Annotated in this window: 52 protein-coding genes (2 of these 52 running past the window's edge); 24 read left to right on the forward strand and 28 right to left on the reverse strand. The window is 69.9% G+C overall.

Going from position 1 to position 57,671, the window contains the following annotated elements; genetic code table 11:
* Window positions 1–1,048, reverse strand: the 5' portion of a protein-coding gene (locus DI276_RS22675; protein WP_112266488.1) for a class I SAM-dependent methyltransferase. The gene continues 26 nt to the left of window position 1, outside the view; 1,048 of the gene's 1,074 nt are visible here — the first part of the coding sequence; it begins with the start codon at window positions 1,046–1,048; the stop codon falls past the left edge of the window.
* Window positions 1,049–1,217: 169 nt separating this feature from the next.
* Here DI276_RS22675 and DI276_RS22680 point away from each other — a divergent pair, with 169 nt between their 5' ends.
* Window positions 1,218–3,887 carry an ATP-binding protein gene (locus DI276_RS22680; protein WP_232836896.1) on the forward strand — a complete coding sequence of 890 codons (2,670 nt, stop codon included), beginning with the start codon at window positions 1,218–1,220 and terminating at the stop codon, window positions 3,885–3,887.
* A gap of 84 nt (window positions 3,888–3,971) precedes the next feature.
* Entirely contained in the window at window positions 3,972–4,748 is a 777-nt protein-coding gene (locus DI276_RS22685) for an ANTAR domain-containing response regulator (protein ID WP_112266490.1), read from the forward strand.
* Here DI276_RS22685 and DI276_RS22690 read toward each other — a convergent pair.
* Genes DI276_RS22690 through DI276_RS22720 form a run of 7 tightly spaced genes read right to left on the reverse strand, consistent with a single transcriptional unit; the run spans window position 4,739 to window position 12,231 of the window.
* Complete coding sequence (locus DI276_RS22690) at window positions 4,739–5,155, reverse strand: nucleoside deaminase (protein ID WP_112266492.1); 417 nt, start codon at window positions 5,153–5,155, stop codon at window positions 4,739–4,741. The two genes, DI276_RS22685 and DI276_RS22690, sit on opposite strands and share 10 nt — an antisense overlap.
* The gene (locus DI276_RS22695; protein ID WP_112266494.1) at window positions 5,152–5,967 is read right to left on the reverse strand and encodes an LLM class flavin-dependent oxidoreductase; all 816 of its coding nucleotides are present in this window, start codon (window positions 5,965–5,967) and stop codon (window positions 5,152–5,154) included. The genes DI276_RS22690 and DI276_RS22695 overlap by 4 nt, the downstream gene beginning before the upstream one ends.
* Before the next feature lie 55 nt (window positions 5,968–6,022).
* Complete coding sequence (locus DI276_RS22700) at window positions 6,023–6,820, reverse strand: three-helix bundle dimerization domain-containing protein (protein WP_232836847.1); 798 nt, start codon at window positions 6,818–6,820, stop codon at window positions 6,023–6,025.
* A 53-nt stretch (window positions 6,821–6,873) separates the two neighbouring features.
* Window positions 6,874–9,240: a bifunctional salicylyl-CoA 5-hydroxylase/oxidoreductase gene (locus DI276_RS22705; RefSeq protein WP_112266496.1), complete on the reverse strand. Its 2,367-nt coding sequence runs from the start codon at window positions 9,238–9,240 to the stop codon at window positions 6,874–6,876.
* Window positions 9,237–10,814: an AMP-binding protein gene (locus DI276_RS22710; RefSeq protein WP_112266499.1), complete on the reverse strand. Its 1,578-nt coding sequence runs from the start codon at window positions 10,812–10,814 to the stop codon at window positions 9,237–9,239. The genes DI276_RS22705 and DI276_RS22710 overlap by 4 nt, the downstream gene beginning before the upstream one ends.
* A 38-nt stretch (window positions 10,815–10,852) precedes the next feature.
* The gene (locus DI276_RS22715) at window positions 10,853–11,740 is read right to left on the reverse strand and encodes an acyl-CoA thioesterase (protein WP_198680828.1); all 888 of its coding nucleotides are present in this window, start codon (window positions 11,738–11,740) and stop codon (window positions 10,853–10,855) included.
* 8 nt (window positions 11,741–11,748) lie between these two features.
* A complete protein-coding gene (locus tag DI276_RS22720; protein ID WP_112266503.1) occupies window positions 11,749–12,231 on the reverse strand; it encodes a cupin domain-containing protein in 483 nt (160 codons plus the stop codon).
* Window positions 12,232–12,271: 40 nt separating this feature from the next.
* On the opposite strand from DI276_RS22720, the gene DI276_RS22725 reads away from it, so the two are divergent.
* The 3 genes from DI276_RS22725 to DI276_RS22735 all read left to right on the forward strand — a co-directional run bounded on the left by DI276_RS22725 (window position 12,272) and on the right by DI276_RS22735 (window position 14,420).
* The gene (locus DI276_RS22725) at window positions 12,272–12,685 is read left to right on the forward strand and encodes a RidA family protein (protein WP_198680829.1); all 414 of its coding nucleotides are present in this window, start codon (window positions 12,272–12,274) and stop codon (window positions 12,683–12,685) included.
* Between the two features lie 33 nt (window positions 12,686–12,718).
* Window positions 12,719–13,564, forward strand: coding sequence for a fumarylacetoacetate hydrolase family protein (locus tag DI276_RS22730; protein WP_112266507.1), 846 nt, complete (start codon window positions 12,719–12,721; stop codon window positions 13,562–13,564).
* Between the two features lie 76 nt (window positions 13,565–13,640).
* A complete protein-coding gene (locus tag DI276_RS22735) occupies window positions 13,641–14,420 on the forward strand; it encodes a PaaX family transcriptional regulator (RefSeq protein WP_232836897.1) in 780 nt (259 codons plus the stop codon).
* A 1-nt stretch (window position 14,421) separates the two neighbouring features.
* Here DI276_RS22735 and DI276_RS22740 read toward each other — a convergent pair whose 3' ends face one another.
* From DI276_RS22740 to DI276_RS22750, 3 genes are read right to left on the reverse strand one after another with little or no spacing between them, the layout of a single operon-like run.
* A complete protein-coding gene (locus DI276_RS22740) occupies window positions 14,422–16,302 on the reverse strand; it encodes a GH36-type glycosyl hydrolase domain-containing protein (RefSeq protein WP_112266511.1) in 1,881 nt (626 codons plus the stop codon).
* Window positions 16,303–16,345: 43 nt separating this feature from the next.
* Window positions 16,346–18,646, reverse strand: coding sequence for a VIT domain-containing protein (locus DI276_RS22745; protein ID WP_112266513.1), 2,301 nt, complete (start codon window positions 18,644–18,646; stop codon window positions 16,346–16,348).
* Window positions 18,643–19,206: a MerR family transcriptional regulator gene (locus DI276_RS22750; RefSeq protein WP_232836848.1), complete on the reverse strand. Its 564-nt coding sequence runs from the start codon at window positions 19,204–19,206 to the stop codon at window positions 18,643–18,645. Before DI276_RS22750 ends, DI276_RS22745 begins: the two co-directional genes overlap by 4 nt.
* Before the next feature lie 248 nt (window positions 19,207–19,454).
* Between DI276_RS22750 and DI276_RS22755 the strand changes: the two genes are divergently transcribed.
* The 5 genes from DI276_RS22755 to DI276_RS22775 all read left to right on the forward strand — a co-directional run bounded on the left by DI276_RS22755 (window position 19,455) and on the right by DI276_RS22775 (window position 24,470).
* On the forward strand, window positions 19,455–20,534 hold the full coding sequence (locus DI276_RS22755; RefSeq protein ID WP_112266527.1) for a lysyl oxidase family protein: 1,080 nt from the start codon (window positions 19,455–19,457) through the stop codon (window positions 20,532–20,534).
* Between the two features lie 161 nt (window positions 20,535–20,695).
* Complete coding sequence (locus DI276_RS22760; RefSeq protein ID WP_112266529.1) at window positions 20,696–21,613, forward strand: Asp23/Gls24 family envelope stress response protein; 918 nt, start codon at window positions 20,696–20,698, stop codon at window positions 21,611–21,613.
* 184 nt (window positions 21,614–21,797) lie between these two features.
* On the forward strand, window positions 21,798–22,754 hold the full coding sequence (locus DI276_RS22765; RefSeq protein WP_112266531.1) for a hypothetical protein: 957 nt from the start codon (window positions 21,798–21,800) through the stop codon (window positions 22,752–22,754).
* Window positions 22,751–23,263 (forward strand): GNAT family N-acetyltransferase, encoded by a 513-nt coding sequence (locus tag DI276_RS22770; protein WP_112267605.1) that lies wholly within the window; start codon window positions 22,751–22,753, stop codon window positions 23,261–23,263. Before DI276_RS22765 ends, DI276_RS22770 begins: the two co-directional genes overlap by 4 nt.
* A gap of 82 nt (window positions 23,264–23,345) precedes the next feature.
* Window positions 23,346–24,470 carry a BMP family lipoprotein gene (locus DI276_RS22775; protein WP_112266533.1) on the forward strand — a complete coding sequence of 375 codons (1,125 nt, stop codon included), beginning with the start codon at window positions 23,346–23,348 and terminating at the stop codon, window positions 24,468–24,470.
* A gap of 53 nt (window positions 24,471–24,523) precedes the next feature.
* Here DI276_RS22775 and DI276_RS22780 read toward each other — a convergent pair whose 3' ends face one another.
* Window positions 24,524–25,312, reverse strand: a complete 789-nt coding sequence (locus DI276_RS22780) for a PaaX family transcriptional regulator (RefSeq protein ID WP_232836849.1) — start codon at window positions 25,310–25,312, stop codon at window positions 24,524–24,526.
* A 91-nt stretch (window positions 25,313–25,403) separates the two neighbouring features.
* Here DI276_RS22780 and DI276_RS22785 point away from each other — a divergent pair, with 91 nt between their 5' ends.
* The 5 genes from DI276_RS22785 to DI276_RS22805 are packed head-to-tail and all read left to right on the forward strand — an operon-like array spanning window position 25,404 to window position 30,315.
* Window positions 25,404–26,282, forward strand: a complete 879-nt coding sequence (locus DI276_RS22785) for an SDR family oxidoreductase (protein WP_112266535.1) — start codon at window positions 25,404–25,406, stop codon at window positions 26,280–26,282.
* Window positions 26,279–27,154, forward strand: coding sequence for an amidohydrolase family protein (locus tag DI276_RS22790; protein ID WP_112266537.1), 876 nt, complete (start codon window positions 26,279–26,281; stop codon window positions 27,152–27,154). Before DI276_RS22785 ends, DI276_RS22790 begins: the two co-directional genes overlap by 4 nt.
* On the forward strand, window positions 27,151–27,609 hold the full coding sequence (locus DI276_RS22795; protein WP_112266539.1) for a MaoC family dehydratase: 459 nt from the start codon (window positions 27,151–27,153) through the stop codon (window positions 27,607–27,609). The genes DI276_RS22790 and DI276_RS22795 overlap by 4 nt, the downstream gene beginning before the upstream one ends.
* Before the next feature lie 14 nt (window positions 27,610–27,623).
* Complete coding sequence (locus DI276_RS22800) at window positions 27,624–28,940, forward strand: MFS transporter (RefSeq protein ID WP_112266542.1); 1,317 nt, start codon at window positions 27,624–27,626, stop codon at window positions 28,938–28,940.
* Window positions 28,879–30,315 carry an acyl-CoA synthetase gene (locus DI276_RS22805; protein ID WP_112266544.1) on the forward strand — a complete coding sequence of 479 codons (1,437 nt, stop codon included), beginning with the start codon at window positions 28,879–28,881 and terminating at the stop codon, window positions 30,313–30,315. Before DI276_RS22800 ends, DI276_RS22805 begins: the two co-directional genes overlap by 62 nt.
* Before the next feature lie 96 nt (window positions 30,316–30,411).
* Here the strand turns inward: DI276_RS22805 and DI276_RS22810 are convergent, their stop codons facing one another.
* Both DI276_RS22810 and DI276_RS22815 read right to left on the reverse strand, forming a co-directional pair.
* Window positions 30,412–31,587, reverse strand: coding sequence for a glycosyltransferase (locus DI276_RS22810; RefSeq protein WP_112266546.1), 1,176 nt, complete (start codon window positions 31,585–31,587; stop codon window positions 30,412–30,414).
* Window positions 31,588–31,592: 5 nt separating this feature from the next.
* On the reverse strand, window positions 31,593–32,021 hold the full coding sequence (locus tag DI276_RS22815) for a GNAT family N-acetyltransferase (protein ID WP_232836850.1): 429 nt from the start codon (window positions 32,019–32,021) through the stop codon (window positions 31,593–31,595).
* A gap of 153 nt (window positions 32,022–32,174) precedes the next feature.
* Between DI276_RS22815 and DI276_RS22820 the strand changes: the two genes are divergently transcribed.
* From DI276_RS22820 to DI276_RS22835, 4 genes are read left to right on the forward strand one after another with little or no spacing between them, the layout of a single operon-like run.
* Window positions 32,175–33,614 carry a hypothetical protein gene (locus DI276_RS22820; protein WP_112266560.1) on the forward strand — a complete coding sequence of 480 codons (1,440 nt, stop codon included), beginning with the start codon at window positions 32,175–32,177 and terminating at the stop codon, window positions 33,612–33,614.
* Window positions 33,611–34,642: a hypothetical protein gene (locus tag DI276_RS22825; protein ID WP_112266562.1), complete on the forward strand. Its 1,032-nt coding sequence runs from the start codon at window positions 33,611–33,613 to the stop codon at window positions 34,640–34,642. Before DI276_RS22820 ends, DI276_RS22825 begins: the two co-directional genes overlap by 4 nt.
* A gap of 15 nt (window positions 34,643–34,657) precedes the next feature.
* On the forward strand, window positions 34,658–35,299 hold the full coding sequence (locus tag DI276_RS22830) for a TetR/AcrR family transcriptional regulator (RefSeq protein WP_112266564.1): 642 nt from the start codon (window positions 34,658–34,660) through the stop codon (window positions 35,297–35,299).
* A gap of 10 nt (window positions 35,300–35,309) precedes the next feature.
* Window positions 35,310–36,131: a helix-turn-helix domain-containing protein gene (locus DI276_RS22835; protein ID WP_112266566.1), complete on the forward strand. Its 822-nt coding sequence runs from the start codon at window positions 35,310–35,312 to the stop codon at window positions 36,129–36,131.
* Here the strand turns inward: DI276_RS22835 and DI276_RS22840 are convergent.
* Both DI276_RS22840 and DI276_RS50145 read right to left on the reverse strand, forming a co-directional pair.
* Window positions 36,125–37,057 (reverse strand): glycoside hydrolase family 6 protein, encoded by a 933-nt coding sequence (locus DI276_RS22840; protein WP_112266568.1) that lies wholly within the window; start codon window positions 37,055–37,057, stop codon window positions 36,125–36,127. The two genes, DI276_RS22835 and DI276_RS22840, sit on opposite strands and share 7 nt — an antisense overlap.
* On the reverse strand, window positions 37,054–37,230 hold the full coding sequence (locus tag DI276_RS50145; RefSeq protein WP_157984876.1) for a hypothetical protein: 177 nt from the start codon (window positions 37,228–37,230) through the stop codon (window positions 37,054–37,056). Before DI276_RS50145 ends, DI276_RS22840 begins: the two co-directional genes overlap by 4 nt.
* A gap of 24 nt (window positions 37,231–37,254) precedes the next feature.
* Here DI276_RS50145 and DI276_RS50150 point away from each other — a divergent pair, with 24 nt between their 5' ends.
* Complete coding sequence (locus tag DI276_RS50150; protein ID WP_157984877.1) at window positions 37,255–37,401, forward strand: hypothetical protein; 147 nt, start codon at window positions 37,255–37,257, stop codon at window positions 37,399–37,401.
* 4 nt (window positions 37,402–37,405) lie between these two features.
* On the opposite strand, the gene DI276_RS22845 is transcribed toward DI276_RS50150, so the two are convergent.
* The 4 genes from DI276_RS22845 to DI276_RS22860 are packed head-to-tail and all read right to left on the reverse strand — an operon-like array spanning window position 37,406 to window position 41,629.
* Entirely contained in the window at window positions 37,406–37,699 is a 294-nt protein-coding gene (locus DI276_RS22845; RefSeq protein WP_112266570.1) for a hypothetical protein, read from the reverse strand.
* Window position 37,700: 1 nt separating this feature from the next.
* The gene (locus DI276_RS22850) at window positions 37,701–39,305 is read right to left on the reverse strand and encodes a glycerol-3-phosphate dehydrogenase/oxidase (RefSeq protein ID WP_112266572.1); all 1,605 of its coding nucleotides are present in this window, start codon (window positions 39,303–39,305) and stop codon (window positions 37,701–37,703) included.
* 27 nt (window positions 39,306–39,332) lie between these two features.
* Complete coding sequence (gene glpK, locus DI276_RS22855; protein ID WP_112266574.1) at window positions 39,333–40,850, reverse strand: glycerol kinase GlpK; 1,518 nt, start codon at window positions 40,848–40,850, stop codon at window positions 39,333–39,335.
* A gap of 23 nt (window positions 40,851–40,873) precedes the next feature.
* Window positions 40,874–41,629, reverse strand: coding sequence for an MIP/aquaporin family protein (locus tag DI276_RS22860; protein ID WP_112266576.1), 756 nt, complete (start codon window positions 41,627–41,629; stop codon window positions 40,874–40,876).
* A 255-nt stretch (window positions 41,630–41,884) separates the two neighbouring features.
* On the opposite strand from DI276_RS22860, the gene DI276_RS22865 reads away from it, so the two are divergent.
* Both DI276_RS22865 and glpK (DI276_RS22870) read left to right on the forward strand, forming a co-directional pair.
* Entirely contained in the window at window positions 41,885–42,649 is a 765-nt protein-coding gene (locus DI276_RS22865) for an IclR family transcriptional regulator (protein WP_112266578.1), read from the forward strand.
* Between the two features lie 26 nt (window positions 42,650–42,675).
* A complete protein-coding gene (glpK, locus tag DI276_RS22870; protein ID WP_112267609.1) occupies window positions 42,676–44,169 on the forward strand; it encodes a glycerol kinase GlpK in 1,494 nt (497 codons plus the stop codon).
* Window positions 44,170–44,175: 6 nt separating this feature from the next.
* Here the strand turns inward: glpK (DI276_RS22870) and DI276_RS22875 are convergent, their stop codons facing one another.
* Window positions 44,176–45,552, reverse strand: coding sequence for an aminopeptidase P family protein (locus DI276_RS22875; RefSeq protein WP_112266580.1), 1,377 nt, complete (start codon window positions 45,550–45,552; stop codon window positions 44,176–44,178).
* A 108-nt stretch (window positions 45,553–45,660) separates the two neighbouring features.
* Between DI276_RS22875 and DI276_RS22880 the strand changes: the two genes are divergently transcribed.
* On the forward strand, window positions 45,661–46,599 hold the full coding sequence (locus DI276_RS22880; protein WP_112266583.1) for a LysR family transcriptional regulator: 939 nt from the start codon (window positions 45,661–45,663) through the stop codon (window positions 46,597–46,599).
* A gap of 18 nt (window positions 46,600–46,617) precedes the next feature.
* On the opposite strand, the gene DI276_RS22885 is transcribed toward DI276_RS22880, so the two are convergent.
* The 3 genes from DI276_RS22885 to DI276_RS22895 form a co-directional block, all read right to left on the reverse strand.
* Window positions 46,618–47,964 carry a collagenase gene (locus tag DI276_RS22885; RefSeq protein WP_198680832.1) on the reverse strand — a complete coding sequence of 449 codons (1,347 nt, stop codon included), beginning with the start codon at window positions 47,962–47,964 and terminating at the stop codon, window positions 46,618–46,620.
* An 88-nt stretch (window positions 47,965–48,052) separates the two neighbouring features.
* Complete coding sequence (locus tag DI276_RS22890) at window positions 48,053–49,627, reverse strand: MFS transporter (RefSeq protein ID WP_112266585.1); 1,575 nt, start codon at window positions 49,625–49,627, stop codon at window positions 48,053–48,055.
* Window positions 49,624–50,817, reverse strand: a complete 1,194-nt coding sequence (locus DI276_RS22895; protein ID WP_112266587.1) for an MFS transporter — start codon at window positions 50,815–50,817, stop codon at window positions 49,624–49,626. The genes DI276_RS22890 and DI276_RS22895 overlap by 4 nt, the downstream gene beginning before the upstream one ends.
* Window positions 50,818–50,890: 73 nt before the next feature.
* On the opposite strand from DI276_RS22895, the gene DI276_RS22900 reads away from it, so the two are divergent.
* Window positions 50,891–51,874 (forward strand): LacI family DNA-binding transcriptional regulator, encoded by a 984-nt coding sequence (locus DI276_RS22900; RefSeq protein WP_112266589.1) that lies wholly within the window; start codon window positions 50,891–50,893, stop codon window positions 51,872–51,874.
* Here the strand turns inward: DI276_RS22900 and DI276_RS22905 are convergent.
* The 4 genes from DI276_RS22905 to DI276_RS22920 form a co-directional block, all read right to left on the reverse strand.
* On the reverse strand, window positions 51,871–52,980 hold the full coding sequence (locus tag DI276_RS22905) for a sulfite oxidase (protein ID WP_112266591.1): 1,110 nt from the start codon (window positions 52,978–52,980) through the stop codon (window positions 51,871–51,873). The two genes, DI276_RS22900 and DI276_RS22905, sit on opposite strands and share 4 nt — an antisense overlap.
* Before the next feature lie 163 nt (window positions 52,981–53,143).
* Entirely contained in the window at window positions 53,144–54,367 is a 1,224-nt protein-coding gene (locus DI276_RS22910) for an FG-GAP repeat domain-containing protein (protein WP_157984878.1), read from the reverse strand.
* A 122-nt stretch (window positions 54,368–54,489) separates the two neighbouring features.
* Window positions 54,490–55,095, reverse strand: a complete 606-nt coding sequence (locus tag DI276_RS22915) for a type VII secretion system-associated protein (protein WP_112266604.1) — start codon at window positions 55,093–55,095, stop codon at window positions 54,490–54,492.
* Window positions 55,085–57,671, reverse strand: partial view of a hypothetical protein gene (locus DI276_RS22920; protein ID WP_157984879.1) — the end only. Its footprint extends 11,912 nt past the window's final position; 2,587 of the gene's 14,499 nt are visible here — the last part of the coding sequence; the start codon falls outside the window, past its right edge; its stop codon occupies window positions 55,085–55,087. Before DI276_RS22920 ends, DI276_RS22915 begins: the two co-directional genes overlap by 11 nt.

A 57,671-nucleotide genomic window follows, 5' to 3' on the forward strand; every position in this document is an offset into this window, starting at 1 on the left:
TGAACGGCGTCTGCGCCACCCCGGCGAACCGGGTGAACCCGCCGGCCACCGCCACATCGCGGATGCGCGCGGGCCCGGCCTGCGTGCCCAGCGCGAGACCGACGTCCTGGGACAGCGAAGCCGGCGTGCACAGCAAAGTCGAGAAGCCGTAGTAGGTGCGGCCGACCGGGTTGAGGTTGTCCTCGACGCGGTCGCCGGCCATCGGCTCGACGATCATCCACGTGCCGTCGGCCGCCACCGCGTCCCGCACGTGCCGCGCTGCCCCGACCGGGTCGCCCATGTCGTGCAGGCAGTCGAACATCGTCACGAGGTCGTAGTCCGTGCCGCTGAAGTCCTGAGCGGACGCCACTTCGAACGTCACGCGGTCGCCGACGCCGGCGGCCGCCGCCCGTTCACGGGCGATCCGGATCGACTCCGGGTGGTAGTCGGAACCGGTGAAGGTCGAGTTCGGGAACGCCCGCGCCATCAGGATCGTCGACGCCCCGTGCCCGCAGCCGACGTCGGCGACCTTCGCACCGGCGCGCAGCTTGGCGGTGACACCGTCCAGCGCGGGCAGCCAACTCTCGATCAGGTTCGCCTCGTAGCTGGGCCGGAAGAACCGCTCGCAGCCGACGTGCACGTCGGTGTGGTGCTCGTGCCAGCCGACGCCGGACCCGCTGCGGGCCGCGTCCAGCACGCGCCCGGCGTCGTGCACGGTGCCCAGCGCGATCTGGAACATCCCCGGCAGGAACGCGGGGCTGTCCTCGACGGTCAGCGCCACCGCGTGCTCGATCGGCAGGCTGTACTGGCCGGTGGCGGGGTCGTAGGTCACGTAACCCCCGGCGGCCTGGGCGTTGAGCCACTCCCGGACGTACGGCTCGGCGGTGCCGCTGCGGTCGGCCAGTTCGGCGGGGCTGATGGGCTCGCCGGACGCCATGACGCGGTAGTAGCCGAGCTTGTCGCCCATGACGACCAGTGCGGCGTTCAGCGTGGCGCCCATCTCGTCGACGGCCCGGAACACGAACTGCATGAGCTTGTCGGTGTCGACCTCGGGTCTTGTCGTGGTCATCTGCTCTCTTCCCTCCTGTGTGAGGGTCGGAACGTATGAGCGCCAACGGGACTGTCGCATCAGGTGCCCCACCTAGTGCTGCCGCGCGACCTGCACTCCCGTGTGCTGATGGGGCGTGTCAAGTGCCCCACCTGGTCACCGAGGCCCACCTAGACTCCCCGTTGTGCTGATGGGACGCGAGTCCGAGCGTCGACAGATCGAGCGGCTCGTCGCGAGTGCGCGGATCGGGCACGGTGGCGTCCTCGCCATCACCGGCGAGCCGGGCGTCGGCAAGACCGCGTTGCTGCACCACGCGGCCGAGTGCGCCACGGGCATGAACGTGCTGTGGGCGGCCGGGAGCGAACCCGAGCGGGAGATTCCGTTCGGCGCACTGCACCAGGTGCTGCGTCCCGCGCTCGACCGGCTCGACGAGATCCCGGCACCGCAGGCCCAGGCGTTGTCGGTCGCACTCGCGCTGCGTCCCGGACAGGCGGGCGACCGGTTCGCGGTCGGTGCCGCCACGCTGAGCCTGCTGTGCCGGTACGCGGAGGACCGGCCGCTCGCGGTGCTGCTCGACGACCTGCAGCTGTTCGACCGGCCGTCGGCGGACGCGCTGGCGTTCGCGGCCCGCAGGCTGGTGGCCGACCCGATCGTGCTGCTGGCGACCTCGCGCACGTCGCATCCCGGCCTGCCCGCGCTGCCGTTGTCCGGGCTCGACCTCGCGGCCGCGGGTGAGCTGGTGTCGAGCCGGTCCGACGGGTCCGTGTCGCCCGAGCTGATCGCACGGCTGCACGTGGCGACCGCGGGCAACCCGCTCGCGCTGATCGAGCTCGCGGCGGGCGCGCACCGGCTGGAGCACGTTTCGCCCGAGGCGCCGCTTCCGGTGTCGAAGGCGCTGGCCGACGCGTTCGCCGAGCAGGCGCGGTCGCTCGGCGAGGCAGGGCGAGCGGCGCTGACCGTAGCCGCGGTGGCGGGCAACGACCTGCGCGTGGTCGCCGCCGCGGGCCAACGGCTCGGCATCCCCGTCGACGCGCTGGCCGAGGCCGAAAGCGCCGCGCTGGTCCGGATCACCGACAGCCGGGTCGAGTTCCGTCATCCGCTGATCCGCGCGGCCGTCTACGGCGCCGCAGCACCCGAACTGCGCCGGTCGATCCACCGCGCCGTCGCCGAAGCGTTCGGTCCGCACGACCCCGACCGGCAGGCCTGGCACCTGGCCGAGGCAACGCTGGGGCCGGACGCGCGCGTCGCCTCGCTTCTCGTGCAAGCAGCAATGCGAGCGCACGAACGAAGTGCGCACGAGGTCGCCGCGGCTGCATACGAACGGGCCGCGCGGCTCAGCCCGGACGTCGACCGGCACGCCTCGCTGTGCGTGGCGGCAGCGGAGTCGGCGTGGCTGGCCGGCACGACACCGCGGGCCATCGCGTTGCTCGACGAGGCAGGCGGCCTGGCCGAGCCGAAAGCCCTCGAACTGCGCGGCGCGATCGCGGCCCGCACCGGTTCCTTGACCGAGGCCCGTGACCTCAGCCGGACCGCCGCTCGACGAACGGGTGATGCCGACGAGGGCGTGCTGCTCCTGGCCGACGCGGTGAACGCCTGCTTCTACCTCGGCGACACCACGACCGGGGTCGCGTTGGCGCACGAGATCGAGGACCTGCTCGGGCGGGCGACGACGACGCGGGCACGCGGACTCGGCCAGATGGCGGCGGGGGTCGCGCGGATCCTCGCCAACCGCGGTGGCGCCGACCAGATCCGGGCCGCCGTCGAGCTGCTCGGCTCCTCCGGGCTGCTGCACGCCGACCGGCGCAGGCTGTCGTGGCTGATGATCGGCCCGTTGTTCCTGCGCGACGCGTCCTCGGGCGCGGAGCTGCGGCGCATCGTCGGCGAAGCACGGGCAGAAGCGGCCGTGGGCACGTTGCCGTCGTTGCTGTTCCACGTCGCGCGTGACGAGGCCACCACCAACCAGTGGGTCCGCGCCGAAGCGACCTACGACGAGGCGACCCGGCTGGCACGGGAGACCGGCCAGGAAACGGACCTCGCGATGTGCCTGGCCGGGCTGGCGTGGTTGCTGGCGCGCACGGGCGACGAGGTGCGGTGCCGCGCGCTCGTCGCGGAGGCGCTGCCGATCTGCCGCGCCAGGGACATCCACATCGGCCGGGTCTGGTCGCTGTTCGCGTTGGGAGAGCTGGAACTCGGACTCGGCAACGCGGACCAGGCGTTGGCACACCTGGAAGAGCTTGCTGCCTTGCTGGACTCGTTGCAGCTCACCGATCCGGACCTGTCCCCCGCGCCGGAGCTCACCGACGCGATGGTGCGGCTGGGCAGACGCGACGAAGCCTGGCTGGTCGCCCGGCGCTTCCAGGCTGCGGCCGCCGCGAAGGGCCAGCCGTGGGCGCTGGGACGCGCCGAGCGGACGATCGGCATGCTGAGCGCCGACGCCGATGCGCACTTCGAGGCAGCTTTGCAGTTCCACGAACGAACCCTGGACGACTACGAGACCGCGCGCACCCGGCTCGCCTACGGTGCCCGGCTGCGCCGCGCCCGGCGGCGAGTCGACGCCAGGCCGCACCTGCACGCCGCGTTGGAGACGTTCGAACGCCTGGGCGCCCTGCGGTGGGCCGACCTCGCCGCGATCGAGCTCGGCGCCACCGGCGAGACGATCCAGCGCCGCGCCCCGAGTGACGCGCAAGCCCTTACGCCGCAAGAGTTGCAGGTGTCCCTCCTGCTGGCGGAGGGCAAGACCACCCGCGAGGTCGCCGCGGCCCTGTTCCTGAGCCCGAAGACCATCGAGTACCACCTGCGCAAGGTCTACACGAAGCTCGGCATCCGATCACGCGCCGAACTGGCCACCCGCCTGCCCTGAGGTGAACGGCCGTAAGATGCGCTGACGACGTCGAGCAGCAGGCGCCGTGGACACCGCTCCGACGCGACAAAGGGGTACCGCGGCATGGCCGACGACATCAGCACGTTCTCAGCAGGCGCCAGAACCCTCCACGACCAGGTGGCCCGCCTCGACGAGGCCGCGGAAGCGCTGGAGGCGTTGCGCGACGCTTACACCGGCGAGGAGCCGCTCGACTCGGGCCTGCAGCGGCTGGCCGAGACTGCGGCCAGGGCGATCCCCGACGCCGACGCCGTCACGGTGTCCGTGGTCACCGCGTCCCGGCCGCGCACGGTGGCCGCCACGGACGCGAGCCTGATCGAGGTCGACGAGAAGCAGTACCGCGCCGGCCGCGGACCGTGCTTCCAGTCGGCCCGCAGCCTGCGCCCCGTGCGCGCTGTGGTCGGCCAACACCTCGACGAGTGGCCGGAGTTCGAAGCCGCGGCCGCTCGCGTGGGCATGTGCGCCTACCTGTCGGTGCCGGTGGTGCTGCCGTCCTCCGCGACGGCCGAAGGGGAACACATCGGCATGCTCAACATCTACAGCCACGCCGAGGCCGCCTTCGACCCGTTCGACGAAGGGCTCATGCGGCTGTTCACCACCGCCGCGTCGGCCACGATCACCAGTGCCCACCGGTGGCAGCGCTCCCAGGAGCGGATGAACCACCTGGAGCAGGCACTGCTCTCACGCGCGGTCATCGACCAGGCGAAGGGCGTGCTCATGGCCGTGCACTCCTGCACGGCCGACGAGGCGTTCAAGATGCTCGTCGAGCAGTCTCAGCGCGACAACGTGAAGCTGCGCGACGTCGCGAAGAACCTGCTCGACTCGGTCACGGGTCAGGGGTAGTAACCCTCCACCGGCACCTTCGCCTCGTCGTAGAGGTACGGCCCGTCCGTCGGCACCTCGGGGAACCCGCCCGACGTCTTCAGCCCGTTCAGCTGACTGGTCGCCAGCGCGAACACCACCTGCCCGATCCCCGACCGCGCCAACGCGCCCGCGCACATCCCGCACGGCTCGCAGCTGGTGTACATCGTGGTTTTCGCGGCCGTCTCCGCGTCCAGCGACTGCGCCGCCCACCGAGCCACCTTCAGCTCAGGGTGGGCGGTGATGTCGTCGTCGGTGAGGCACGAGTTGCGTTCCTCCACGAGCACTTCCCCGTCCGGCCCGACCAGCAGTGACCCGAACGGCGGGTTCCCGCCCTCCCGTGCCTCGGCGGCCAGCGCGATCGCGCGACGCAGGTGTTCTTCGTTCACCGGAGCTCCTCTCGTACCGCGGCCAGTGCGTGCCAGGCGACGTCCGGGCGCCGAGTCTCCTCCGGGTCGCCTGTGAACGGGTCGAGGACCACGGCGTGGGCTCCGTCCGCGCGCAGCCGGGCCACGTCGGCGACGATCTGCTCGACCGTGCCCTCGCCCAGCCGCCGGTCAGCGGGCGGGTGGTCGGTCAGCCGCAGCACGATTCGGGGTGCGAGCAACGGGCGGCGTTCCCCGAGCTCGTCCAGTCGCGCCAAGGACTCCTGCCATTGCTGCGGAGTCTGGCGCAGGGGGTGCCACGCGTCGCCCAGCCGGACCGCGCGGCGCAGGGCGCTGTCGCTGAGGCCGCCCACCCAGATCGGGATGTGCCCGGCGCGGTAGCCGTCGTCGCGCCACGCCTCGCGCAGCGTCGTGATCAGGTCGTCGGTCAGCTTGCCGCGGCGGTCGAACGGGACGCCGAGAGCCGCGAACTCCTGCCGCGCCCAGCCGGCCCCGACGCCGAGCACGAGCCGCCCGTCGCTCAGCTCGGACAGGTTGGCCGCCATCCGTGCGACGAGAAGCGGGTGACGGTACGGCGCGATCAGCACGGTCGTGCCGAGGGTGATCCGCTCGGTGATCCCGGCGAGCCAGGACAGCGTGGTGAACGGCTCGTAAAACGGGGCGGGGTACTGCCCGGCCACGTCCGGGGTCACGACCACGTGGTCGGACACCATCAGCAGGTCGAAGCCCAGGCCTTCCACCGTCCGGGCCCAGTCGCGCAGCAGTGCGGGGCTGGTGCCGGGGCCGAAGTTCGGGACGTTCACGCCGATCAACACGCGCCCCAGGCTAGGCCGGAGGTCACAGCCGGGCGATCCGCAGTTGGACGGGCTGCTACCGCGTCGCGTACGTCCGGCGCAACAACCGGTGAATCCGCCGCACCGCCGCCAGCCGTTCCTCGACGTTGATCGCGAGAGCCCGAACCACCGGGTCCTCAGGCCCCCTCCGCCGCCGGATCTCGGCCAGCCGCTCCTCCACCGTCGTCGGATGCCCGTCCGGGCTGGTGGTCATGTCGGCGTACCACAGCGCGTCCCGCAGCCTGCCGCGTTCGTCGCCGAACTCCGCGAGCCCCGCGGCCTGCCCGGTCAGCTCGGCGACGGCCGAAGCGCCGGAGTGGTGCGCCACCAGGCCGCACACGCGCCGGTCCAGCCCGGCCCGCTGCAGGTAGCGCGCACCGTCCAACGAGTGCAGACCCGTGTCGACGAGCTCGGCGGCGTAGCCGATGTCGTGCACCCACGCGGCGGCGACCAGCAGTTCCCGTTCCTCGACGGGCAGCACCCGCGCCACCTGCTGGGCCCGGCGGGCCACCCCCGCGGTGTGCGCCCAGCGCCGGGGCAGTTCGTCAGCGAGCAGCCGGCGGGCCGTGTTGCGGGCCCAGTCCGACAGCCAAGTTCCGCACATCTCGGGCACATCGGAGGACACAAAGCTGCGCACGGACAGCCGCACCGCGCGTTCGACCAGCAACGGCACGAAGTCGCGCACCCGCGCATCGCCGAACCGCGCATGAGCGCGCGCGACCCACTCGTGCACCAGGCTCGGGGGCACGCCGTCGTGCTCGCGAACCAGCCTGGACTCCAGGCGCTGGATCCGTTCGTCCAGACGGGGCAATGCGGTCGTCAGCACATCGTCCACCCTTCAACAACAACACCGTAGACGGCAACGGCGGTGGGGCGAAGGGGCCCGTGCTAACCGGGTCGAACCGCCTCGCGGTACGGGGTCCAGCGCAAGTGGACGTTCCGGTCCGGCGCGTCGGCCCGCAACAGCGACAGCCGTGGTCGCACGGCGTCGGTGCGCGAGGTCGGCGGTTTCCTGCTGCCTGCCCGGAACTGCACGGGCCACTCGGCGCGGTAGTCCTGTTCGGCCGCCGCGTGCAGTGTCCAATGCGGGTCGTAGAGATGCGTGCGGCCGATCGCGCACAGGTCCGCGCGACCAGCCAGCAGGATCGAGTTGACGTCGTCGTAAGAGGCGATGGCGCCGACCGCGATGACGGCTGTACCGGTCGCTGCAGCGACCTCGTGGCGGATCCGGTCGGCGAACGGGGTTTGGTAGGAACGCCCGTACGCCGGGCGTTCGTCCGCCGTGACCTGGCCGGAGGAAACGTCGATCGCGTCCGCGCCGTGGGCGATGAACGCACGGGCGATCTCGACGGCGTCGTGCTCGGTGTTGCCGTCGGGCACCCAGTCGGTCGCGGACAGCCGCACGATCATCGGCCGCTCGGCCGGCCACGCCGCGCGGACGGCGTCGAACACCTCCAACGGGTACCGCAGCCGGTTCGCGAGCGAGCCGCCGTAGGAGTCGGTGCGCTGGTTCGCGATGGGCGACAGGAACGACGACAGCAGGTATCCGTGTGCGCAGTGCAGTTCGAGCAGGTCGAAACCCGCCTCGGCGCCGCGTTCAGCCGCTGCGACGAACTCGGCCTTGATCCGGTCCATGTCCTCGCTCCCCAAAGCACGCGGCACCGGTGACGCGGGACCGTACGGCAGCGGGGACGGCCCGACGGTCTCCCAGTTGCCGTCGGGCAGCGGTTCGTCCATGCCTTCCCACATCAGCCGCGTCGAGCCCTTGCGGCCGGAGTGTCCCAGCTGCAGACCGATGCGGGCGGTGCTCTGCGAGTGGACGAACGACACGACCCGCGCCCACGAGTCGCGTTGCTCGTCGGTCCACAACCCGGTGCAGCCGGGCGTGATCCGGCCCTCCGGCGAGACGCACACCATCTCGGTCATCACCAGGCCCGCCCCGCCCATGGCCTTGGAGCCCAGGTGTACCAGGTGGAAGTCGCCCGGCACGCCGTCGACGGCGGAGTACATGTCCATCGGCGAGACGATCACCCGGTTCTTCAGCTCCAGCCGCCCGAGCCGGAACGGCTGGAACATCGCCGGTGCCACCTCGGAAAGCCCTTGGGAGGCGGCGAACGCGGCGTCGACGCGGTCGGCGAACTCCGAGTCGCGGGTGCGGAGGTTGTCGTAGGTGATGCGCCGGGACCGGGTGAGCAGGTTGAAGCAGAACCGGGTCGGTTCCTGGCCCGCGTACATGCCGATGTTCTCGAACCACTCCAGCGACGCCTGGGCAGCACGTTGGGTGGACTCCACGACGGGGCGGCGTTCGGCCTCGTAGGCGGTCAGAGCGGCTTCGACGTCACGATGTTCGTGCAGGCAGGCGGCGAGGGCGAGCGAGTCCTCCATCGCGAGCTTGGTGCCCGACCCGATCGAGAAGTGCGCTGTGTGCGCCGCGTCGCCGACGAGCACGAGGTTGCCGTGGTGCCACCGAACGTTCCGCACGGTGGTGAAGCTGAGCCACTTCGAGTTGTTGGCGAACACCTGATGTCCGGCCACCTCCTCGGCGAACAATGACCGGATGCGCTCAACAGCGCGTTCGTCCGAGACGCCCGGCGGGAACTCCTCGCCGGTGTCGAACCCGGCTCGGCGCCACACGTCCTCGTGCATCTCGACGATGAACGTGGAACCGGTGTCGGAGTAGGGATAACCGTGCACCTGCATGGTGCCCCACTCGGTGTCCTTGATGAAGAACTGGAACGCCTCGAAGACCCGGTCGGTGCCGAGCCACATGTACTTGTTGTGGCGCCGGTCCAGCGTCGGCCGGAAGACGTCCGAAAAGGACTGTCGTACCAGCGAGTTGACGCCGTCCGCGCCGACCACCAGGTCGTGCGACGCGCGCAGCAGCTCGGCGTCGGGCGCGGGCGTCGAGAAGTGCACCACCACGCCGAGGTCGCGGCACCGCTGCCGCAGCAGGCCGAGCAGCTCCTTGCGGCTCATCGCGGCGAACCCCTGGCCACCGACGGTGTGGCTTTCGCCGCGGTAGTGGATGTCGATGTCCGTCCAGCGGGCGAACCTGCGGGCCATGGTGTCGGCGAACTCCGGGTCGGCGTTCTCGATACCGCCCAGGGTCTCGTCGGAGAACACCACGCCGAAGCCGAACGTGACGTCCGGGGCGTCGCGCTCCCAGACGGTGATGTCGTGCGCCGGGTCGAGTTGTTTCATCAGCGCGGCGAAGTAGAGGCCACCGGGACCACCACCGACGATCCCGATCTTCACGTCAGCACCTCGTCCTCGACGATCTTGCGGAGCGCGAACCGCTGCAGCTTGCCGCTCGCGTTGCGCGGCAACGAGGTGCGGAACCGGACGTCGCGCGGGTACTTGTACGGAGCGATCGTCTGCTTCACGTGGTCCTGGATCTCCTTGACCTTCGTGGCGTCGCCCTCCACGCCCTCGCGCAGCACCACGAACGCGCACACGACGGAGCCGCGTTCCTCGTCGGGCTTGGCGACGACGGCGGACTCCAGCACGTCCGGGTGCGTGTCGATGGCCTCTTCGACCTCGGGCCCGCCGATGTTGTAGCCGGACGAGACGATCATGTGGTCACTGCGGGCGTGGTAGTGGAAGTAGCCGTCCTCGTCGCGGTGGAAGATGTCGCCGGTGACGTTCCAGCCGCCCACCACGTAGTCCTTCTGCCGCGCGTCGTCGAGGTAGCGGCAGCCGACCGGGCCGATGACGCCGAGCCGTCCCGGTTCGCCCGGCCCGAGCTCGGTGCCGTCCGCGTCGAGCACGGTCGCGCGGTAGCCGGGCACCGGCTTCCCGGTCGAGCCAGGGCGGATGTCGTCACCGGCGGCGGAGATGAAGATGTGCAACAACTCCGTGGCACCGATGCCGTCGATCACCTCGAGCCCCAACCGGTCCCGCAACCGCTGCCAGGTCTCCCGCGGGATGTGCTCACCGGCCGACACCGCGGTCCGCAGCCCGGCGAGCTTGCTTTCCGCGCCGTCCCGCAGGATCGCCTTGTACGCCGTCGGTGCGGTCGCGAGCACCGTGACGCCGTGCTCGGCCACGAGATCCGCGACCTGCAACGGCGTGGCGGCTTCGGTGAGCAGCGCGCAGGCACCGGCCCGCAACGGGAACACCACGAGCATGCCCAGGCCGAACGTGAAGGCGAACGGCGCGGTGCACGCGACGAGGTCGTTCTCGGTCAGCCGCAACACGTGCCGGCCGAACGTGTTGTCGATGGACAAGATGTCGCGGTGGAAGTGCATGGTGATCTTGGGCGTGCCGGTGCTCCCGGACGTCGGCGCCAGCAGCGCCACGTCGTCGGCAGCGGTGTCCACGGCGGTGAACTCCCCCGACTTCGCCTGAGCGCGTACCGCCAGGTCGCGGTACGTCACCACCGGCAGACCTTGAACGTCCTCGGCGAACCGGTCGTCCACCAACGCGATCGACGGACGGGTCCGCTCGACGATGGGCGCGAGTTCGCGGGTGCGCAACGCGGCCATGGTGGTCACGAGAACGCCGCCCGCCTTCAGCACGCCGAGCCACGCGGCCACCGTCCACGGGTTGTTCGGCGACCGCAGCAGAACCCGTTGTCCTGGAACGAGACCGAGGTCCTCGACCAGCACCTGTGCGACCTGGTTGGCGCGGGTCAGCAGTTCGCCGTACGACCACACCTCTCCTGCCGGGGTGCGCAGCGCCGGGCGATCGGGGCCGAACTTCGCCGTCGGCACGTCGATGAGCTCGGTGGCCGCGTTGAGGCGTGCGGGGTAGTGCAGTTCCGGCGTGGTGAACTCGATCGTCGGCCACAGCGCGGCCGGCGGGAGGTGGTCGCGGGCGAAGGTGTCCATGGTCAGTCCTTCCGCGGGCGGCGGGTCAGGCAGTGACGTCAAGCGGGGCGGATCATGCCCTCCTGGGCAACGGTGGCGAGGTGGCGGCCATCGCGGGTGAAGAAGCGGCCGGAGCCCAGACCACGACCACCGTCCGCGGCGACGGCCTCCTGCACGTAGAGCAGCCAGTCGTCGACCGGAGCCGCGCGGTGGAACCACATGGCGTGGTCGAGGCTCGCGGTGACGAGTCCCGGCTCGGCCCACGGCAGGTCGAGCACCCGCAGGATCGGCTCGAGGATCGTGTAGTCGCACATGTAGGCCAGCGCGGCGAGGTCGCGCTGGGCGTCGGTCAGTCCCTCGACCGGGCGCAGCGGGTCGAACGGCTTGAGCCACACCGCCTGGTGCGGCACGCGTTCGCCCTCGACCGCGAGGTAGACGGGGCCGGGCACGTGCCGCATGTCGAAGCTCCGGCCGGCCGACCAGTAGGCCTTCGACTCCTCGGTCATCGTGCCGCCGCTGCGATCGGCGAGGTAGTCCGCCGAACTGGGCAGCTCTTCCGGTTCCGGCACGCTGGTGGTGAACTCGGCCGCGAAGCTGCCACCGGCCTCACCGGCGGCGAAGTTCGCGAGGCAGACGTAGAGCGGCTTGCCGTTCTGGTAGCCGCGGACCTGACGGGTGCTGTAGCCGCGGCCGTCGCGCAGCACCTCGACCTCGTACCGCACCTGCGCGCCGATGTCGGCCGGGCGCAGGAAGTAGCTGTGCATCGAGTGCAACGTCTTGCCGTCGGTGACCGACCGCATCGCCGCGGCCGCCGCGGCCGCCACCAGGTCGCCGCCGTACGCCTTGGGCCACGGGCACGGTTGGGTGACGGCGGTGAAGGCCAGGTCGAAGTGCTCCGGATCGGCCTTCTCCAGGGTGATCGCCTGGGTGAAGATCCCAGAAGTCATCGCTGACGTCATCGGTCCAGCCAATCGCGAAGATCCTCGTCCGGCACGTCGTCCAGGTTGACCACGATGTTCTCCGGCGTCCGGGTCGTCATCCAGGTGAGGGACCTGTTGCGGTCGAGGTTGCACTCGATGTGCGGCATGAACGGCGGCACGAAGACCCAGTCGCCCTCCTCCATGTCGACGTAGTCCTCGAACTTCTCGCCGAAGTAGATCCGCGCGCGGCCGGACAGCACGTACCCGCCGGTCTCGGCCTCGCCGTGGTGGTGGGTGACCGAGCGGTAGCCGGGCTCGTTGGTGACCTTGCCGAACCACAGCTTGGTGGCGGGGGTGTGCTGGATGCTCACGCCCGAGATCCGGATCGCGCCACCGGAGTTCGCGGTGTCCGGGTTCTCCATGCCGCCCCGCGTCACCACCGGTGCGACCAGGCCGCTGGGCAGCCGGTACATCGAGTTGTCGCCTTCGAGCTGGTACTTGCTCAGGTCGGGCTCCATATCTCGTATTCTTCACGACCGTCAGATAGTGTCAATACGCATGAGCCCAGTGGCAGTGAATCCGGCGAGCCTCCCCGCCCCGAGCGGCTACTCCCACGGCACGCTCGTGGGCAACACGCTCCACCTGGGCGGGCAGACCGCCACCGACGCCGAGATGAAGATCATCCCGGGCGGCATCGTCGAGCAGTTCCGCCAGGCGTTCGGCAACGTGCTGACCACGTTGCGCGAGGTCGGCGGTGAGCCGGAAGACCTGGTCAGCATCACGATCTACCTGACCGACATCCCGGACTACCAGGCGCACGGCAAGGAGATCGGCAAGGTGTGGCGCGAGCTCGCCGGACCGGTCTACCCGGCCATGGCGGGCATCGGCTGCACCGGGTTGTGGCAGCCGGAGGCGCTCATCGAGATCCTCGGCGTGGCCGTCATCCCGGACCACCGGCTCCGCACGCCATAGTGTTTCCATGAACAGCGAAATGGGGCCGCAATAGTGAAGCTCGCAGCTGTGACCGTCGACGGCGTCCGCCGGGCCGGTGTCGTGGAAGAGGACTCGATCGCGTTGCTCTCCACCACCGTCGACGACATCGTGCGCGGCGCACCGATGGGCACCCACGGCGAGGTCCTACCGTTGGCGGAGGTCCGCCTGGAAGCACCGCTGCACCGCTTCAACCGCGACATCCTGTGCACCGGCTGGAACTACCTCGACCACTTCCTCGAGTCGTCAGGCAAGCGCGAGGGACAGGGCCCCGCCGAGATGCCGCTGCGACCGACGTTCTTCACGAAGGGCCCGGACACCGTCATCGGCCCGTCCGACGACATCGCCTACGATCCGGAGATCTCCGCGAAGTGGGACTACGAGGCCGAAATCGCGATGGTCATCGGCCGCGACGGCCGGTCGATCCCGGAGGAGAAGGCGCTGGACCACGTCTTCGGCTTCCTCGTCGCGAACGACGTCTCGCAGCGCGATCTCCAACGCGCGCACGGCGGACAGTGGCTGAAGGGCAAGAGCCTCGACGCCACCATGCCGCTCGGACCGTGGATCACCACCGCTGACTCCGTGGACCTCACGGACATGCAGGTGCAGTGCGAGGTCAACGGCGTGCTGCTGCAGAACGCCTCCAGCGCGCAGATGGCGTTCTCCTTCACCCGGATCATCGCCGAACTGAGCCACGGCATGACCTTGCGCGCCGGCGACGTGATCCTCACCGGCACGCCCAGCGGCATCGGCGCCGCCCGTGAGCCGCAGCTCTTCCTGCACGACGGCGACGTCGTGGTGACTCGTGTCAGCGGGCTGGGCGAGCTGCGCAACACTGTCACCCTGACGGAACTGAGCTGACGAGGAGAGGGCCCTGAACGTCGCGCTGACCACAGAACCAACGGTTGCCGCCGGCCGCGACCGCCTCGGCCCGCTCATCGTCACGCTCTTCGGCCTGTACGCCCGCGGCGAGGACAACTGGCTCTCCGTCGCGTCCGTCGTGCAGCTGATGGCCGACCTCGGCGTGGAAGGCCAGGCCGTCCGGTCCTCGATCTCCCGCCTCAAGCGCCGCGGCGTGGTCCGCAGCGACCGCCGCGACGGCGCCGCGGGCTACGCCCTGTCCGAACCGACCCTGGAAATGCTCGCGGAAGGCGACGCGCGGATCTTCGAGCGCAGGCGCGCGACCACCGAGGACGGCTGGCTCGTCGTCGTGTTCTCCGTGCCCGAGTCCGAACGCGAGAAGCGCCACGCGTTGCGCACCAGCCTGACCCAGCTCGGCTTCGGCACCGCCGCGCCCGGCGTCTGGGTCGCGCCGGGCAACCTGGCCACGGAGACCAGGCGCACCCTGGAACGCCGCGGCCTGGCCGAGTACGTCGACATCTTCACCGGCCAGCACTTCGCGTTCGGCGACCTGCGCTCCAAGGTCCGGTCGTGGTGGGACCTCGACGAGCTGGCCGATCTCTACGCCGACTTCCTGCGCCGCCACCGCCCCGAGCTCGACATCGCGATCGTCACGCCGGAGCAGGCGTTCGGGCTCTACGTGCCGATGCTGACCCAGTGGCGGCGCCTGCCCTACAGCGATCCCGGCCTGCCCTTGGCCCTGCTGCCGCCGGGGTGGAACGGCGTCACCGCGGAAGCGTTGTTCGAGCAGCTGAACACGACGTTGAGCGCACCGGCCCGCGAGCACGCGCTGGCCGTGATCCACAGACGCGGATAGCTCACGGTTCGACTCCTCGCAGCCGGAGGTGGGCCAGCAACGGCTGCGAATGGCTGTGCAGGTTGGCGATCGGATACGCCTGCATCGCGACGCCGAGGTCCGGCAACGCCCAGGTCTCGCCGGGCCGGTCGCTTTCCGGAGCGAGGTAGCAGTCGGGGCCGGACAGCGTGCCCGTCCAGACGTCGGGGTAGGCGGTGGTGTGCGCGTGCAGGGTCATCCGCCGCCACTCGTCCCACGCCAGGTCCGGGTCGTACTTCGAGGCGGCCCAGACCAGCGTCATGTTGACGGAGAACCAGATTTGGCTCGGCGTGGAGATCGGCCACCGGTGCCGGGCTCCCAGCGGTGATCCGGCGCGGCACGTCTCGTCGATCGTCTTGAGCAACGCGCGCGCTTGGTCGGGTGTGGCCGCACCGCACAGGATCGCCCACGGCTGCACCTCCAGCCACAGGTCGTGATCACCGATCGGAGCGCCACCGGGTGCGTGGGCCCGGCGGAACCACTTGCCGTTCCACTCGCTCGCGACTCTCGCCTTCAGGTCGGCCGCGCGCTCCCGTGCTTCGGTTGCGGTGGCGTGGTCGCCGAGCCGTTCGCACAACTTGGCGTACACCGGGAGCACCCAGGCGGCCATCGCGGAGTTGAGCACCGACTCGCCGCGTTCGATCATCAGCTCGCGGTCCACGCCGGACTCGGTGATGGCGAGGTCGTTCCAGTCGGCGTTGAGGATGCGGACGTGCCCGTGCTCCCCCACCCCGACCACGTCCGCGAAGAACCTGAACTGGCGCCGCAGGTTCTCGGCCAACTCGACCGGCTCCGCTTCGTGACACGGGTGGTACGGCACCGGCTCGCGGAACGCGGCGAGGTCACCGGTGGCCGCGGCGTACTCGGCGGCCAGCCAGAGGGCCCACAGGTTCTGGTCGGACGGGCGGAACAGCTGGGTCCACGGTTGTTTGCGGCCGTCGAGGGCGTACGGCAGGTCGCCGTCGGGGCTGCCCCAGGCGCAGGTGTTGCGCAGCACCGAGAGGGCGAGGTCCGGTTCGAGGTGGACGAGCGGGAGCGCGTGTTGCAGCGGATCCCTTGCCGCGCCGTTGAAACCGTGCCGGAACGCGTAGGCCGAGCCCTGGTTCAGGGTGTGGCCGCCGAGCATGCCGTCGGCGCACGCGGCACCGGTGAGCAACGCTGCGTGCCACGAGATCTCGGGGGTGGCGGTTGGCAGGCGCTTGTGCAGTGCAGCAAGGCTTTCTGCGTACAGGGCAGCTGGGTCCGCAGGCTCACCGGCGAGCCCGAACCGGAACCACACCGAGGTCCGTTCGCCGGGTGGCAGCTCCACCGGGACCGCGAGCGTCAACGGCCCGGCGGTGGTCTCGACGCGCTCGCCGCCGAACTCTTCCAGCACCACAAGGGGTGCGTCCGGCGGAGCGACGTACTCCGGCACGGCACCGAACTCCAGGTTCACCAGCCGCGGTCGCACCACCCATTCCTCGGTCAGGGTGCCCCGCAACACCTCCGAGCCCCGGTTGACCAGGTCGACCTTGATCAGCACCCACGGCGCCTCGCCCTCCGGACACAGCACCGTGCGTTCGACGTCACCGACCGCGACCCGGAAGAACGTGGGACCGAACAGCTTCGTCGGAGCCGCGTCCGTCGACAGCTCACCAAACCGGGAAATGCCGGTGTGCTCGGCGATCCACCAACAACCGACGTGCTCGTCCCACACGCTGCAGAGTCCGTCGCTGTCGGCCACCAACGTGATCCGGCGGTTGCCCACGTGCACCCGGTGCCGGGTCGACGGCGGGTCGATGATCGGATCCCACCGCGTCGGGCCTGCCCGGTAGTCGAACGCGGGCAGGCCCTCGGCCGTCGTCCACTCCCCGAACGCGCTCACACTCACCAGCGTTGCGCCGCACCGGGGTTCGGGCTAGGTCCGTTCAGCGCCAGAAGCTCCGGCGACGCTCCTTTCCGGCAGCGAACTCCTGCAGCACCTGCTTGGCCCGCGCCCACAGCTGGTCGACGTCGCCGCCCGCGATGAGCTCGGTGACCAACCGCCGCAACGGTTCCCAGGCCGGGTCCTGCGTGGTGGCGAGGAGGGTGCCCAGCCGGCTGGCCAGGTCGGCGAGCAGGTCCCGGCGTTCCCAGGCCGGCAACCCGGCGTCCCTCTCCAGGCGCTGCACCTCCACCGCGGCGATCTCGCGCAGATCCGTCGGGTTGCCGGGTGCGCCTCCACCGTGCGTCAGCTTCGGCGCAGCGCCGCCAAGACGAAGACGACGAGCTTGTGGCGCCGGTGGCGCGAACCCGGCTGGTGCCCCAGGTGCTGCGGGCGGCGGGAACGCGGCAGGCGCCGCCATGAGAGGCATCGGCGGCCCGCCGTAACCCCCTGCCTGCGCGGCGAACATCGGCACCGGCATCTCCCAGCCCGCCGGCCGTTCGACCGGCTGCACCACGCGGTGGACCGTCCCGTCGGACACGACCCGCTCGTCCACCGCCACGAACGCGGTGAAGCGGCACAGCACACCGAACCGCAGCGAGGTCTGCACGATCTCCTGCTCCACCGACCTGTCGCCGGTCGCGTACCGGTCCTCGAGATCACGCAGCGCCGCACGGGCCCACTGCGCTCGGACCGCAGGCGAATCGACCTCACGCACGACCACGGTCTGCTCCCAGTCCGCGCCGTCCCGGGTCCGGCCGCGCACGGTGACAACCTCAGGAGTCTCGCGGTACCGGCCGAGCGCCACCAGCGGCACACCCGGATAGATGGCCGAGGGCTGCCGGGGCAGCGAGGACGACGGCGAGACCACCACATCGGTGATCAGCGGCGCGCCGATGCGGCGTTGGATGTGCGCCATTGCCTCGTCCAGGCGGTCTTCGCTTTCCACGAGCTCGCACCGGCCCGCGCCGGCCGCGGCCAGCCTGCCGAGGAAGCCCGCGTTGACGGCCGTGTCGATGCCGACGGCGTGCACCCGCGTCCGGTTGAGCAGCGGCGTGATGTCGCGCAGCAGTTGGTCCTCGTTGCCGACCTGGCCGTCCGTCACGAGGACCAGGACGGGGTCGCGGCCCTCGCTCGCTCGGGCGAGCAGGGTGAGTCCCTCGCGCAGCGGTTCGAACATCTCGGTGCCGCCGCGCGCCTGGACTCCAGCGAGGTGTTCGACGGCGCGGAAGCGGTGGCGGTCGGTGGCCGCGACGAGTCCGGTGCCGAGGTCCGGCCGTTCCACCCGGTCGTCGAAGGTGAGCACGGCGAACGTGTCGTCCGCGGTGAGGGTGTCGACGATGCGGGCGGCCGCGCGCCTGGCCGCGACCATCTTCCAGCCGGACATGCTGCCGGAGCGGTCGAGCAGCAGCACGACGTCGCGCGGACGAACCGGGCCAGAAGGCTCGGGCGGCAGCACCGTCAGCTGATAGGTGCCACCTTCAGCGTCGGGCACGCACACGGCCGAAGAACTGTTGCCCGCGTAGGTGAGGCGCAGCACGAAGTCGCGGTCGACCCGCTCCCCCGGCTCGACGCTGACGGTGTTTCCCTCCGTCACCACGGTGTGCAGGCTCGACCGCACCTCGCCGAGCTCCAGCCCGGCCGGGTCGATCTGCACGCCGATGCCGAGCCGCACCGGGTTCGGGAAGCCGGGCAGCAGTACCGGTGGCGTGATCCGGGACGCGTCCGGCACGACGTCGGTGTCCGACGCGTACCCGTCGCCGACGGACGGACCCGACAGCGGCGTGCCCGGCACGTACCGAGGCGCCACCACGAGCGGGAACCGGAACGTGGCCGCGCCGTCCTCGAACACCAGCGGCCCCACCAGGGTCAGCTCGACGGTGACCCGTTCGCCCGCCGGGATGTTGCCGACCCGCATGGTGAAGACGTCGGGCCGCTCCTCCTCGACGATCGACGCTTGTCTGCCCGACGCGATGGCGTCGTCGTAGGTCTGCCGCGCCTGAGCGCGTTCCTGCAGTTCTGCCTCGACCACCCGGTCGCCGGCGGTCATCTTCATGCCGGTGACGGCGGCGCGGTCCGGCAACGGGAACACGTAGGTCGCTTCGAGCGCCGTGTCGTAGGAGTTCACGAAGCCGGTCGTCAGCACGACGCGGCCGACGAGCCCGGTGATCGTCGCCCGCACGTCCAAGCGTTCCAGCGGCAGGTTGCCGCGTTCGGTGCGCAGCGCGCCGACACCCGCGTCCTCGCTCACCAGCCCGACGCGGTCCAGCTCCGCGGACTTCATCGGGGCGACGGAGAAGGTCATGACGATTCCCTTTCGTTGAGCAGACCACGGGCGGCGAGCAGGTCGAGCAAAGGCCGTGCGGCGGCGGCGATGTCCGCGACGTCGGCGGCGGTGGGCGTACCCGGCACCAGCAGCACGGCACCACCTCCGAGCGCTACTCCGTTCAGCGGAACCGCGGGCGCTTCCGGCGATTTGACCGGCGCGGCAACGGGTTCCGCCCAGAACCGCGGGCGAACGGCTTCCGGTGGCGGTGTTTCGCCGGACCGGAGCAGTTGGTCGGGCACGCGGGCGATGGCCGCCAGCGTCGTGTCGGTGGCGCCCGCGAGCTCGGCTTGGATCTCGGCCAGCGCCCTCCCCTCCGACTGCAGTCTCTTCACGGCCACGAGCTGGAGCAGGTGGCGCTTCTCGTACAACGCGGTGCGGCCGCGCATCGCCGACGGCCGATCGACCAGCCCCGTCGTCGCGTACCAGCGCACGGCCCGTCGGTCGGGTACGTCGCGCACACGACCGTTGGGCGCGCCCGAGTACTCCGCCGTGAGCGCGGCGGAGACACGTTCCAGCAACTCGTCGAGCGTCCACACACCTCGATACTGACACTGCAACCATGACAGTGTCAACGTTGCAGTCGGGAGTAGCGTGACCACTTGCTGAGCGTGACCAAACCTGCACTGAGGGGGCATGGAATGAGAGGCTTGGCAATACTGGCAACGCTTTTACTGGTGCTGACCCCGGCCGCCGCCGCATCGGGCATCACCGTCGACTCCAACCGCCCGACGTTCTGGAAGGGCGAAGTCCGCAAGTCCGACCCGCGGCTGCGTGACGTGCCCGAGTGCCGTACGAACGGCTGCGACCGCGCGTCCGTCTCCGCCGGCTGCCCGCGGGCCTGCGGGCGAAACCCGGCGGCGTCGAGCTGGCGATCCAGGCGGTCGGCGCCACTCCCGACGACAGCCTCGGGTTCGCCGTCTACCAGGGCACGCGGCGCGTCGCTGTGGCAGACGCGCAGATCGGCCCGGCCCGGTCGGTCTGGCTGCCGAAGATCACCGCCCGCTACACCGTCTACGTCTTCTACAACCCGTTCGTACCGGAGCTGGGATCCGACGTCGTCCGCTACGAAGGCCTGCTGGAGAACGAGAACTCGCCTCGTTCGTCCACGCGCGAACTGCTGCCGGACCTGGAGGCGCTCCCCCAGCGGTACGCGACGTTCGAGACGCCACCGCCGTTCTTCGACGACGTCGCGGCGCCGGGTTCGTCGTGCTTCCGCAGCGAGGTGGAGGAGCAGAAGGCCCGCACGTGCCTGCGCTTCGGCCAGGCGATGGCGAACGTCGGCGAGGGCCCGGTCGACGTGCGCTACCAGACGCCCGCCGGCCAGCGCCCGCACGAAGTCCCCGGCTCCCAACGCATCTACCGCGCCGACGGGACGTTCCGCGACATCCCGTCCGTGGGAACGATGCATTACCACTCGATCCACAGCCACTACCACTTCGAGGACTTCTCGGTCTCCACGCTGGAGAACGCGGCCGGCACCGTCGTCGCGACCGGCAAGAAGAACGGTTTCTGCATGGCCGACACCGAGATGCCCTGGTGGGCACGCAAGGGCAACGCACCGCAGAGCTACCCGGCGCCGCGCTGCCTCGACCCCGAACCGACGTCACCGCCCGGCATCGACGCGTTCAAGAACGGCATCTCGCGCGGCTGGGCCGACGAGTACTGGTGGGCGCTGCCGGACCAGATGATCGAGGTCAGTTCGTTGCAGGACGGCACTTACACGCTCGTCACCCGCGTCGACCCCGCCGGCAAACTGCGCGAGGCCGCCGAACGGAACAACTGCGTCAAGATCCCGATCACGCTGTCCGGGCTTGGCACCGCTACTCCGAAAGCCGCACTCGGAAGCGCCTCTACACCCTGCTGACCCATCGTGGGTCGCTGTCGCATCACGAGCTGGGAAATTGTTGGGGCACAGGGAAAATCAAGGGCGGGGTCGGTGATCTGGGTCACCGACCCCGTGCCTATCCTTGCGCCGTCACCTCGCTCCCTCCCCTGCATCCTCCGCTCGCGAGACGGGAAGAACCCATGACCGAGATCATCAGCAACTTCTTCGGCCGCCCCAAGAACGACACCCCCGCCGCCACCCACGACGTCGTGGTGACGGACGTGCTCGCGCCCACCGCGCCTGCCGACCACGAGTCCGACGCCAAGGAGCAGGTGGAAGGCGAAGCGCACGAGGAGATCTCGGGCGAGGTCGACGGCGCAGCGGCCGAGCAGGACGAGGAGGCCGGCGCGGCGGAGGACGAGGCAGAGGCCGTCTCCGAGGACGAGGCCGACGACGCCGAAAAGGTTGACGGCGCTGAGGATTCCGACGGGGTCGAGGCGTCCGACGAGGTCGAGGCGTCCGACGAGACCGAAGCCTCAGATGAGGTCGAGGCGTCCGGCGACACCGACGAGTCCGACGAAGCCGACGAGTCCGAGGAGTCCGAGGAGTCCGACGAGGCAGAAGCCTCCGACGAAACCGAAGCGTCCGAGGAATCTGACGAGCCCGCTGCGGCCGACGCCGACGAGTCCGAGGAAACCGAAGAGGACGAGGACACCGAGCCCGCCGCCGAGACCGAGCCCGCCGTCGAGACCGAGCCCGTCGTCGAGGCCGTCCCGGTCGTCGTCCCCGAGCCGGCCGCCGAAGCCGAGCAGACCCGTCCCGCCGCCGGCACCCGCGGCAACGTCACGGTCGAACACAGCGTCGTCGCCAAGGTCGTCACCCTCGTCGCCGCCAAGATCGACGGCGTGCACAGCCTTGCCGCGGACGGCATTTCCGTCGAGGTCGACGGCGACGTCGCCACGATCAAGGTCTCGCTGGTCATCGAGTTCGGCCACGCCGTCAAGGCACTGGCCGAGCAGGTCCGCACCGACGTGATCGAGGCCGTCGAGCAGTTCCTGAACTTCGACGTCGCGGCCGTGGACGTGCACATCAGCGACATCCACCTGCCGACCGCCTGACCAAAACCGCAGCGGGGCCACGGCGCGTGGGGTGCCGTGGCCCGCGAGGTCTGCATCCGTCCCTGCGGTGAGTCGGAAAACCCGGTGCTGTGCCGGCCCGAGCAACGGGTAGGGTGCCGCGGGTCCCGAATTACACCGTGGAGATTCGCGTCCGCGTGGCCAACGCGGAGGACGGAGAGGACGAGTGCGCACGGACGAGGTCGGCCATGACGCTGCTCTGGGCCGGCTCAAAACCATGAAAGAGCAGATCCTGTACGCGCTGGAGCACATGCCGCGCGGCAGCTCGGTGGAGGACGTGCGCCGCTGGCTGAGCAAGCAGGGCCAGAAGAAGGTGCCCAGCAGGCCGTACGCCACGCCGATCGTGAACGAGTGGCGTGCCCGCAACGGCATCACCGACACGGCCGGCAACGTGCTCCTCACGCCGGAGCTGATCGCGGAGCTGGACCAGGCCGAACGAACCCCTGCGGAACCGGTGAAACCCGCTGGTGCCAAGGGTTTCTACCTGGTCGCGCTGATGAGCATCGGCGTCAGCGTCGACACGTCGTGGCGGTTCTTCGAGCAACGCCTGGGAATCACCGACGTCGTCGAGCGGGTCGTGCTGTTCTCCGTCATGGAAGCGGCGCTCATCGCCTGCGGCTGGGCCATGCGCGGCGGCGTGCGCCGGGACGGCCGTCCTGGGCCTGCGCGCCTGGTCGCCTGGGGGCTGACCGCCTTCGCCGCGTTCGCTGCGCTGAGCCTGTCCGGCCCGGTCGCGGGTTTCGCGCGCGTCCTGCTCGGACCGGTCCTCGGACTGGTGATGCTGCACCTCGCGCTGGGCATCGAAATCCGCGCCACGCGCCAGCACACGACCACCTGGGCACGAATCGGCCGTGAGCTGCGCGAGCGCCTGTTGTCGTTGCTGGGCTTGGGCGACGACCACCGCGACGCCCTGGCACGCACGCGCGACCGGGCGGCGTTGCGGGCCGCCAAGCTGGCGCTGGCCAGCAGGTGGACACCGTTCCGCACCTCTCGTCTGCGCAAGGCCCTGCACGCGTCGCACGTCGCACACGACCCGGCGCAGAAGGACCGGATGCTGCGCGAACTGGGCGTGCTCCAGCACGCCAAGAAGCTCGCCGAGACCACGCAGCCGTCGCCGTGGTGACCTTCACCGCCGACACCGGGCTGGCGACCGAGATCGCCGGCCTGGTGAACCGGGTGTACGCCGAGGCGGAGGCCGGACTCTGGGTCGACGGCGCGAGCCGGACCACCGAAGCCGAGGTGGCCGGCCTCATCGACGCTGGTGAGATCGCGGTGGCTCAAACCGAAGACCGCGTCGTCGGATCGGTCCGCATCCAGCAGCTGGACGACGGCCTCGGCGAGTTCGGCATGCTGGTCGCCGCGCCGGACCAACGCGGCACCGGCCTCGGCAGGGAGCTCGTGCGCTTCGCCGAGCAGTGGGCACGTTCCCACGGCCTGGCCGCCATGCAGCTCGAACTGCTGGTGCCGCGGACCTGGAAGCATCCGGTCAAGGAGTTCTTGCGCGGCTGGTACACCCGCATCGGCTACCAGGTCGTGCGCACCGGCGACTTGAACGCGGACTTCCCGCACCTGGTGCCGCACCTCGCCTGCCCGTGCGACTTCCTGATCTTCCGCAAGGACCTTTCCCAATAGTTGAACTCTGGACCAGATTCGCCACGACCCGAGGTACCGTCCGCTGATCCCCAACGGATGGAGAAGAGCTGTGCGCCGTCGTATGCGTGGCACCGCAGTTGCCGCGATCGCGCTGACCCTGGTGACGACTGCCTGCGCGAAGGACTCCGGCAACAACGCGAGTTCGACCAACGCCGCCGGTGCCGCGTGCGAGTTCTCGACGCCGCCCAGCGCTCCCCCGGCCACCAGCACCACCGCCACGGACAGCCAGAAGGTCGACGGCAGCGCGCTGAAGGTCGGCCTGGCCTACGACATCGGCGGCCGCGGTGACGCGTCGTTCAACGACCTCGCCGCCGCCGGGTTCGACCAGGCGATCAAGGACATGGGGGTCAAGAAGGAGAACACGCGCGAGCTCTCCGCCGCCCCGAACGAGGACGAGTCCGCCAAGCAGACCCGGCTGCGCCAGCTCGCGTCCGAGGGCTTCAACCCGATCGTCGGCGTCGGCTTCGCGTACACGGAGTCGCTGAAGGTCGTCGCGCCGGAGTTCCCGAACGTCAAGTTCGGCCTGGTCGACTCGGCCGTCGAGGGCGCGGCCAACGTGACGCCCCTGGTCTTCGCCGAGCAGGAGGGCGCGTTCCTGGCCGGCGTCGTGGCCGCGTACCAGAGCAAGAAGTGCCACGTGGGCTTCGTCGGCGGCGTGGACATCCCGCTGATCCAGAAGTTCGAGGCCGGCTACAACCAGGGCGCCCGCACCGCAGCGCCGAAGGTGAAGATCGACAAGAAGTACATCACCCCGGCCGGCGACTTCACCGGCTTCCAGGACCCGCCGAAGGGCCAGGAGGCCGCCAAGGGCCTGATCGACAAGGGCGCGGACGTCGTCTACCCGGCAGCGGGCGCGTCCGGCATCGGCGTGTTCGCCGCGGTGAAGCAGGCGGGCGTGCTGGCGATCGGCTGCGACGCCGACCAGTACAGCCAGCCCGCGCTCGCCGCCAACCGCGATGTCATCGTCGCGTCCAGCCTCAAGCGCGTCGACGTCGCCGTGTACGACTTCTTCCGCGCCGCCGCGAAGAACGACCTCGCGTCGCTGCCCAAGGTGTTCGACCTGAAGGTCAACGGCATGGGCTACGCGACGTCGGGCGGCAAGATCGACGCGAAGCTGCAGGGCATCCTCGAGGGCTACAAGGCGCAGATCATCGAAGGCAAGATCAAGGTCGCGTCGCAGCTGTAGCGCGAACTCACGTCGGCCGCGCCCGCAATGCCACGGGCGCGGCCGACGCGCGTTCAGACCTCGATCGACTCGATGGCCGCGAGAGCGAGCGGCGCGGCCGTCTCCAAGTACCGGTGGGCCAGCGTCTGGAACAGCTGCTCCGCCTCGATCGCCGGCCAGTCGTCCGCCAGCAGCTCGGCCGGCAGGTGCGGATCCTGCCGCACCAGGTCGAGCCAGTCCCCGTGCATCACCAGCTGCCGGGCCAGATCGTCGGGCAACGAGTCGGCCGGCTCGCGCCACCGGGCCAGGAAGGCCTGGTAGCGAGCCGCGATCGCGGCCGTGTCGAACGCGCGCGTCGCCAGGTCGGCCGCCTCGGTCGGCTTGGCGTGCTGCGCGGTGAAGACGGTGACGTTCTCGCTGAGCCCCAGGTCGGCGACCATCTCGGCCACGTCGCGCGTCCCCGGCGCGATCCACAGGCCGTTCTGCACCGGGCCGAAGCCCGCCCACTGCAGCTGTGAGCGCAGGTCGTGGCGGTCGCCGCGGCGGCCTTCCGGCAGGGAGAAGCCGACCAGCGTCCAGGTGCCGTCCCAGTCCCTGTTCACGGCGCCGCGCTGCCAGATGCGCCGCTCGCCGTCGTGCAGGACGTCCTTGGCGCGCGACGTGAGTCCGAAGTAGACCTTGCGGCCGTTGCGGTGCTTGGTGAGCAGGCCGCGCGAGGTCATCCGGGTCAGGGTCGAGCGCACGGCCTCCTCGGACACGTCGACGCGGCCGAACACGTCGATCACGCTGCCCGAGTAGACCGCGATGTCACGGCCCAGCACGTACAGGCCGAGGAAGTTGAGCATCAAGGACTGCGGCGTCACGCCTGACACGATACATGTTGGTCACTATCTAGACGAGCGTCACGAATGTGCCGTACGTTGGGCGCGTTCACCAACGGAGAGGACTCGTCGGATGGAGCTGTCGGGGAAGGTCGCGATCGTGACCGGGGCCGGCCGTGGGCTGGGGCGTGCGTACGCGGAAGCCTTGGCGCGCAACGGGGCGAAGGTGGTCGTCAACGACGTCGACGCCGCGGCCGAGGAGGTTGCCGCGAGCATCGGCGGCAAGGCCGTCATCGCGCCGGTCGGGTCGACCGAGACCGCGGAGCAGCTGGTCGCGACCGCCGTCGAGGAGTTCGGGCGGCTCGACGTGCTGGTCACGAACGCCGGGATCCTGCGCGACAAGGTCCTGTGGAAGATGAGCGACGACGACTTCGACGCCGTGATCAACGTGCACCTGCGCGGCACGTTCACGTGCGCCCGCGCGGCGGCGATCAAGATGCGCGAGCAGGGCACCGGCGGCAGCCTCGTGCTGGTCTCGTCGCCGGCCGGGCAGCGCGGCAACTTCGGGCAGACCAACTACGCCGCCGCCAAGGCCGGAATCGCCGCGATGGCACGGACGTGGGCGCTGGAGCTGGCGCGGGCGGACATCGCCGTCAACGCGGTCGTGCCGGTCGCCGTCACCGAGATGACCAAGACGATTCCGGCGTTCGCACCGCTGATCGAGGAGTCCGAACGGACCGGCACGCCGCTGCCCGCGTGGGTGCGCAAGGACGAGGGCCTCGGCACCGTCGAGGACGTCGCGGAACTGATCGTCTACCTCGCCTCTGACCAGGCGAAGGGTGTGACGGGACAGGCGATCGGCATCGGCGGCGACCGGCTCGCGCTGTGGTCGCACCCGGCCGAGAAGCAGGTCGAGTTCGCGGACGGCGGCTGGACGGCAGCGGCGATCGCCGACCAGTGGGGCAAGTTCGACCCCGAGACGTACGGCATCCCGGCTCCGGTGGCGCCATGAAGGTGGACGATCTCGTCGCCATCGACGTGCACACGCACGCGGAGATCTCGAGCGACGGCCACAGTTCGCTGAGCCCCGCGCTGCTCGAAGCGTCCGCGAAGTACTTCAAGGCGGGCCACCGGCAGCCGACGATGGCGGAGACGGCGGCCGTCTACCGCGAGCGCAAGATGGCCGCGGTGATCTTCACGGTCGACGCCGAGCACGCCACCGGCCACCCGCGCATCTCCAACGAGGAGATCGCCGCGTCCTGCGCCGAGCACGCCGACGTGCTGATCCCGTTCGCGAGCGTCGACCCGTGGAAGGGCCGCACCGCGGTACGGGAGGCGCGCCGGCTCGTGGAGGAGCACGGCGTGCGCGGGTTCAAGTTCCACCCGAGCCTGCAGGACTTCGCGCCGAACGACCGGATGGCCTACCCGCTGTACGAGGTGATCGAGGAGCTCGGCGTGCCCGCACTGTTCCACAGTGGACAGACCGGGATCGGCGCCGGGGTGCCCGGCGGCGGTGGCATCAGGCTCAAGCACTCCAACCCGATGCTGGTCGACGACGTCGCCGTCGACTTCCCGCACCTGAAGATCGTGCTCGCGCACCCGTCGTTCCCCTGGCAGGACGAGGCGCTCGCGGTGGCCACGCACAAGCCGTTCGTGTACATCGACCTGTCCGGCTGGTCGCCGAAGTACTTCCCGCCGCAGCTCGTCCGCTACGCCAACACGCTGTTGCAGGACAAGGTCCTCTTCGGCTCGGACTTCCCGGTGATCACGCCGGACCGCTGGCTCGCCGACTTCGCCAAGCTCGACATCTCGGACGAGGTCCGTCCCAAGATCCTCAAACACAACGCAGCCCGCCTGCTCGGACTCGTGAAGGAAGACGCATGACCACCACGGTGCAAGGACTCGACGAGCTCAAAGCGCTCGCGGGCAAGGACCTCGGCCACACCGACTGGCTGCAGATCGAGCAGGGCCGCGTCAACACGTTCGCCGACGCGACCGACGACCACCAGTGGATCCACGTCGACCCCGAACGGGCCGCGGAGGGGCCGTTCGGCGGCACGATCGCGCACGGTTACCTCACGCTGGCCCTGCTCATCCCGCTGATGACCGAACTGCTCGACGTCTCGGGCGTGCGCATGAGCATCAACTACGGACTGGACAAGGTCCGGTTCCCCGCACCCGTCCCGGTCGGCGCCAAGATCCGCCTCAACGGCAAGGTCGCGGACGTCGAAGACGTCAAGGGCGACGGCGTGCAGATCACCATCGACTTCACCGTCGAGATCGAGGGTTCCGCCAAGCCCGCGTGCGTCGCGCGCGGCGTCTACCGCCACTACGTCTGAGAGATGAGAGTGCCATGGCGACAACAACGCAGTTACGCCGTGCTGTCACGTCCAGCTTCCTCGGCAGTGTGATCGAGTACTACGACTTCCTGCTCTACGCCACCGCTTCCGCGGTGGTGTTCAACAAGGTCTTCTTCTCCTCGCTCGACCCGCTCGTGGGCACGATCGCGAGCTTCGGCACGTTCGCCACCGGCTACCTCGCCCGCCCGCTCGGCGGTGTCCTCTTCGGACACTACGGCGATCTGCTGGGCCGCAAGAAGATGCTCGTGCTCACCATGAGTCTGATGGGTGTGGCGAGCTTTCTGATCGGCCTGCTGCCCACATACGCCCAGGTCGGCTGGCTCGCCCCGGCCGGTCTGGTGTTGTTGAGGGTCGTGCAGGGCATCTCGGTCGGCGGCGAGTGGGGCGGCGCGGTGCTGATGTCCGCCGAGCACGCCACCAGCAGGCGCGGGCTGTGGGCCAGCTTCACCAACGCCGGTGCGCCGTGTGGCATGGTGCTGTCGACCGCCGCGCTCACCGGTACCGCCGCACTGGTCGGTGAGAAGGCGTTCCTCGACTGGGGCTGGCGGGTGCCGTTCCTGCTCAGCCTGGTGCTGCTCGGCATCGGCCTGTTCATCCGCATGAAGGTCGAAGAGACTCCGGTGTTCAAGGCCGAGCGCAAGAGCACCTCGGCGCCGCTGATGGACGTGCTGCGCAACCACCCGCGCACGCTGCTGCTCGCCATCGGTGTCGGCCTCTCGGCGTTCGTCGCGCAGTCGACGCTGACGACTTTCATCCTCGCGTACGGCGTTCAGGCGGGTAACAGCAGGCAGTCCATCCTCAACGCGCTGACACTGTCGTCCGCACTCGCGGTGATCGGCATCATCGCCTGGTCGGCGTCGTCGGACAAGTTCGGGCGCAGGCCGGTCGTGCTCGCCGGTGCCGTGCTGATGGCCGCGTTCGGCTTCGCGCTGTTCCCGTTGGTGGACAACGGGATGGTCGTCGTCGCGCTGATCCTCGGCCAGGCCGTGATCCACCCGATGATGTACGGCCCGCTCGCCGCGCTCTACAGCGAGCTGTTCAGCACCGGCAGCCGCTACACCGGTGCCTCGCTCGGCTACCAGCTCGCCGGCCTGGGCGCGGGTCTCGCCCCGTTGCTGTTCGCCCAGGTGCAGAAGTCCGCCGGCACGGGCGCCATCCCGTTCATCCTGGCCGCGTTCTGCGTGCTCACCGTCCTCTGCACGGTCGCACTGCGCGAGACCAGCCACACCAGCCTGACAGGAGACAGGGATGCGGAACGCGGGACTGGGCAGCTGGCCCCACCGCCGCGCGCGCATGGCGCCGAAGCGTGAAGCCTTCACCTACAACGGCGTCTCCACCACCTACGGCGAGCTCGCGGTCCGCACCACGAAGCTGGCCCGGCAGCTCGAAGCACTAGGTGTCCGGCACGGTGACCGCGTCGCCTACCTCGGCCCCAACCACCCGACGTTCGCCGAGACGATGTTCGCCACGCACCAGCTCGGCGCGATCTTCGTCCCGCTGAACTTCCGCCTCTCCCCTGCCGAGATCAACTACCAGCTGGCCGACTGCGGCGCGCGCGTGCTGATCCACGCGCCGTCGCACCAGGCGGAGCACGAGCGCGCCATCTCGCTCTCCGACTACGAGGCCTGGCTCGCGGGCGGCTCAGCCGAGCCGCTCGACGAGCCGGTCACGATCGACGAGCCCGCGTTGATCCTCTACACCTCCGGCACCACCGGCAGGCCCAAGGGCGCGGTGCTGAGCCACGCCAACCTGCTCTGGAACACGTTCAACCTGATGATCGGCGTCGACGTGTCCACAGAGGACATCACGCTGGTCTCGGCACCGCTCTTCCACGTCGCCGCGCTCACCCAGACGCTGCTGCCCACCTTCATCAAGGGCGGGCACAGCGTGATCACCCCGCGCTGGGACGTGGAGGACTGCCTCGACCTGATCCAGGGCTACGGCGTGACCTGGATGTTCGGCGTGTCGACGATGTACGCCGACCTGGCCGCGTCACCGCGCTGGCCCACCGCGGACCTGTCGTCGCTGCGGGTGCTGCTGTGCGGCGGCGCGGCGGTCCCGGACGCCGTGATCCGCACCTACCAGGACCGCGGCCTGGTGTTCTGCCAGGGTTACGGCCTCACCGAGACCGCACCGGGTGCGTCGTTCCTGGAAGCGGCGGACAGCGTGCGCAAAGCCGGTTCGGCCGGGACGCCGGTGTTCTTCGGCGACCTGCGGCTGGCCGACACCGGCGAGATCGAGGTGCAGGGCCCCAACGTCACCCCGGGCTACTGGAACGACCCGGTCGCCACCGCGGCCGCGTTCACCGAGGACGGCTGGTTCCGCACCGGCGACCTCGGCCGGCTCGACGACGGTCACCTGTACGTCCTCGACCGGCTCAAGGACATGTTCATCTCCGGCGGCGAGAACGTGTACCCGGCCGAGGTCGAGAACGCGATCACCGACCACCCGGACGTCGCCGAGGTGGCGGTCGTCGGCGTTCCGGACGCGCGGTGGGGCGAGGTCGGGCGTGCGTTCGTGCGGCCGCACGACGGTGCTGCGGTCGATGCGGCCAGGCTGCGGGAGTTCCTGTTGCCGCGCCTGGCGAAGTACAAGATCCCCGTGCACGTGGAGGTGGTGAGCGAGCTGCCGCGCACAGGGTCCGGCAAGATCCTCAAGCCCGCGCTCCGCCGCTTGCCGCTGTGACAGGGCGACGGCACGCCTGAACGGGGTCACACACCCGCCCCGCCCACCCCCAGCCGCCGCGACGACCCCACGACACAGCTGAACCGGCGTCACGCACTAACCCCGACCGCCGCCAGCCGTCGCCCCAACGATCGCAGCGCGACACACCACAACCGGATCACGCACATCACTCGCGGTCGCCGCCGCCCTCCCCGCAGCGGCGGCGAACCGCGAATCCCCCAGCACCCGAGCCACCGCCTCCCGCAATCCCTCCACAGTGGACGGCCGGACGAGCACGCCACTCCCCTGCCGCGCCACCCGGTTCGCCATCTCCCACTGGTCACCCCCGCCCGGCACCACCACGACCGGCACCGCGGCCAGCAACGCCTTGGCCAGCATCCCGTGCCCACCACCACAAACCAGCACCGACGACTCCCGCAACAGCTCGTCCTGCCGCCCAGGCCCCGCCGTCACCCACGACGGCAGGCCGGCCGGCGGCGGCGCGAACGTCGACACCACGGCCCGGACCCCCATGTCCCGCAACGCGTCGAGGGTCATCTCGGCCATACCGGTCGTCCCGGTCCACGCCGTCGACGGCGCCACCATCACCAGTGGCGCCGTGCCCGGTGGCGGGCTCATCCGGTCCTGACTCGCCTCCCACAACAGCGGCCCGACCACGAACGCGTTGCCCGGCCAGTCCGGGCGCGGCACCTCCAGCGCGGGCAGCGTCGCGATCAGCCGCACCGCAGGACCAACACCCGTTGCGCTCAGCCCGATCCGCTGCCGCACGACGGCACGTTGCCGCTCGCCCTGCCGGATCGACCTGGCCGTCATCGCCCGCAGCACCGCGTCACGCAGCCTGCCCCGCACCCCGGTTCCGGGAGCCAGCCCGCTGCCCATCGGCGGCAGCCACCGCGACGGCTCGTACAGCGGGTGCGGAGACAGCTGCGCCCACGGCACACCGAGCAGTTCCGCGGCCATGCTCGCGCCCAACGCCAGCACGTCGCAGACCACCAGATCCGGTTCGAGCGCGGCCAGTTGCCCGACGAGCGCCAACGCCAGCGCCGCAGCCTGATCATGCAGGTCACGACCGAGGTCCGCGGAGCCCCGCAGGTCGCCCAGCGTCAGGCCGACAACCCGCGACGCCGTGATTCCCTCGGCCCGAGCGGCGTCGACCCACCGGCCGCCGGTGAGCAGGACCGGGACGTCGCCGGCCGCCGCGAACCGCAGGCACAGGGCGATCGCCGGCACGACATGACCCGGATCGCCCCCGGAGACCACGGCTACCCGCACGCCGGTCAGTCTGACAGCGTCTTGCTGAAGTGGAACGCCGGAATGACGTAACCCGAACCCAGGTACAGCCGGTGGGCGTCGTGCCGGTGCGTGGCGGAGTCCAGGTGGACGGCCCCGCAGCCGAGGCGACGGGCTTCCTCGTCCACCCACTTCAGCAGCGCGCCCGCATGGCCCTGCCGGCGCGCGGACGACGAAGTGATCAGGTCGTCGATGTAGAGGTGCGAGCCGGCGTAGAGGTTCGTCATGTGCCGAAATCCCGCCACGCCAACGACTTCGCCGCTCGCGTCCGATGAAGCCACGAGCCGGTAGCCCTCTTTGCGTTGGCTCCGCACGGCCGCAACGAACTCCTCGACGGAAGCAAGGTGCGGGCGGAGCTCGCGCATCACGTCGTACGCCAGCGCCGTGTTCTCGTCGTTCAGCTCGGTGATGGTCACGCCGATGATCGTCCGCGAGAGAAGTGGCATCGCTGAAGGCCCAGTTAGACCGTATCTCGAAAGGCCACTTTACCGGTTCCCCATTGACGCCCGCCCCAGTCATTCATACATTCGAGAGCACTTTGTATGATTGAGCCCGGGGAGTTGGTCCGCATGCGGCTCGGCAGCACCGCGGTCGTTCTTGGTGGCAGCGCGGCAGGTCTGTGCGCGGCGGGGGCGTTGGCCGCGCACTTCGACGAAGTGGTCGTACTCGAGCGCGACGACCTGCCGGTGGAGGCCGAGCACCGGCGCGGTGTGCCGCAGAGCAAGCACCCGCACTTCCTGCTGAACTCGGGGCGCCGCGCGATCGGGGCGCTGTTCCCCGGTTTCGAGGAGGCGTTGATCGCCGCGGGCGGGCTGCACCTGATGCCGTCGATGGACGCCGCCTACCTCGACGGCGAGGGGTGGTCGGCGCGCAAGCGGGCGGCGATGACGATGATCTACAGCTCCCGCGTGCTGATCGAACGGGTGTTGCGCGACCAGGTGCGGAAGCTCGGCAACGTCGTTGTGCGCGAACAGGTTTCGGTCAGCGGGCTGACCTGCCGGGACGGCGCCGTCGTCGGGGTGTCCGCCGGCGACGAGCACCTCGACGCCGACTTCGTGGTGGACGCGATGGGGCGCGGCTCGCCGGTGAGCAGCTGGCTCGTCGCGGCGGGCTGGCCCGAGCCCGAGGTGCGGACGCTCGACGCCAAGGTCACCTACACCTCGCGCTGGTACGAGCTGCCCGCCGATCCGCCGGAGTCGTGGTGGTGGCGGCACCTGGTGATCATGCCGACCCTGCACAAGGGCGAGCACCCGCCGGAGCACGAGTTCCTGGTCAACTTCTTCCCGATCGAGGGCAACCGGGCCATCGCGTGCATGGGGTCGTGGGGTCTGGAGATGCCGCGCACCACCGAGACGTTCATCGGATCGGCCCGCCGCGTGCGGACGCCGTTGTTCGCGGCGGCGATGGACAAGTGCACTCCCACCTCGGAGGTGCACCTGACGCGGTCCACGGGCAACAAGTGGCGGCGGTACGACCTGTGGAAGACACCGCCACAGCGGTTGGCGTTCGTCGGTGACTCGATCTGCGCGTTCAACCCCTTCTACGCTCAGGGCATCAGCTCGGCGGCCAGTTCGGCGCTGTTGTTGCGTGGACATCTTGAAGGTGCCACGCGGGTCGATCGCGAATTCTCCGCGCGATTTCTTGCCGCACAACGGAAGTCGCTCAACGTGCCGTGGCGCCTGGCGATGGCCAGGGACCAGGGCTATGAGTGCGCGGAAGGCACGGAGAAGCTCCCGGAGTGGCGACGCAGGCTCGTCGCGGCCGTGTCGGGGCCGGCGTTCAGCTTCATCGTCGGTGCCGCCCGTGAGTACGCGGTGGTCGATGAACACTTCGCGAAGGTGTTCAACATGGACGAGTCGCTGGGCGACATGATGACCAATCCGCGCGTGATCGCCGCATTTCTGCGTTACCGCGTTCGCACCGCGTTGGGACGGCAGCGGGTTCCGTTCGGGTTCGATCCCCAGGCCGAACCGCCGGCCAGGGACTACTCGACGGTGGCGGCGCGATGAGCACCGAATGCGGAACCCAGGCGGAAGCCGTCACCCGCGACCTCGGGTTCGACTGCCACGACGTCTCCCCCGTGCTCTCCGTGCGGCCGCCCTGGGACCTCGCGCACTGGACGATGCCGCTGCTCGAAGTCCTCGTGATCGCCGGCGCCGTCTTCGCCTTCGTGCACGCCCTTCGCCGCAAGCGCGCGGGCGACCCGGTCAACCTCGCGCTGTGGTGGGCGTCGCTGGTCTACCTCTTCGTGATCGAGCCGCCGCTGTACTTCCCGGAGTGGTTCGGCCTCGACGAGATCTACGGCTTCATCTTCGCCCACAACCAGTTCACCGTGCAGTTCATGTGGGACCGGTTACCCCTGTACATCGTCGCGTTCTACCCGATGATCAGCCAACTCGCCTACGAGGTCGTGCGCGCGCTCGGGATCTTCGCGCACCGCGGCGCGCTCGCCGGGTCGATGGCCGTCGCGTTCGTGTGCCAGGTGTTCTACGAGGTGTTCGACCACATCGGACCGCAGCTGAAGTGGTGGGCGTGGAACCCGGACAACCCCATCGTGAACCAGCCCGCGATGGGGTCGGTACCGTTGAAAAGCGCGCTGCTGTTCGCTTCCGTGTCACTGGCGGCCATGACCTACCTCGTCGTGCGGTTCCGCGGCAGGTGGCTGCTCGCCGGGCTCCTGACACCGCTGTCGATGATGATCGCCGGCTTCCCCGCGAGCCTGTTCGGCACGAACGTCACCGCGCAGGCGTGGGTGCTCGGGTTCGAGCTGGTGCTGATCTGGGTCATCGGCGGATGGCTCGTGCTCACCGCGCAAGGACTTCCGGAGTCGCTGTCCCCGTTCGCGCGGTTCTACCCCGCCGCTTACCTGGGTGCGATGGCCGTGTTCTGGATCAGTGCGCTGCCGCAGTACTTCGGCGCGAAGGACGGTGTCACCGCAGCCGGCACCCCGGTCGGGAGCGGGCTTTACGTGCTCGCGTGCTTCGCCGGCGCGGGGCTGGTGCTCGCGAGGCTCCGCCGGGCGCCCGTGCTGGTGTAGGGGAAGATGGTGCCCATGGGGCACCACGGATGGCAGGGCAACCCGCCCGGCACGGAGCAGGAGGCACGCCGCCGGATCGTCGAGGCGGCGACGGCGTGCCTCGACCGCGCCGGGCTCGCCAAGACCAGCCTCTCCGACATCGCGGCCGAGGCCGGTGTCACGCGGCAGACCGTGTACCGCTACTTCCCGCGCCTCGCGGACATCCTGGGTGCCGTCGCCGTCGCGGGCGTCGAGGAGTTCGCGACGCGGATGGAACGCCACCTGGCATCGTTCGGCACTCCTGCCGAGGTCGCCGTGGAGTCGGTCGTGTTCGGCGTGCGGGCCGTCCCCGACGAACCCCACCTGAGCCTGCTGCTGCAGGCCGGTGAGGGTGACTTCTTCACCGGCGCGGTCACGTCGCGCGAGTGGCTCGCGCTGGGCGCACGGATTCTCCGCAACGTGCCGGTCGACTGGGCCTCCGCCGGCGTCCGCACCGACGAGGACTTCGCCGGGCTCGCCGAAGTCCTCATGCGACTGTTCCTGTCGTTCCTGCGCAACCCGTCGAGCCCGGCCCCCACCGACGACCAACTGCGGGACTTGGTCGGCCGGTGGATCGGACCGGCACTGCAGCAGATTCACTCGAACGAGCCCGTATCGTGGACTTCCTCCAAGCCATAGCGTCGATGTCGTGACAGTGACGACTTCCACCGCCTACAGCAGGGATCTCGGCGACGAACTGCGCCGGCTGCGGCAACGTTTCACCGGCCTGCGCGGGCGCGCGTTCGCCATCCAGCTCGGCTGGGATCCGAGCAAGGTCTCCAACGTCGAGCACGGCAAGGTGCGGGCGAGCGAGGTCGACATCGTCCAGTACCTGACGGTGTGCGGTCAGGACCTGGACTTCTGCCTGGACTTCCTCGCCCGCTACCGCAACGCCTTCGACTCCTACCTCGCGCTCGTCCCCGACAACGTCCGCACGCTCGCCATGACCGAGTCGATGGCCAAGAAGATCACCAGCTACGAGGTCGTGATGGTGCCGAGCCTGCTGCAGACGAAGCGGTACGCCCACCAGCTGCTCGTCGAATCGGGAGAACCTGCCGAGGACATCGCGGAGTCCGTCGAGCGGCGCATGGAACGGCAGACCGTCATGCGCCGCCCGCATCGGCCGGAATGCGTGTTCTACGTGCACGAACTGGCCCTGCAGCTATGTCTCGGCGACGCCGGGTTGATGGAGGACCAGTACCAGCACCTGCAGTTCGACACGCACGTCCTGCGGATCGTCCCCGCACACGTCAGAATCGCCGCGCTGCAGTCGAAGTGCACGCTCTACGAGTTCGAGAACGCCCCGCCCGTCGTGCACGGCGAGACCGGAACCGCCCAGGTGTTCGCGCAGGACAGCACCGCCGTCGAGCGCACCGAGAAGGTGTTCGAGCGACTCGACGCGCTCGCCTTGGACGTGGAGCAATCCCGCAGCACGCTGGACGAGTACGTCACCGCACTCCGCAATCAGTGACCGAAGACCAGGTCGTACGCGAGCTGCGGGTCGAACTTCCCGGCGTCGACGGTCGGCGCCTTGCCGCAGCGGCCGTCCGAGTCACCGGGCACCTTGACCCACAACAACATCTCCGCACCACCACCGGTGCGGGCCGGCGTGCCGAGTTTGCGTCCGCCGGGGTTGCACCACTCGCCGTTGTGCCCGTTGCCGTTGCGGCTGGTGTCGATCACGTACGGCTTGGTGAAGCCCGAGAAGCTCGCGTTCACCGAGTTCCCGTACGTCGTCGACGCCGCCGTGGTGTGGTAGTTCGAGACGTTGAGCGAGAAACCGCGCACGTTGCGCACGCCGGCGTTGTTGAGGCGCGTCGCCATCGTGTTCGCGGGCACCCACTGCGCGTTGCCGGCGTCGAGGTAGGCCCACGTGTTGGGTGCCTTGGCCTTGAACTGCTCGGTGGCGTACTTGATCATCGCCGTGCGCTCGGCGATCTTGGCGTCGGTCATGCAGTTGAAGTCGGCCAGCGAGTCCGGCTCGATCACCACGACGGCGGGCCGGGAGCCGATGCCTTCGGCGAACTTGGAGATCCAGGTGCGGTAGGCCTCCGGCGTGCCCGCGCCGCCGCCGGAGTGCCCGCCGCACGCGTCCCGACCGGGAATGTTGTACGCCACCAGCACGGGCAGCTTCGTGCCGGTCTTGTTCACGTAGCCGGAGACCGCGGTCTTGATGTCACCGCTCCAGTTGCCGAACCAGCGGGCGATCGGCTTGGTGGAGATGTTGTTCTTGATCGCGGCGTTGCGGCCGTCGCTCGCGTTGTTGCGCACCCACACAGCGGGGTTGGAGTCCGGGTCGACGTAGAAGCCGTCGGTCAGGCTGACGGGGCTGGCGGCGTGGGCGGCCGGCGCGGTCGCCACGACGGCCAGCAGGGCCAGCGCGAGTGCTCTCATCATGACTCGCACACTCGCGCGGGCCGCTTAAGAGACGGTAAGTCGCCGTTGAACGCCCAGGTCCGCAGCGACGACGCCAGGTCGTTCCAGCCCCACGTGCTCGCGACGTCGTGCGCGGCCGCCAGGTTCGCGTGTTCGGCGCGGAGCCACGTGGTCGGGTCCTCCGCACTGGACATCAGGACAACTGCAACCGAGGGACTGTGCTGGGCGGTCACCTGCTCCGCGTGGAGTGCTACATCCCCAAATCACAGGACTGGTATTGGATCTGGACGTACAACCGGTCCAACACCCACGAAGGCTTCTTCGAGGCCCCGGTGACCTACGGCCTGGAGCCGTGCCTGGTCTGAGGTGCTAGCCGACGATCCCGGACTGGAGCGGCAGCAACGGGGCTACCACTCGCGAGAACGGTCCGCTGCGGATCGTCCCGCCCTCCGGTCCGAGGAACGGTGTCGCTGGGTCAAGAGCGTTGGGCAGCCTCGCGTAGGCCGCCCAACGCTCGTCCCACGCCTGGACCACGTCGAGGTGTCCGCCGGGCAGGAACCGGGTCAGGTGCACCCCTGCGACCTGCCCGGTGTTCCCCAGCAGCGGTAACAGGCGAAACCCGCCTTCCCGCCGCAGCCTCTCGATCAGCTCCGCGCTGTCCATCTCATCTCGCCGCCGGCTCCGTGCTCGCCCGGTAAGCCTTGACGGCCTGGTCCCGTTCGGCGGAAGTCCAGCCCAGCGGTTCGGCGATCAGGTCAGCGACGCGATCCGCCACCGAGGCGCCGAAGTCCAGGTGCTCCATGGCGATCCGCGTGCGACGAGCCAGCACGTCCTCGAGATCCAACGCGCCCTCGTGGGTGACCGCGTAGACGATCTCCGCCGCCAGGTACCCGGCGACCTCAACCGAAAGCGACGGATCCTGCGCCACCAAAGCCAAGACATCCGAGGCAGCCGAGCCGTGGCGTCGCAGCAGACGCTCCACAGTGGACGTGGGCAGGCCGGACTCGGCGGCGACTCGAGTCCGGTCCGCCCACAGCTCGTGGTAGCCGACCGCACCGCACAACGGCAGCCGAGAGGTCAGCGAAGGGGCAACAGCGCGACCAAGCCCGGCCACCGCGGAGTTCACCACATCCGCGGCCATCACGCGGTAGGTCGTGTACTTGCCGCCGGCGATCACGAAGAAGCCCGGTTCCGGTTGCGCGACAGCGTGTTCACGGGACAGCTTCGCCGTGTCGCCGGAAGCGCCGTCCAGCAGCGGCCGCAACCCCGCATAAGTACCAACGACATCGTCCACGGACAACGGCGATCGCAGCACCGCGTTCACGTGGTCGAGGATGTAGTCGACGTCCTCGGAAGTGGCAGCGACGGCAGCGGGATCACCGTCGTACGGCGTGTCCGTCGTGCCGATGATCCAGTGAGCGCCCCAGGGAATCACGAACAGCACCGACTTCTCGGTCTGCGTGATCAGCCCGCCGTCCAGCTGGATCTTCGAACGATCCACCAGCACGTGCACGCCCTTGGACATCCGCACGTGGAACGGCGGCGCCCCGGGTGACATCGAGTTCAGCGAGTCGGTCCAGACGCCGGTAGCGCTGATCACCCGCCGAGCGCGCACCTCGACCACCGAACCGTCCACCTCGACCTGAGCACCGGAAACCCGGCCACCAGACCGCACCAGCGATGTCACGCGAGCCCGCGACAACACGGTCGCGCCGTGCTGGGCGGCGGTGCGAACCAGCGTCAGCACCAGCCGTGCATCGTCCATCTGCGCGTCGTAGTAACGGATCGCGCCGGCGAAAGCGTCAGCGTCGAGGGAAGGGCCGAGCGAAGCCATCTTCGAACGCGACAGGTGCCGGTGCATCGGCACCGCCCCGGCGCCGCCCATCGTGTCGTACAGCAGCACGCCCGCGCCGACGTAGGCGCGTTCCCACTGCTTCTTCAAGGGGAAGAGGAACGGCACCGGCCGCACCAGGTGGGGTGCGAGCCGGCGCAACAGCAGTCCGCGTTCCTTCAGAGCTTCCCTGACCAGCTTGAACTCCAGCTGCTCCAGGTACCGCAGCCCGCCGTGGACGAGCTTGCTGGACCGGCTCGACGTGCCCGCCGCCCAGTCGTGTGCCTCGACCAGCGCGACGGAGAGGCCTCTCGACGCCGCGTCCAAAGCAGCGCCCGCGCCGACCACACCACCTCCGACCACGAGCACGTCGAACTCCGTCGAGCCCAACGACCGCACCGCGTCAGCACGCCGAACCGGATCCAGCCTCGCGAACAACTTCAGCTCCTCAGAAAGAGAACCAACTCAGCGGACGTCGGCGTCGACCCAGTCGAACGACTTGGTGACGGCCTTCTTCCAGTTGCGGTACTCGCGCTCGCGCTCGTCGGCGTCCAGCTCCGGCGTCCAGCGCTTGTCCTCGGCCCAGTTCGCGCGCAGCTCGTCGAGACCGGACCAGTAGCCCACGGCCAGACCGGCGGCGTACGCGGCACCCAGCGCGGTCGTCTCGGCGACGACGGGACGCACCACCGGCACGTCTAGCACGTCGGCCTGGAACTGCATCAGCAGCTCGTTCGCGACCATGCCGCCATCGACCTTGAGCTCGGTCAGCGGCACGCCGGAGTCGGCGTTCATCGCGTCCAGGACCTCGCGGGTCTGGAACGCCGTCGCCTCCAGCACGGCACGGGCCAGGTGGCCCTTGTTGACGAACCGGGTGAGGCCGACGACCGCGCCCCGCGCGTCCGCCCGCCAGTACGGCGCGAACAAGCCCGAGAACGCGGGCACGAAGTACGCGCCGCCGTTGTCCTCGACCGAACGGGCCAGCGTCTCGATCTCCGGCGCGGAGCCGATGATGCCGAGGTTGTCGCGCAGCCACTGCACCAGCGAGCCGGTGACCGCGATCGAGCCCTCCAGGGCGTAGACGGGGGCCTCGTCGCCGATCTTGTAGCAGACCGTCGTCAGCAGGCCGTTCTTCGACGCGACCTTCTCCGTGCCGGTGTTGAGCAGCATGAAGTTGCCGGTGCCGTAGGTGTTCTTCGCGGTGCCCGGCTCGTAGCAGGCCTGGCCGAACGTCGCGGCCTGCTGGTCGCCGAGAATGCCCGCGATCGGCACGCCCTTCAGCACGCCGCCGGGGCCGCCGTTGCCGTAGACCTCGGAGGAGGAACGGATCTCCGGCAGCATGGACACCGGGATGCCCATCTCGCCGGCGATCTCGGCGTCCCACTGCAGCGTGTCGAGGTCCATCAGCATGGTGCGCGACGCGTTGGTGACGTCCGTGGCGTGCACGCCGCCGTTGGGGCCGCCGGTGAGGTTCCACAGCGTCCACGTGTCGGTGTTGCCGAACAGCAGGTCGCCGGCCTCGGCGCGCTCGCGGGCGCCTTCCACGTTGTCGAGGATCCAGCGGATCTTCGGGCCGGAGAAGTAGGTCGCCAGCGGCAGACCGACCTTGGCCTTGTACCGCTCGGCACCGCCGCCCAGCGCGCCGAGCTCCTCGACGATCGCCTGCGTGCGGGTGTCCTGCCAGACGATCGCGTTGTAGACGGGCTCGCCGGTGTTCTTGTCCCACACCACCGCGGTCTCGCGCTGGTTGGTGATGCCGACGGCGGCGAGGTCACCGGTGTTGAGGTCGGCGGCGGCGAGCGCCTGGCCGATCACGAACCGGGTGTTCTCGGAGATCTCCACCGGGTTGTGCTCGACCCAGCCGGCCCGCGGGAAGATCTGCTCGTGCTCCTTCTGGCCCACGGCGACGATGGAGCCGCTGTGGTCGAAGATGATCGCCCTGGTGCTGGTCGTGCCCTGGTCGACGGCGAGAACGTACTGCGTCATCGAAGTTTGTCCTTTCGGGATGGTCAGAACACGAGCGAGGCGACGACACCGGCGATGGCACCGCCGACGATCGGGCCGACGACCGGGATCCAGGAGTAGCCCCAGTCCGAGTCCTTCTTGCCGACGGCCTCGCCGTCGGTGCCCTTGTACGACAGGGGCAGCAGGGCGTGCGCGATGCGCGGGCCGAGGTCGCGGGCGGGGTTGATCGCGTAGCCGGTGGGGCCACCGAGCGAGGCGCCGATGCCGACGACCAGCAGCGCCGCGGCCAGCGGGCCGATCTGGGTCGGGGTCTTGCCGAACGCGAGGATCACGAAGACCAGGACGAACGTGCCGATGACCTCGCACACCAGGTTCCAGGTGTAGCTGCGGATCGCCGGGCCGGTGGAGAAAACGGCGAGCTTGAGGCCCTCGTCCGGCGTCTCGTCGAAGTGCGGCTTGTAGGCGAGCCACGCCAGCACGGCACCGAGGAACGCGCCGAGGAACTCACCCGCGAAGTACACGATCGTCGAGACCGCGCTGACCGGCACACCGGGCGCGTACTCGGCCGCACCACTGGTGAGGATGCCGACGGTCACGGCAGGGTTGAGGTGCGCGCCGGACTTGTAGGCGACGTACACACCCGCGAAGACACCGAGGCCCCAGCCGAAGTTGATCAACAGCCATCCGCCGTCGAGACCCTTCGACTTGGCGAGCAGCACGTTGGCCACCACACCCGCACCCAGCAACAGCAGGATGCCCGTACCGAGCACCTCGCTGAGGAACACTGACCCGAGACCCACGCTGGCCTCCCATTCGTCCTTGAACGGCTGATCACCCGGTGGTGATTGAGGCGGAACGTAATGACCCAGGTCACGCCTGCTCAACGGGCACGTTTCGACAATGTCGACACCTACCGGGTGCGTAGCTGTGACCACTCGGTCACTCTGTGCTCAAATGCCGCGCTTCCAGCGGTTTTCCGGCGGTTCTCCAGGTCACGTGGCGTGGAGAGCTGTTCGACATTGCCGACACGGGTCGTCTCAATTACGTTTGCCGCCGTGCCGGGACCCATCCAGTCGATCGAACGAGCCGCAGCCGTGCTGCGGCTCTTGGCGCGTGGCTCCGGCCACCACGGTCTCACGGAGATAGCCGACTCGCTCGGTCTCGCCCGCGGCACCGCGCACGGGATTCTCCGCACGCTGCAACGGGTCGAGTTCGTCGAGCAGGACCCGTCCACCGGCCGCTACCGGCTCGGCGCGGCCCTGCTGCACCTCGGCACCTCGTACCTCGACGCGAACGAGCTCCGGTCTCGATCGATCAACTGGGCCGACACGCTGGCCGCGCGGTCGGGTCAGGAGGTGCGGATCGGCATGCACCACGACGGCGCCGTGCTCGTCGTGCACCACGTCTTTCGGCCAGATGACTCCGTGCAGACCCTCGGCATCGGTGCGATGCTGCCGTTGCACGCGACCGCGCTGGGCAAGGTGCTGCTCGCCTACGACCCGGACCTGTCGGCGGCCGCACGCCGGCGGGAGCTGACGTCGTTGACACGCAGGACGATCACGCGCACCCAGGCGCTGGAGCGGGTGCTGACCGAGGTGCGCGCACAGGGCTGGGCGGGTGAGGCCGAGGAGTACATGCCGGGCGAGGCCAGCATCGCCGCGCCCATCCGGATCCCCGGCGGCCTCGTCGTCGGCGCCATCGGGATCTCCGGCCCGGTGGACCGGCTCTGCGACACCGCCGGACGGCCGCGCGCGACCCTGGTCCGCCAGGTCTCCCAAGCTGCTGAAGCTGTTACCACGTCCCTGGTCGACGAGAACTGAAAGGCTTTGGCGTGCAACGGTTCGTGATGGCGATCGACCAGGGGACGACGTCGACACGCTGCATCGTGTTCGACCAGAACGCCCGGCTGGTCGCGGTGGCCCAGCGCGAGCACCGGCAGTACCACCCGCGGCCCGGCTGGGTCGAGCAGGACGCCGTGGAGATCTGGCGCAACGTCGACCGGATCATGCCGCAGGCGTTGCGGCAGGCCGGGATCACCGCCGACCAGGTCGTGGCGCTGGGCATCACGAACCAGCGCGAGACGTTCGTGCTGTGGGACCGGCACACCGGTGTCCCCGTCGGGCGCGCGATCGTCTGGGAGGACATCCGCACCGAGGAGCTCGTTGCCACGCTGGAGAAGCAGCCCGGCATCGAGGAGGTGCGCGAGCGGTGCGGCCTGCCGTTGGCGACCTACTTCTCCGCGCCGTCGTTGCGGTGGATGCTCGACAACGTGGCGGGGCTGCGTTCGAAGGCCGAACGCGGCGACGTGCTGTTCGGCACGATGGACACCTGGTTGATCTGGAACCTCACCGGCGGGGTGAACGGCGGTCTGCACGTCACCGACGTCACCAACGCGTCGCGGACGATGCTGATGAACCTCAGTACGCGGCAATGGGATCCGATGCTGCTGGACTTCTTCGGGGTGCCTTCCGCCATCCTGCCGGAGATCCGGCCGTCGACGGAGATCTCCGGGAAGACGACGCGCGTGGTGCCGGGCATCTCGATCACCGCGGCGTTGGGCGACCAGCACGCGGCGCTGTTCGGGCAGACGTGCTTCGAGAAGGGATCGATCAAGGGCACCTACGGAACCGGTGGGTTCCTCTTGATGAACACCGGCACCGAGCTGGTGCGGTCGAAGCACGGGCTGCTGACCACGATCGGCTACCAGATCGGCGGCGAGCCGGCGTACGCACTGGAGGGTTCGATCGCCGTCGCCGGATCGCTGGTGCAGTGGTTCCGCGACAACCTCGGGCTCATTCACTCGGCGCCGGAGATCGAGACGTTGGCGCGCACGGTGAAGGACAACGGCGGCTGCTACATCGTGCCCGCGTTCTCCGGCTTGTTCGCGCCGCACTGGCTCGCCCAGGCACGAGGGCTCGTCGTCGGGCTCACGTCGTACATCAACAAGGGACACCTGGCGCGGGCCGTGCTGGAGGCGACCGGCTGGCAGACGCGCGAGGTGGTCGACGCGATGAACGCCGACCTCGGCGCGCCGACGCCGGTGTTGAAGGTGGACGGCGGGATGACCGCCGACCACCTGTTGATGCAGTTCATCGCGGACGTGCTGGACATCCCGGTGATGCGGCCGCTGGTTGCCGAGACCGTGTCACTGGGTGCCGCTTACGCCGCAGGGCTCGCCGCCGGATATTGGCCGGATCTGGAGGGCCTGCGCCGCAACTGGCATCTGGCCGCGCGGTGGAACCCGGTGATGGATGCCCGGCACCGCGAGGACGAGTACGCGAACTGGAAGCGGGCCGTGGAACTCACGTTCGCGTGGGCCCGCTCCAGTCCGTCCACTTAGGAAACTTCAGGAGCGCTGCTTGCGCACCCACGCGGCCACGTCGTCGGCCTCGATCGGCAACGCGTCCGACAGGATGTCCGCGCCCGTCGAGGTCACCACGAGGTCGTCCTCGATGCGCACGCCGATGCCGCGCAGCTCCGGCGGCAGCGTCTCGTCGTTGGGGTGGAAGTACAGGCCGGGCTCGACGGTCAGCGCCATGCCTCGTTCCAGGATGCCCTGCTGGTAGGTCTCCTGGCGGGCGTCGGCGCAGTCGTGCACGTCCAGGCCGAGGAAGTGCCCGGTGCCGCAGACGATGTACCGGCGGTGGTGCTGGCCGCTCGGGTCCAGCGCCTTGTCGACGCTGACCGGCAACAGGCCCCAGTCGTGCAGGCCCTCGGCGAGGACGCGCATCGCGGTGTGGTGGAAGGCGCTGTAGTCGTTGCCGGGCCGCACTTCCGCGAGCGCGGCGACGTGCGACCTGTGGACGAGGTCGTACACCTGGCGCTGCGGCTCGCTGAACTCGCCGCTGACCGGGAACGTGCGGGTGACGTCCGCGGTGTAGAGGGAGTTCATCTCGACACCGGCGTCGAGCAGCAGCAGGTCGGCGTCGTGCACGCGGCCGTCGCAGCGCGTCCAGTGCAGCACCGGGGCGTGCGGACCGGCGGCGACGATCGACGTGTAGCCGGGACCGTTGCCCTCGGTGCGGGCGCGGCGGTCGAACGTGCCCTGCAGCCAGCGCTCTCCCCCGCCGCGCACGGCCTGGCCGAGCTCCATGGCGACGTCGGCGAAGCCCTTCACCGAAGCGTCGACGGCCTGGCGCAGCTGGTCGATCTCCCAGTCGTCCTTGATGCGGCGCAGCTCGGACAGAACCGTGCGCAGCTCGTCGCTGTGGGAGCCGGTGAGCGCGTCCAGCAGCGGGTCGACGCCCTTGGCCGTCAGCGTCTCGGGGTGGCGGCCGCGCAGGGCGTGCGCGAGGTCCTCGAGCGGGCGGGCGGTGATGCCGAGCGCCTCGCCCCACTCCTCGGGCCCGGCCGCGGCGCCGATCCAGAACGGGCTGCGGTCGGCGTCGCCGAAGAAGTCGACGCTGTGCGGCTCCGACGGCACCGGCACGAACAGCGTGGCGTCCTCGTCGGACAGCACCAGCACCGCACCCTCGACCTGGCAGCCGGTCAGCCAGACGAAGTCGCTGTCGGCGCGGAACTCGTGGAACGTGTCGTTGGAGCGGACGTGCGCACGTCCCGCGGCCAGCGCGATCCGCTTGCCCGGCAGCGCTGCGGCGAGCCTGGCGCGATGGGCTGCGGCGGCCTCGGCGGTGCCTCTGGGCAGGTCGATGTGGTCGTCCCACTTGCCCCAGCCGTCGCGGATGTGGGTGCGGAAGCCGTCCGCGTCGACCAGCTTCGCCATGTCACGGCGTGTCCGAGCCAATTCCGATCCTCCCAGGAGTGTCCTTCCGACCAGTTTCCCTGCTTGTGGAGGGAGCCCGCCAATCCAGATCGGGGATAGCCTCAACCTATGGAACTGGAGATCCGCCACCTGCGCGCGATCTGCGCCATCGGCGACGCGGGCAGCCTCTCGCGCGCGGCGACACAGCTCGGCATCTCCCAGCCGTCGCTCACGACGCTCCTGCAACGCGTCGAGCGCCTGGTCGGCGGCAAGCTGTTCGAACGCGGCCGCTCCGGTGCAGTTCCTACCGCGTTGGGCGCGCAGATGCTGCAGCGGGCCCGGTTGTTGCTGGTCGAGCTGGAGGCGTTCGGCTCGGACATGGCCGGCCGGAGTGGCCCGATCCGCTTCGGCTCGGTGCACATGGAGTGCGTGGCGGCGCTGTTCTCCCGCCTGGAGCAGGCGCTTTCGGACGTCACCCTGGTGGTCGACCCGTCGTCGACCGGCCTGGCGCTGGCGCTGGCGAACGGCCACCTGGACGCGGCGGTGATCGCGGTCGACGAGGAGGGCGACCTGGGCCTGCCGCGCGGCGTGGCGCAACGGATCGTCGTGCCGTGGGTGCCGATCTACATCGCCCTTCCCGCTGGTCATCCGCTTGCTGCTCGTCGTGAGGTCGATCTTGCTGACCTGGCCGGCGAGGCGTGGGTGGGTCCGCCCGGTGCCGAGGACGGCTCGCTGACGACGTTGCGGGCGGCGTGCCGGGCGGCGGGTTTCGTGCCGCGGATCCGGTTCGAGATGCCGAGCGGCGCCGGCCGGCAGCTGATCGCGGCGGGCCAGGCGGTGCAGCTGGTCGAGCCGACGTCGCAGGGCGGGCCGGGCGTGGCGGTGCGGCCGCTGGCCGGGTCGCCGATGCGGATGCGGCTGGTGTTCTGCTGGCGGCGGGAGCGGCTGACCTGGGAGCAGGCCAGCCGCGTGTTCGCCGAGGTGCTGGGCGCCTACGCCGACCAGGCGCTGGCGAGCCCGGTGTTCCGCCCGTGGTGGGAGGAACGGGGCGCCGCGCTGACCGAGTGATCCGTGTTCCAGCCGAGGTCAGTTCGACGTGGCGAGCGTGCCGAGCCAGCCGTACCAATCCGCGTCGTACCGGTTGCCGATCACCCTCGTGACGTGGTCCCGAGCCCCCGCCCAGTCCCCCACCCGATACTTCGCCAGCACTGCCGCCACATCCTCCGGGTGCTTCTCGACCAGGTACCGAACCGCGAGATAACCCCAGTTGTAGACCCGCTTCGTGTCGTGGTCGTACGTCGTGTCGAACAGCGCGCTCAACGCGTAGGTCTGCTTCTTCGCCTCCGCCAGCGCGCCCGCGTAGACCTCACCCCGGTAGCTGTACGACAGGTACTCGGCAAACCCCTCGATCCACCACACCGTCGGCGTGGTCATGTTCTCCTCGAAGTCGCCGTACATGTCGAACCGGCCGTCGAGGTAGTGGGTGTACTCGTGGTTGAGGTTCCAGATCGCGAAGGTCGGCAGCCAGTCGGCCTCGTGCGCGATGAACCGCGCCTGGTTCAACGCGGGATCGCCCTCCAGGTACATGCCGCCGTTGTTGGTGGAGATGTCGAACAGCACCCCCGCGTACGTCCGGTAGTCGTTGCTGGTGTCGAAGACGACGACCTCCAGCGAGGTGTTGTTGTCACCGGCGACCGGCCCCGGATCGCGCACCACCCGGTGGAAAGCGGCGTCCTGCCCGGCCAGTGACGCGCAGGTCTGACGCAGCTGCGAACGAGTCAGCTGCTGCGCGCGGATCTTCACCGTGGCACTGCAGGTGTGCCGCACGGTGAGCACGCGACGGTCGATCTTCGCGCGGAAGTCGCAGGTCCGGTAATGGCGGCAGTTGGCCTTGTCGTACCAGTCGACCATCTCGGCCACACCGACCCACATCGGCGCGAGCCGGCCCACGACATCCGAGCGCGCGGCCAGGTCGGCGAGCAACGGCCGGACCACGGCCGCGATGTCCTTGTGCTGCAAGAACCTGCCCAACTCGCGGGTCCCGTTCTGGACGAGGTACTGGCGGTTGGTGCCGAAGAAGTCCAGGTGCCGCAACACGAACCGGTGCAGCGCCCGCAGGACCTCCGGTTCGGCCCGCACGGCGGCCACGAAGGAAGCCTGGCTGTGGCCCTGGTAGAGCATGATCATGCCGGCGTGCACGGTGGCGTCGTCGGCGCTGGTGTAGTTGTCCAGCACGTGGGTCAACGCGCGCAGCTCGGCCGGGTAGTCGGCGACGGCCGCGTAGATCGTGTTGTCCGGTGCCGCGTGGTGGATGTTCCTGGCGACTTCGGGCGGCAGCAGTGGATCGTGCGGCGAGCGGTCAGGGGCCGCTTGAGCATGGACAGGAACCAGCAGGCCGGCCACGACGGCCAGGACGAGCGCGGTTAATCGCATCGGGTCCTCCGCAGGGGTGTTCTGAGGTGTCCCAGAGCGTCACACCCGCGGCCGCCCCGCGATCATCCCTTCCGCTCATAGCACCCAGCTATGGTTTCGCGGGCCCCGCGAAGACCAGATGGCGCACGTGCGGGTCGTCCTTGGCCAGCGCACGCGCCGCTTCCTGGTTCTTCTGGTCCACGACCGTGCCGCGCTCCAGGTGCTGCCGCAGGTGCTCCTGCCACGTCGCCACGGTGAACGTCTCCAGGAACGTCTCCGGCCGCTCGGCGTCGCGGAACAGCCCCCACATCGTGGCGCCGGTCCGCCGCCGCGCCCGCCCGACCCGTTGCATCGCGGCGATGAACTCGGCCTCGTTCTCCCGAGCGACCGGCCACTCCACGGTGACCAGCACGGGTCCGGCATCGGTGTCGTCCAGCTCGGGCGGCGCGTCCCAGTAGGTCGCGGGGCTGACGTCGAGCGGCCGGTCCAGCAGCGGCAACCACTTCGTCGCCAGCAGCACGCCCAGAGCCATCGCCACCGCGGGCGCGATCATGGCGACACGCAGGTCGTACGCGTCCGCCAGCGCACCCCACACCACGGCGCCCAGCGCCTGGCCGCCCATCAGGATCAGTTGGTAGTAAGCCAACGCGCGGGCACGGGTCCACGACGGCAGCAGCACCTGGGCGGTGGCGTTGAACGTCGACAGCGTGGCGATCCAGCACGCGCCGGTCAGCAGCATCGCCACGATCACCAGGACGAAGCTCGAAGTCAGCACGGCGACACTGGTGGCAGCCGCGTAGAACCAGGTCGCGAACAGCACCAGCCGGTTCTTGCTCATGCGCTGCAACAACTTAGGCACCACGAACGCGCCACCGATCGCGCCGACGCCCACGCTGCCGAGCAGCACGCCGTACCCGCTGGCGTCGAGCCCGAGCGGCCCGCGCGCAATCGCCGGCAGCAGCGCCCACAACCCGCTGCCGAACACGATGAACAGCAAGAGCCGCACCAGCACCCGCCGGAACAACGGCGAGCTGCCCACGTACCGAGCGCCGGTCCGCACCGCCGTGGCGATGTGCTCCGTCCCCAGTGGACGGTGGTCCGACGGCCGTTTCCACCGCGCCAGCACGATCAGCACGCCGAGGAACGACACCGTGTTAAACGCGAACGTCGCCTCGGAGCCCGCCAGCGCGATGAGCAGACCACCGAGCGCGGGCCCGATGGCGCGGCCGACGTTCATGTTGACGCCGTTGAGCAACGCGGCCTGCGGAATCTCCTCACGCGACACCAGCTCCGGCTGGATCGCCTGGAACGACGGCATCGACAACGCCTGGCCGACAGCCATCAACGCCAACAGCCCGAGCAGGCTCGTAGGCGTCGCCCGATCAGTGCCGGCCAGCAGCATCAGCCCAGCGGCACCCGCGAGCATCAGGGCCTGGCCGGAGATCAGCACGTGCCGGCGGTCGAGGATGTCGCCCAGCGCTCCCGACGGCACCACCAGCAGGAACACCGGCAGCGTGGTGGCCGTCTGGACCAGCGCGACCTGCAACGAGGAACCGCCGAGGTCGCCCATGAGCCACTGGGCGCCGACCGTCTGGGCCCAGGTGCCGATGTTGGAGGCGAACTGGGCGAGCCACAGCGCCCGGAAGGCGCTGCGGCGCAGGGGTGCCCACGCGGAGACAGTCACTCCCCGATCTTCACACCTCCGGCGACCGGACGCCGCAGAGCCGGCACCAGCGCGAGCGCCGGCAGCAACAGCAGCGGCACCACCAGCAGCGCCTTCAGCACCCCGACCTCGTCACCGAGGAACCCGACCAGCGGCGGGCCTGCCAGGAACGCGGTGTAGCCGATGACCGCGACCACGCTCACCCGAGCGGCAGCGTGCGCGGGGTCGTCCGCGGCGGCGCTCATGCCGACCGGGAAGCCCAGCGCGGTGCCGAGCCCCCACACCGCGACACCGGCGACCGCCACGACCGGGGACCCGCCGAACACCGCGAGCGCCACGCCGGACGCGGCCAGCACCATCGTGACCAGCAGCACCGGCACCCGGCCCCACCGGTCCAGCGCGATCGTGCCGAAGATCCGGCCGAACGTCATCGTGGTGACGAACACGGCGAACACCAGCGCGCCCATCGCCGGCTCGAACGAGTACCCGTCGATGAACGCCACCGCCACCCAGTCGTTCGCGGTGCCCTCGGTGAACGCCAGCACCAGCACGAGCAACCCGATCAGCAACGTGCGCGGTTCCCGCCACGCCGCCAGCACCCCGCTGCTGCGACCATGCTCCGCCTCGCCAGCCAGCTTGTAGGTGCGTGCCGCCGCCAACGTGCCGCCCGCGACCAGCACCGCCACCACGACGAGATGTGTCGTCACGGGCAGCACGACCCACGCGACGAGTGACGCCAACCCGGCGGCGGCCACCGTGCCGAGGCTCCACATGGCGTGGAACCGCGGCATGACCGTCTTGCCGAGGGCGCGCTCCACCTCCGCGGCTTCGACGTTCATCGCCACGTCGCACAACCCCGACCCGTAGCCCAGCACGAAGATCCCGAGCGCGGTCAGCGCCACCGACGGAAACGCTCCGATCCCGACGCCGGCCGCCGCGAGACCCGCCGACACCGCCAGCACCGCAACGCACACCGTGCGTTTGGGCCCGAGCCGGTGCGTGACCTCGCCGGCGGTGAGCATCGCGACGAACGCACCCGCCGACATCGACAACAGCAGCAACCCCAAGGCACCCGGCGTCAGGCCGAGCGCGTCACGGGCGGCGGGCACGCGGGCGAACCAGGTCGCCACGGCGACGCCGTTGAGCCCGAACGTGACCGCCACACCCGCCGCGGCGGCTCGGACCTCACTGCGTGACACCGTGACTGTCATTCCGGTTCCCCTTTCTCGATCCACAACGTACATACCTCACCCATGGAAGCGCTTCCACCGCAATACTGACGAGATGACGGCACAACGCAGCGCGACACTGGACGACGTGGCACGGGCCGCTGGCGTGTCACGGGCAACTGCCTCACGAGTGGTCACCGGTCAGGGCCCGGCCAGTGCGCGGGCGCGCGACCGGGTCGCCGCGGCCGTGGCGGAACTGGGCTACGTGCCGGACGCCGCCGCCCGCGCACTCGCGTCGCGCAGCGGCACCCGCCTCGCCATCGCCGTCATCGGCCACACCGCCGCCGTGCTCGACGACCCGTACGTGGGCCGGGTCCTGACCACGGCCGCGCACATCGCCGCCGAACGCGAGGTCGGCGTTTCCCTGCACTGGCTATCCTTGAGCGCCCCGGTCACACTCGCCGGGCTGGCGGACAGCCGCAGCCTCGGCGGGCTCGTGGTGGTCAACCCGACGCGACCGGCCCTGGAGACCGTGCCACGGGCCTTGCGCGGCCGGGTCGCCGCGATCGGGGTGGGTGCGCGCCACGTGCCGTCGTTCGACGTGGACAACCGCAGCGGCACCGACGGGGTGGTGCGGCACCTGGTGAACAGCGGCCGGCGCCGGATCGCGATGGTCACCGGCCCGTCCTGGCTGCCGTGCGGCGACCGCGCCGTCGACGCCTACCACCAGGTCATGCAGGAGATCGGCGGCGAGACCAGGGTCGTTCCGGGCGACTTCACGGCGGCCCGCGGCGCCATGGCGGCCGCCGAGCTCATGGCCCGCTGGCCGGACACCGACGCGGTGTTCGCCCTCAGCGACCTCACCGCACTCGGTGTCCTCGACGGACTGCACGCGCTGGGCGTCCAGGTGCCGGCGAACGTGGCGGTCGCCGGATTCGACGACATCGCGTTCGCCTGTCTCAGCCGCCCGGCGCTCACCACCTCCACGCACCCGGTCGAGGAGATCGCCGCGGCGGCGGCAACGGCGGTACTGGACCGCTGCGACGCCGACCGGGCGACGTTCTTCCCGTCGAGGCTGGTCGTGCGCGAAAGCGCCTAGACCACTGTGACGGGATGCCGGACCACGGCCCCGAACAGGTAGCCCTGCGTGTTGTAGGGCGTCGAGTCCGGCTGGTCGTCGGCCCGCACCCGCAACACGTGCTCCCCCGGCGTCGCCTGCCAGGGGATCTGCCACCGGGTCCAGCTCCCGCGCGACACCGGAGTGGCTCGCCGCCACGTCCGTCCGTCGATGGAAACCGAAACCCGGCGCACTCCGGAAGGCGACCACGATCGCCCGGTCAGCACCTGCCGCCCGGCCGGAACCGTGGCACCCCACCCGAGTTCGAACGCGCTCTTGGTCACCTGCGTGGTCACCAGCGTTCCCTCGGCCGGATAAGTGGGCCCGAGCAGCCGGTAGTACTGCGTGTCCCACGGCGAGTGCAGCGGAGTCTCGGACACCTCCACCGACCCCAGCCACTTGATGCTCGCGATGCCGACCCAGCCGGGCACGACGAGGCGAGCCGGATAGCCGTGATCCACCGGCAGTTCTTCGCCGTTCATCTCGTACGCGACCAACACGTCGTCCAAGGCTTTCGCCAACGGCAACGGCCGCCGCACCCGACCGAGGTTCACGCCGCCGGTCACGAACTCGGCGTCCAGCCCGGCCGGCAGCACGTCCACCGCGGACCGCCGCACTCCCGCCAGTCGCAACAGAACCGACAGCGGCACCCCGCGCCACCGCGCGTTGCCGACCGCGCCGAGCGTCCACGGCGTGCCGGTGACGCTCTGCCCTTGCTGCGAGGCGAAGAAGCTCCGCCCGTTGCCGGCGCACTCGATCACCGCCTCCACCGAACAGGACGGCAACGCCCGCAAGTCCCGCAGCGACAACGACAACGGCCGGGAGACCCCGGTACCGAAGATCCGGAGCCGCCACGCAGCGCCGTCCAGCACGGGCGTCGAGGTGTGGTTGCGCACGAAGAACTTCGCCACCGGCGTCAGCGAACCGGTGCCGCGCAAGGCTTCCCAGCGCGTTTCGGCGTTGCTGCCGTGCACGATGAAGTCCGTGGCGGGCAACGGCTTCACTATGGAAGGCGCCGCCGATGCCACAGCACGAGAAGGTAGCACCGTCAGCCCTGCCGCGATCAGCACGCCCCGCCGAGAGATCATGCCCTCCACGCTAGGACGTGCCACAAGGGGCCATCCCAGAGAACGAGAAAGGTCGTGCGCGGCTCCGGTTTCCCGAAGAGTCGCGCACGACCGTTCCCCACAACGAGCGGTCTGGGGGATCCGCTCGCTCTGCCCCGCCGTACTCCCCTACGGCCGGGACACGTCAGCCACCGAAGCCACCGGACCCGTCGGCCACCGCGATGAAGACGCCCTTGTTGCCGAAGCCGACGACGTCCGCCGCTCCCTCACCCGTGATGTCCGCGAGCAGCCGCGGGTTCTGCGCCACGCTCCAGCCGCGTTCGGCGCCGAAGTCCGCGTTGACGAGCTTGGCCGGACCGAACGTGCCGTCACCACGCGACACTGCCGAGAAGACACCGGTGGAGCTGAAGCCGACGATGTCGACTCGTCCGTCATCAGTCACATCGCCGATCGACGGCAAGGGCGTGGACGAAGTGCCGTAGCCGTAACCGTTGTTGTAGCCGAAGTAGCTGATGCCCACACCGAACGGGGTGAACGTGCCGCCACCGAGCGCCCGGCCGGTGTAGGTGTTGCTGTCACCGCCGAAGCGGATCGCGTCCGCGTAACCGTCGCCGGTGATGTCACCGACCTGGAAGACCGCGTGCGCCGACGGGTCCTGGTCGCCGCTCGCCGGCAGCGGCCTGCCGTAGGTGCCGTCGGGCCGGGCGATGCTCGACATCGGTGCGACGCTCGGGCGGTAGCGGACGGACAGGATGTCCGGGCGCTTGTCGCCGCCGATGTTCACCAGCTTGAACTGGTTGAAGTCGAACTCGCCCGTCGTGAACTCGGTGGTCGCCACGTACGGCGGCGCGTAGCCGCCGCTGCCGGACGCCAGCGAGATGTCCACCCGGCCGTCCGCGAACGCGTAGATGTCCATGCGGCCGTCGACGTTCGCGTCGCCCAGCTGGAATCCGAGCGGGCCGGGGCGGCCGTTGGAACCGAACGGGCCCGACACCAGCCGCGGCGTGCGGAACGACCCGTCGCCGTTGCCGACCGCGGTCCAGATCCCGTCGGCCCTGACCCCCACCAGGTCCGCGAAGCCGTCGCCGGTGATGTCCGCGGCCCAGCGCGGAGTCTTGCCGTTGGTCCAGCCGGCGTTGAAGCCGTAGGCCGCGAGGGCGAACTTGGCCGGCGCGAAACCGCCGGCTGTCTGCGCGACGGACGTCCACACGCCGTCGTCGCCGAACGCGACGATGTCCGCCCTGCCGTCGCGCGTGACGTCCACGAGCGTGCGGACGTGCTTTTCGGTTCTCCACCCCTGGTCGTAACCGAACGCCGCGAGCGCGTACTTCGCGGTCGGCACGGGCGCTGCCGCGGCCTGCGCCGCGGGCACCAGGCCCGCGAGCGCCACCGCGGCAACGCCCAGCAAACGTCTCCAGGCATTACGTCTCAAAGCATTGCCCCCTAAAGCAATCCACGTTCGACGGTCATGGTTTGAGGCGTTCCACGCCGTTCCATGCCCGTTCCACGCGACTGCTTTTCGGGAGCGCGTCAGGTTTGTTGCTTCGCGGCGACCTCGCGCAAGGTCGCGGCGATGAGGCGCATCGACGACGAGGCACCGGGGTTGAGCAGCACGTCCACGCCTTCCTCCGGAAGCACGCCGACGAGCTGTTTGAGGTCGACCTCCGCCCAGGCCTCGACGTCCTGCAAGCCTTCGTTCTCCGCGATGCGCCTGCTGTGCGCCGGCGCGGTCGCCGCGATCACGCACGGCACGTCGTCCGGTGACATCACCACCACAGGCGTGTTCTCGGCGTTCACGGCCAGCCCGAAGACCGACTCGGCCATCACGTCGAGCAGCTGGTCTGGCTCGGACTCACCGCGGATCACGAGCCGCAGCACGGCGTCCACCGGGTCGGTCGGCGAGTCCGGCGTCCTGGCCTCGTAGTCGGGGTTCGCGTGGAACCGGCTCGTCGCACCGTCCTCGGCCACGAACCAGCCGCCGAGCACGGCCTCGAGCGGCGGCTTCGCCTCGCCGTTCTCGGCCTGCCACGAAGGGTCGATCAGGAACACCCACTGGTCGCCCTCAAGACGAACCGGTGTCTCGTCGGTGGCGGATTCCGCCATCAGAGCCTCCACGTGCTCACTTTCATCGGCCATGTTCACTATTAAGGAACTCGCGCAGGCTTTTCGCACGCGCGGGCGGCGAGTCCTGAGCCTGGGGGGAATCACTCACCGGGCCGGGAGCCAGGTGGCGCCAACCCGGCGCGCCTGCCTCGCCTCCGAGCCACTGCGCCAGCGCGCGTTCCAGTTCCTGCGCCGCGCCGCTTTCGCCGGCCTGCCCGGTCAGCGCGGACACCACCAGGGGTCCGTCCTGGCCGAACGTGCTCGCCACCTCCAGCTGAATCGCCTGGAGCACCAGTGCGTGCAGCACCTCGCTCGTGCTGCCCAACGAGTGGAAGAGGTCGTCCTCGTCGGGCAGGTTCAGCGTGTCCAGCCGGTCGGCGAGCACATCGGGTCCAACCAGGTCGTCCACCATGCCCGCCGCGTCGAACTCGGGCTCCGCGACCGGCTCGGGCGGGAACCGACGCCAGACACCGCCGTTCTCCACACTCGTGCCCGCGGTCCCCTCGTCCAGCAGCAGGGTCGAGACCTCGGTCGTCGCCGCGTGCACGGGCTGTTCGACGCCGAACTCCCGGTCCATAGTGGCCTGGAAGTCGTGCGCGAGCCCACCGGGTCCCGCCACCAGCGCCGGGTAGCAGATGATCATCGTGAGCGCTTCCGCCTGGTTGCGCTGCATCGCGATGCGGAAGAACACCAGATCGCCCAGCAACCGGGCGAACGTCGCCCCGTCGACCTGCAACGCGGTGCCGTCCACCAGATGCACCAGCGCCGTCTGGTGCTGCGTGCCGTGCGTGGCGACGAAGAACGAGTTCTGCGGCCACGGCCTGGGCACGGCGTCCGGAGCCCCTGGATTGTCCGCAGGACGGTTGATCAGCGCGTAGTCGGCCTGCTCCCGGCTCCCCCACCGCAGGTCGTGCTGACGCAACTCCCCGTCGAGGAAGACCGCGCCTGTGACGGACCCGCGGTACTCGATCGGCACCACGTCGACCTGCGAACTGCGGAACCCGACCCGAACTCCCTGCCGGGTGCGCGCCAGCAACGCCACGTCGTCCACCACCGGCGAAACGTGCAGCTCCCGCCACCGCCCGCCGATCCTGGCCGCGGGCGTGTCCAGCGCGGCCCGGTCCACCTGTCGCGTGGGCCCGACCGCAGACTGCCGGTAACCGAACTCGCTCGCCAGCGTCGACTGGAAGTCCGCGGCCAGCCCACCCCTGCCCTTCACCCGGGACGCCTCGGACACCAGCATCCCGAACGTCTCGGGCTGGTTCGCCTCCACCGCCTCGCGGAAGAACTGGACGTCGTTCAACAGCCGGGCGAGGTTCGCACCGTCCAGCGCCACCGTCCGTCCGTCGTTCAACCGCACGCCCACCACCTGGGCGTTGCCGAGCCCCGACACGACGAACGTGTTCTGCGGCGCGGCCCCGCTGCGCACCCAGTTCTCGTCGCGCACGGCTTCTGGGCCTTGGAAGAAGGTGGCACCGACGACCCGGTTGCCGCGCACGAGCGGGGCGATCTGCGCCTCGGACGCTCGGAACGTCGTCGGCCGCCCCGTCGTGGTGTCGAGCCCTGCCACCGGGACGTCCGCCCGCACGGCATCGCGTGGCGCGGCCTGGGAGGGCTGGGCGTCCGGCGCGTGCACCGGCCCTGTCGGCCCGCTGTGCCGGAACTGGCCGCCGTCGAGGACGGCACGGCTCGACGAGTGGAATAGGTCGTCCTCGTCGGGCAGGTTCAGCGACTCGGTGGGGTCGTACGGACTCGACTCGCGCCGGTCGAACAGATCATCCGGCAGGTTCAACGACTCAGTCGGGTCATACGGCTCATCCCGCAGGGTCGACGGCTCGCGCCGGTCAAACAAGTCATCCGGCAAGTTCAACGACTCAGTCGGGTCATACGGCTCATCCCGCAAGCCCGACGGCTCGCGCCGGTCAAACAAGTCATCCGGCAAGTTCAACGACTCAGTCGGGTCATACGGCTCATCCCGCAAGCCCGACGGCTCCCGCCCGCCAAACAAGTCATCCGGCAAGTTCAACGACTCAGTCGGGTCATACGGCTCATCCCGCAAGCCCGACGACTCCCGCCCGCCAAACAAGTCATCCGGCAAGTTCAACGACTCAGTCGGGTCATACGGCTCATCGCGCAGGGTCGACGACTCCCGCCGGTCAAACAAGTCGTCCGGCAAGTTCAACGACTCAGTCGGGTCGTACTCATCAACGCGAGCAGGCCCCTCCGGCCCGACCAGGTCCTCCACCATGCCGGCCGCGTCGAACGCATCGCCCGACGGCGTGAACGGCGAAGTGGGCAGATCATCCAGCACGTCCTGCATCCCGAACGGATCCCTGGCCAACTCCGCGGGATCGAACGGACGTCCAGCTGCCGAGCCGAAGGGATCGGCGGGCAGCGCGGCCACCGGCAACGGCGGGAACCGGCGCCAGAAACCACCGTTCTCCACACTCGCGGCCGAGGTCCCGTCGTCCTGCGGCAGTGTGCCGACAATGTCCGTCGCCGCGTGCACCGGCTGCGCGTAACCGAACTCCCACTGCAGAGCGCGCTGGAAGTCGTGCGCGAGCCCGCCCGGTCCCGCCACCAGGGCCGGGTAGCAGATGATCATCGTG

Origin of the sequence: Lentzea terrae (genome assembly GCF_003265345.1) — a bacterium.
GTDB classification, from domain to species: Bacteria; Actinomycetota; Actinomycetes; order Mycobacteriales; family Pseudonocardiaceae; genus Lentzea; species Lentzea terrae.

Coding starts and splice junctions, on each gene's coding strand:
- DI276_RS22680 (WP_232836896.1), top strand. CDS start 1,218: ATGGGACGCGAGTCCGAGCGTCGACAGATCGAGCGGCTCGTCGCGAGT.
- DI276_RS22685 (WP_112266490.1), top strand. CDS start 3,972: ATGGCCGACGACATCAGCACGTTCTCAGCAGGCGCCAGAACCCTCCAC.
- DI276_RS22710 (WP_112266499.1), bottom strand. CDS start 10,814: ATGGACACCTTCGCCCGCGACCACCTCCCGCCGGCCGCGCTGTGGCCG.
- DI276_RS22715 (WP_198680828.1), bottom strand. CDS start 11,740: ATGACTTCTGGGATCTTCACCCAGGCGATCACCCTGGAGAAGGCCGAT.
- DI276_RS22720 (WP_112266503.1), bottom strand. CDS start 12,231: ATGGAGCCCGACCTGAGCAAGTACCAGCTCGAAGGCGACAACTCGATG.
- DI276_RS22725 (WP_198680829.1), top strand. CDS start 12,272: ATGAGCCCAGTGGCAGTGAATCCGGCGAGCCTCCCCGCCCCGAGCGGC.
- DI276_RS22745 (WP_112266513.1), bottom strand. CDS start 18,646: ATGACCTTCTCCGTCGCCCCGATGAAGTCCGCGGAGCTGGACCGCGTC.
- DI276_RS22760 (WP_112266529.1), top strand. CDS start 20,696: ATGACCGAGATCATCAGCAACTTCTTCGGCCGCCCCAAGAACGACACC.
- DI276_RS22775 (WP_112266533.1), top strand. CDS start 23,346: ATGCGTGGCACCGCAGTTGCCGCGATCGCGCTGACCCTGGTGACGACT.
- DI276_RS22785 (WP_112266535.1), top strand. CDS start 25,404: ATGGAGCTGTCGGGGAAGGTCGCGATCGTGACCGGGGCCGGCCGTGGG.
- DI276_RS22790 (WP_112266537.1), top strand. CDS start 26,279: ATGAAGGTGGACGATCTCGTCGCCATCGACGTGCACACGCACGCGGAG.
- DI276_RS22795 (WP_112266539.1), top strand. CDS start 27,151: ATGACCACCACGGTGCAAGGACTCGACGAGCTCAAAGCGCTCGCGGGC.
- DI276_RS22800 (WP_112266542.1), top strand. CDS start 27,624: ATGGCGACAACAACGCAGTTACGCCGTGCTGTCACGTCCAGCTTCCTC.
- DI276_RS22805 (WP_112266544.1), top strand. CDS start 28,879: ATGCGGAACGCGGGACTGGGCAGCTGGCCCCACCGCCGCGCGCGCATG.
- DI276_RS22820 (WP_112266560.1), top strand. CDS start 32,175: ATGCGGCTCGGCAGCACCGCGGTCGTTCTTGGTGGCAGCGCGGCAGGT.
- DI276_RS22825 (WP_112266562.1), top strand. CDS start 33,611: ATGAGCACCGAATGCGGAACCCAGGCGGAAGCCGTCACCCGCGACCTC.
- DI276_RS22830 (WP_112266564.1), top strand. CDS start 34,658: ATGGGGCACCACGGATGGCAGGGCAACCCGCCCGGCACGGAGCAGGAG.
- DI276_RS22840 (WP_112266568.1), bottom strand. CDS start 37,057: ATGATGAGAGCACTCGCGCTGGCCCTGCTGGCCGTCGTGGCGACCGCG.
- DI276_RS50145 (WP_157984876.1), bottom strand. CDS start 37,230: ATGTCCAGTGCGGAGGACCCGACCACGTGGCTCCGCGCCGAACACGCG.
- DI276_RS22845 (WP_112266570.1), bottom strand. CDS start 37,699: ATGGACAGCGCGGAGCTGATCGAGAGGCTGCGGCGGGAAGGCGGGTTT.
- glpK (WP_112266574.1), bottom strand. CDS start 40,850: ATGACGCAGTACGTTCTCGCCGTCGACCAGGGCACGACCAGCACCAGG.
- glpK (WP_112267609.1), top strand. CDS start 42,676: ATGGCGATCGACCAGGGGACGACGTCGACACGCTGCATCGTGTTCGAC.
- DI276_RS22875 (WP_112266580.1), bottom strand. CDS start 45,552: ATGGCGAAGCTGGTCGACGCGGACGGCTTCCGCACCCACATCCGCGAC.
- DI276_RS22880 (WP_112266583.1), top strand. CDS start 45,661: ATGGAACTGGAGATCCGCCACCTGCGCGCGATCTGCGCCATCGGCGAC.
- DI276_RS22885 (WP_198680832.1), bottom strand. CDS start 47,964: ATGCGATTAACCGCGCTCGTCCTGGCCGTCGTGGCCGGCCTGCTGGTT.
- DI276_RS22895 (WP_112266587.1), bottom strand. CDS start 50,817: ATGACAGTCACGGTGTCACGCAGTGAGGTCCGAGCCGCCGCGGCGGGT.
- DI276_RS22900 (WP_112266589.1), top strand. CDS start 50,891: ATGACGGCACAACGCAGCGCGACACTGGACGACGTGGCACGGGCCGCT.
- DI276_RS22905 (WP_112266591.1), bottom strand. CDS start 52,980: ATGATCTCTCGGCGGGGCGTGCTGATCGCGGCAGGGCTGACGGTGCTA.
- DI276_RS22915 (WP_112266604.1), bottom strand. CDS start 55,095: ATGGCCGATGAAAGTGAGCACGTGGAGGCTCTGATGGCGGAATCCGCC.